Raw genomic sequence first — 57,047 nt, 5'->3', positions numbered from 1 at the left:
CGGGCCGTGACGCGCGAGGCCGGCGTCGCGACCGGCCTGCTCTACGCGCACTTCGCGAACTTCGACGACTTCCTGACCGGGTTCGCGGTCGACCGCGTCTTCCACATCACCGGCGAGGTGGCCGGCCTGCCGGAGCGCGCCGGGTCCGGCACTGTCGCCGACAACCTGCGCCAGGCCGTCCTGGCGACACCGCTGGGCACGCTGACGGCGTTGACCCGGCTGACCGCGTTCCGGCCGGAGTTGACGGCGAACGTCGAGGCGGTCCTGGGCAGTGGGATGTCGGGGCTGCTGGGGATCGAACGCGCGGTCGCCGCCTACCTGGCCGCCGAGCAGACCCGCGGGCGCGTGCCGGCCGACGCCGACACCGACACACTGGCCCTGGCGGTGGTCGGCGTGCTGCACCACGTCGCGTTGACCGGCCCCACCGACCCGACGGCGGACCACCGGATCCAGCGGGTGATCGGCGTGCTCACCGACGGCTTCCCCGCCGCCGCGACCTCCTGAGCGCCGCGCCGCCCCGGCAGTTCCGCGCCCTGTGCGTCTCCGCAGCGCGGTCCGCGACGTCATCGCGCAAGGGCAGCGGGGCACCGCCGGCCAGCCGGGGCAGGAGCGGGCTCAGGTCAGCCGCTGAAGGGCTCGGGTCCGAGGCGGCCCCAGGCCACGAAGGCGGCGATCGCGAGGTAGATCAGATTCAGCACGATGAACCTCGCCTCGCCGTAACGCAGGTGGGTGATCATCGCGCCGATCATCAGCAGGACCCAGCAGATGGCGGTCACCGGCACCAGCACCGGTGCGATGTCGAGCACGGCGGGCAGGATGAGGCCGATCGCGGCCAGGAGTTCGAGGACCCCGAGGGTCTTGACGAAGCGCACGCTGGCGTCGCCGGTCCACCCGCCGCCGTTGTGTGCGGCCAACTTCTGCTTGGGTACGAATGTCTTGGTGATGCCGCCGGCCAGGGCGACTGCGGCCAACAGTCCGGCCGCGATCCACAGTGCCAGGTCCATGAGTTTCCCTCCGTAACGAGTCGCACAGGAGACACCGCCGGCCGGTGCCCTGTGACAGTTCGTCACGTGACGAGGAGCACGGAAGCTCGGTGTCACAGAAGTCGCAAGGCCGGTGTCTGGTGGGCGACGCGGTCGAGCTCGGTGAGACTGGAGGGCGCATGGACGCGGGAGGCGAAGACATGAACGCGGACGGTCGGGGGGACCGGGCCGTCGACGCGTTCGTCACCCACCGGAACCTGCTCTTCACCGTCGCGTACGAGATGCTCGGCTCGGCAACGGACGCGGAGGACGTACTCCAGGAGACCTGGCTGCGGTGGGCGGACGCGGATCTCGCGGCGGTGCGCGACCAGCGTGCCTACCTGGTCCGGATCACCACGCGACTGTCGCTCAACCGGCTGCGGTCGGTCGGTCGGCGCAGAGAGTCCTATGTCGGCTCCTGGTTACCAGAACCGCTGCTGACCGCACCCGACGTCGCCGACGACGTCGAACTCGCCGAGAGTGTCTCGATGGCCATGCTGCTGGTGCTGGAGACACTCGCGCCGACCGAGCGGGCGGTGTTCGTCCTCCGCGAGGTCTTCGACATCGGGTACGACGAGATCGCCGAGGCGGTCGACAAGAGTCCCGCCGCCGTTCGCCAGATCGCGCATCGGGCGCGGGCGCACGTGGCCGCGCGCCGGCCCCGGGGGATGGTCTCGGCGGCGGACACGCGGCGGGCGTTGGACGCGTTCCGGCGGGCCGTCGAAACCGGCGACGTGCAGGGCCTGCTCGACGTCCTCGCGCCGGATGTCGTGCTCCTCGGCGATGGCGGCGGCATCAAGCAGGCCGTGCTGCGGCCTGTCGCCGGGGCCGACAAGGTGGCCCGTCTGCTGTGCAGCACACACGCCAGGACCGCGACCATGTCGCTGCACCCCACCCACGTCAACGGCCACCCGGGGCTGATTCTGCGGCTCGACGGCGCTGTCGACACGGTCCTCGCGCTGCGGATCGACGACGGCCTGATCAGCGGGGTCTACGCCGTGCGTAACCCGGAGAAGCTGTCGCACATGCGGCGGGCGACCACCCTGCGCCGATGAGAGCTCGCCCCACCACAACAGTCGCCAATCTGTCACCCGACCGCTACGGCAGGTGTGCGCGCTTACGCTCGTGGGCGTGCCCGGACCTGCCGAGAAGGCCACTGAACAGGACCGGCGTGACCTCATCGTCGCTGTCGCGCGAGAGTTGGCCGAGACGGAGGGCTGGGCGGGTGTGACCACCCGGCGGCTCGCCGAACGAACCGAGATCGACATGGGCGACATCTATCGGCACTTCGCCGATCTGGAGGCGCTGATCGCCGCGGTCGCGGTGTGCGCCTTCGCCGATCTGGCGGCCGACCTCGCCGAGGCGCACGCGGAGACCACCGGCAGCCCGGAGGGGGTATGGCCGGCGGTCGCGACCGCGTACCTCGACTTCGCGTACACGAATCCCGAGGTCTATGACGCGATGCTCGCGCTGACCCCCGACCTGGCCCTCGGCGTGGACGGGGTGCCGGCCGCGCCGCGGGCGGTCTTCGCCGAACTGCGGGCGGCCCTGACCCCGCTGGCCGAGGGGCGGGACCCGGACACCCTCGCCGAGGTGGGTTGGAGCCTGCTGCACGGCGTGGTGATGCTCACCCGCGGCGGTCGGCTGCGACCCGAGGGGCAGGAGGACCGCGAGGCACTGATCGCGCAGCGGTTGCTGCGGTGGCCGTGACCACGGCACGGCCCACAGTCGATCGTGGTCAGTTGAGGGGCTCGCGGTCGGCCGGGCCCTTGTCGGCGAACCGGAACGTGGTGTTCAGCTTGGCGTTGCCCAACTCCTTGAGGATGAGGCCGTTGCCGGGGAGGTGCTGGAGGAATCGGGTCTCGCTGCCGATCGCGTACGTGCCGTCGCCCTTGGCGATGATGGTGAACCGCTGGATCGGGTCGTCCTGGTCGCAGACGGCGACCCCGATGGTCAGTTCGGGCTCGATGTCCAGGCCGTTGACCTGCCAGCAGGACGGATCGTCGTTCGCGGGGTGGCCGTCCCTGGTGCCGTATGCCCTGATCACGTACCGGTCGCCGCCGATCGGTGTCGGTACGAACAGGATGCGACCGCCGCTGTCGTTGCCCTCCTCGAGTCGCCCGCTGATCTCCAACGGTTCCCCCGACCCCCGCACCCGGGTGATCGTGATCTCCCGCTTGCCGGAGAGCAGCGGGTCGGTCGCCGCCGCCGCCGACGTGGTCGGCGGCGCTGCCGTGGGCGTCGGGGTGCCCGTCACGGCACCCGACGGCGTCGGCGTGCCCGCCGCGGCGCCCGGCGTCGGATCCGCACCGCCCTGGCACGCCACCAGCGCGCTGGCGCAGGCCAGCATCGCCGCGCCGGTGACCCACCTCATGGTGACCATGTCGTACTCCTCAACAGCCGTCCCGAACCTGGGCGGGAATCATCATGGATGTCGCGTCCGCATGACGGCGATCGCGCCGCGACGGTTCACGAAAATCCGCAAGATCTCACATCGATCTCCCGCCTATCCTGTCTCTCGGCCTTGCGGGCGGTGGCACGGGGAGGGCATGGCATGACGGTCGACGTGGCGGCGCGACGACAGGCGCAGGTGTTGATCTTCGATGCGGACGACACGTTGTGGGAGAACAACGTCGTCTTCGAGCGGGTGATCGACGACTTCCTGGGCTGGCTGGACCACCCCACCCTGGACCGGGCCGCGCTGCGGGCCGTCCTCGACGACATCGAGCGGGCCAACGCGGTGGCGCACGGGTACGGCAGCAAGGTCTTCCTGCGCAGCCTGGCGGAGTGCCTGGAGCGGCTGCGCGAACGGCCGGCCACCGACTCCGAACGTCAGGAGATCGACCGGCTGGCGGTGGCCCTCGTCGAGCACCAGGTGGAGCTGATGCCCGGGGTGGCCGACGCGCTCGACGAGTTGGCCGGCCGGCACGAGTTGCTGCTGCTCACCAAGGGCGACCGCGAGGAGCAGCAGCGCAAGCTGGACGCCTGCGGTCTGCTGCACCACTTCGGGGCGGCGCACATCGTCGCCGAGAAGAACGTCGACACGTACCGGTGGCTCACTCGGGAGCACGGCTTCGCGCCGGACGGCGCGTGGATGATCGGGAACTCCCCGAAGTCCGACATCCTGCCGGCGCGGGCCGCCGGGTTGAACGCGGTGTTCATTCCGAACGAGAACACCTGGGTGCTGGAGGACGACGAACTGGACCCGACCGACGGCGGGGTGCTGCGGCTCGCCGCGTTCCGGGACCTGCTGCGCCACTTCTGACCGTACCGAAGCCCAACAGCGTCGGCGATCATGGTCGCGTTACGCGAATCTGCCCGATTTGCAGCGTGGGATCAGTCCTGCCGCCGGTCGTCCGACGCGGCTTGTCCGGCCGGTCGGAGCGCGCCTAACCTGGTCCGGCGCTCCCGGCCCTTCGGGGTGTGTCGGGGCGCGTCGGCGTTCGGCGGGTGAGCACCGTGGAGCTGAGTGCGAAGTGGCTGGCTCACCCCGTTCCGGCGCGTGGCGTCGTGTCACGCCCGCGCGGCGGGGTGCTGAAGCTGTCCGCTTCCCTGCCGGACGGCCGAGGGTCAGGGCCGGGTAGTTGCGGACCCGGTCCTGACCCGGCCCGCGAAACCGGCGAGCGGGGCAGACCGCGCGCCGGTTCGACTGTCAGGATGGCGGCATGAAGCGCAGATCTCTCCTCCTCGGCGCGGCGGCGGGTCTGGTCGCCCCGGCCGTGCTCGCCCCGGCCGCGCCCGCACTAGCGGCCAGCGGCTCGCTGCGGGCACGCGCAGCCACGGCACCGCCACAGCGACCCTTGCCGAAGTGGCAGCCCCAGAACCGGGCCAGCGCACTGACCACGCTGCCGGCGGAGACGAAGCAGGTGATCATCGTCGGTGCCAGCAGCTACACCACCACCTACGCCACGCTGGAGGCGTTCGTGCGGGTGCGGAGCACCTGGCAGCCGGCCTCGGCGTCGTTGCCCGCCCGAATCGGCTCGAAGGGCTTCAGTGACAACCACGTCGAGGGTGTGCCGACCACGCCGACAGGCGTCTACTCGATCGGCCCCACCATGTACGGCATCGCCGCCGACCCGGGCGTGCGGTTCCCGTACCACCGGCTGGTCGACGGTGACTGGTGGAACGAGAACCCGTCGTCGGCTCTCTACAACACCTTCCAGCACAGTGCGACCAACCCGGGTGGGGCCAGCGAGGCACTGTGGAAGGAGGTCCCCGCGTACACGCACTTCGCGGTGATCACCTACAACATGCCGCCGAACGTGCCGAAGCCGGTGCCGAACGCGGGCAGCGGGATCTTCCTGCACCAGTTCAGCACCACCGCCGGCAACCCCACCGCCGGTTGCGTCTCCCTCGCCCACGATCACCTGGTCGACGTGCTCAACTGGCTGGACCCGGCGCTGTCACCACGCATCGTGCTCAGCCCGTACGCCCAGCTCAGTCGATACTGAGAGCCGCTGCGGCTCAGCCTGCCTCGCGCCGGACGATCGCCACCGCCACCCGGCAGAACTCGTCCATGTCCGGGTTGAAGCCGGCAGCGATGTCGGGGTGCAACCCGGAGCGGGTCTCCTCCAACAGCCGCTGGCAGACCTGCTCGACCGGTTCGCCGGCATAGCCGGAGCGGACCCGCTCGGTGGCCGCCTGAAGCGCCGAGGTCAGCTGCTCCTCCAGCGGCCCGCGCAGCTTCTGCTGCACAGGATCGAGCCCGCGGGGGTCGAGCGTGACATGTGGCTCCGACATCGGTGCTCCCTTCGTCGGCGTCCGCGATACCCCACCGCGGACGTCGGTCAAACCCCTGTCGGTACGGCGGCGACCCGCACCTGGTACGAGAACTCCTCAGCCGGCTCCTCGTGGTACGACAGCCGGCGGATCTGCCGGTCGTCGTCGTAGAGCGCGACATCCACCAGCACGCCGAGGTGGGTGAGGCCGATGCTCGACACCCGCTTTTTGTCCTGCAACACCGCGCAGACGCCGCCGAGAAGGGTGCTGGCGTCGGACGTACGGTGCCCGGGCGGGCAGCGCAACACCAGGTCCACCTCGATCGGCCCGGGCAACGGCGTCCAGCCGGTGCGCTGGGCCGCGGCGAGGGCGGCCTGGAGCAGAGTGCGGACCCTCGTCGCCTGCCGATGCCCGGCGGCGAAGATGGACAACGCTTCGGTCTTGACCGGTGGCAGGCCGCTCACCTCGAACGTCAGGGCGAGAGCGCGGGTGTCCTGCACGACGGCACCTCCTCGTTGGGACGATCCTGCCGAAACGGGGGAGCGGCGGTGGGACGTTCCCGCGATTACCAACCGATCGGGCAGGCATGGGTCGGCCGGAGGCGTGTCGACGACGGCGGCGAACGCGCCAGCTACGGCGCTAGGAAAACGCTAGCCGACGACGCCCGCGCTCGGTAGTCGGTCGTTCACCCGGTGGGGCGTGGTGCGAAGGCGCAGAACTCGTTGCCCTCGGGGTCGGCCAGCACCCACCACCAGTGCGCCTCGTCGATCGGCTCCCGCAGCAGCGTCGCGCCCGCCGCGATCAGCGCCATCGGCTCCGGGTCGGCCAGCTCGACGTCCCAGTGCATACGGTTCTTGACCGTCTTGGGCTCGCTCACCCCGTCGAAGACCCAGTGGTCCCAGGGCAGGCCGGCGGACCCGAGCACCAACGCGTCGGTCGACCCGTACTCGGTGGTGCCGCCGAGCACGCCGGCCCACCAGCTCGCCTGGGCGGCCGGGTCGAGCGCGTCCACCACGAGCTGAAACGGCCCCGGACGGCTGTCGGCGTCGGCCGCGAGCGCGCAGAACTCGTTGCCGTCCGGGTCGGCCAGCACCCACCGGCCGTCGTCGTTCGGCTCGCGGACCAGTCGGGCGCCGTCCGCGAGCAGCGGCGCCGGGTCCGCGCCGGGCAACCGCAGATCCAGGTGTACGCGGGTCCTGCCGATCCGGGGCTCCGGCACCTTGTTCACCCAGATCGACTCCGCGGGTGAGCGCGCCGAGCGGGGGTCCACCCGGGTGTCGTCGTCACCGGCGTCGGCCACGTCCCCGTCGAGCATCCGAGCCCAGAAGGCACCCAGTGCGAGCGGGTCGTTGGCGTCCAGGCAGAGGTCCTTGAAGCGCGCGATCATCGTGCCAGCATGCCTGGTCCCGAGGGGTGCCCGCGCGTGTTGGGAGGGGAGTCCCCGCACGACGCCTCGTCGATAAAGGAGTTGTGGTGGGTGACAAAGTCCCCGAATAGTCCCAAACCAGGCACCACAACTCCATGATCGACCGGGCCCTGGCTTGGCCTTGACCTCGGGCGGGTTAGTGCTGTTTGGCGTACTTGATGAAGGCCTTCCAGGCTGTTGGGTCGACGTGCAGGGTGCCGCCGTCGCGGTCCTTGGTGTCGCGCACCAGCACCACGCTCGGCAGGTTGTCGGCGACCTCGACGCAAGCTCCGCCGTTGCCGCCGGACCGGGTCGACTTTCGCCACTGTGGGGTCAGCATGCCCATGACTTCGCCACTTCCTTGATCAGCTCGGTTGACTGCCGGCGGGGGAGCGCCTCGCTCCGCACGATCTCCCACGTCTTCGCCAGCTTAGCGACGTCGGCCGACGCGTCAACCATCTGCGCGGTGAGCTGGTTGTCGGCATAGGTCACGCGCTCGCCGTCCGGCATCTCGGCGATGATGAACTGACCGCCCATCCCCAGATACATCCCAGCATCCGTCGGGACGATGTGCACCTGGATATGCTCCGCCACCGCCAACTGGGCAAGGTGCTCGCACTGCTCGACCATGAGGCCCGGCTGGTCGAGCACCGGCCGGCGCAGCACCGCCTCGTCCAGCACGGCGATGAGCTGCGGCGGGCGCGGGCGTTGCAGGATCGCCTGGCGCTCCAGCCGGGAGGCGACGATCCGGTCCACGTCCTCGGGGTCGAACCGGCCACCGGCCAGCGTCGCGCGAGCGTACCGCTCGGTCTGGAGCAGGCCCGGCACGTACGCCAACTCGAACCAGCGCAGCGTGGTCGCCTCCCGCTCGAACTCGATCCACTCGCGAAGCCAGGCCGGCTCGGCGTCGAGCCGGGCCAACCCGTCGAGCATGCGGAGGAAGCGTCCGCCGGTCTGGTGGTGGGTGTCGACCGCCCTCATGTACTCCTTTGTCGGCGGTCGTCCGCCGGTCTCCACCGAGCTGACGTGTGAACCCGAATAGCCGATGCCCCTGCCGAAGTCGTCCTGACTGAGCCCTGTTTCCGCCCGGAGCAGGCGCAACTCCTCCAGTACGTAGTCGGTGACGCTTCCCATCGATTCCCCAACCTTCGCTCAGTCTGGCTCGGCGTGTCCCCCATGGGTGCTCACCTGGACCGCTGAGCTGCACGGATGGCGCGAGCACGTATCGACGGTAGTCGCGTCATCACCAGACTGTCACCAGTGGCGGGTCCGCCGGTGGCCGCAATGGCGGCGATGGGCTCTGCCCGACGGGGTCGCTCCCGTCTCCCCCTTGCGGGAGCGGCCCCTTCCCCGCGCCGAGGAGGTCGATGTGCTCACCCCGATGAACCAACAGCCCGCGGTGCGGTGGCGGTGATGGTGGTCCGCCCGCCCGTCCCGCACGTCGCCATGCGCCCGCTGTGGCGGTGCCGCAACTGTGGCACCGAGTGGCCCTGCCAACCGGCCAAGCTCGCCCTGCTGACGGAGTACCGGGCCAACCGGACCGCGCTGTTGATCTACCTCGGCACTCTGATGCACGAGGCGACGAACCAGCTCACCCAACTCCACCCGGATCATCCGCCGGCCCGGATGACCGAGCGCTTCCTTTCCTGGGCGAGAGTCCGGCGCTGACGGCCGGCCCGCCGTCGTTCATCCCGGAAAGTGGATCAGCGGCACCCCGTCGGAGTATCCGGGCCCCTCACTGGTCAGCACCGCGGCGTCGTGGGTCAGGCCCGCCACGGCGGCTGCGGCCAGGTCGAAACGGCGGGTCCTGCGCTGCCAGAAGGTCAGCTCGGGTAGATCCTCCGCCTGCTCGGGCAGCAGAGCGCAGGACGTCAGGGCCAGCAGCTTGTGCAGCAGGGCCAGGTCCTTGCCGGTCGCCATGGTCAACGCTTCGGTCGCTGCCACCACCGGCACCCCGAACCGCACCCCGTCCTCAATCACCTCGTGGACGGGCTCGCCCACGTGCACCGTCCGGAGGACGGCATACCCCAGCAGGGCCGACCGGTCCAGGATGAGCCGAACTGGTGGCGTCGTCTCCGAGGTCATGCGGCGTCGGCGCGGGGCGCGCTGTCATCACCGTTCATTTCGGCCTCCATGGCGGCGCGGATCTTGGCGCGCTCCGCCTCGAACCGCTCCGGGGACCACTCAGCCTCCACGCCCAGGCGACGGGCCCGCGCCTCGGCCACACCCTGCTCGCTGACGTGGATGCCGGCGGCGAGCAACAACTCCTTGTGTTGCTCCACCCGCTTGCGCCGACGCACCGACTCGGTGACATAGGCACTGGCCATGCGGTTGCCCTGGCTCTCCAGGATCTGACTCACGTCCGGGGGGACGGAGATCGTGAAGCGGCGCTGAGGCTCTGTCATACGCGCAGCTTACACCTGTCATACTCCAGGCTGGCGCTGCTCGTACCGTCAAGCGGGTCTGACTCTGGTGGCGTCAGGGTGCGGGCTGACGGCGGCGGTCCGGGCCTCGCGCAGTGACAAGCGGCGTGCCAGCGCCGTGGCGCCCGCGAGCGCGGCCAGGACCATGGCGATCTCCGCGACCACCACCGGGGGTGCCGTGCTGTAGTCCGTGGCCCAGGCGAAGGAGACGGTGATCGGCGTGACGACGATGCCGGCCACCGGCATGAGGACGCTCATCAACTGAGCCGTCCGCCGGATCATGGGCAGGTCGCGTAGCCGGGTCCGCACCGCGATGACCGCTCCCGTGACGACCACGGCGGCCGGTACGCCGTAGTAGACGGCGACGGCGAGCTGGACTGGTACGTCGATCGAGCGGGGGATGTCGACCATGCGGACGAAGGCTGGGTAGGCCGCCATCAGGAGGCCGTAGCCGAGCACGACACCGAGCACCGCGCCGATCAGCGCGGTGCCGAGAACGCGGCCGTAGTCGCCGCGCACCCGCTGGACGCCAGCCTCATCGGCGAGCCGCCGCGCGAAGCCTGCCACGTCGCCGCCGATCAACTGCGCGGGATCGCCCCCGTCGGCAGCCGCGGCCCGCAGGTCGAGGCGCAGGTCGGCGGCGAGTGTCGCCCGATCGGCCGAGCCGACCCCGTACCCGCGCCACGCCTGGTCGGCTTCGCCCAGAAGGCTGTCGATGGTGTCCATGGGTCAACTCCTCGTGGGGTTGTGGTCGAGCGGGCGGAGAACGGCGTCGACGGTGTCGGTGAAGCGGTTCCACTGTTTCTGCCAGGCATCCAGGTGGATCCGACCGGACGCGGTCAGCGCGTAGACCTTTCGCGGCGGGCCGGTGGGACTGACCTGCTGTTCGTGAGCGACAAGGCCGAGGCGGCGCATCCGCGTCAGCAGGGGATAGATGGTGCCGTAGCTGATGGCACCGAAGCCGGCCGTCTCCATGCGCCGAACCAGCTCGTAGCCGTGCGCTGGCTCGCGTGCCAGCAGCGCCAGCAGGCACATGTCCAGCGCTCCTCGCAGGAGTTGGGTCTGCCGGTCGTTGTCGTCAATGGACTGGCTCTCCGCCGCTACCATGCGACACATACTACCTTGCTAGTTGGTCTCGCGATATACCGAGACGAACTTCCGCTGTAACAGTCAGGTTTCGCGGCTTCACGGGTGGGGCAGAGTAGCCGCTACAGAGCATCTGGGCCGGTGTTTCCGCAGCTCGCCGACTCGGAATCGGCTCGCCGTGCGCCGGGGCACGGATGCCCTCCCCGGTCTTTCGCCGAGGAGAGGGGGAGGGCGATGACGGACCCCGAAACGGCTCGACACCGACGCCGGCCGGTAGCACGGCTGGGCGCGGCGGCCGCCGCGCTGGCACTCGTGGCGCCGCTGGCCGCGTGCGGCGCGGACGACGCTGGTGGCCCACCGACGATCAACCTGTACTACCCGCCCGAGCAGAACCTGCAGAAGGTCGTCGACGACTGCAACGCGCAGGCCCAGGGACGGTACGAGATCGCCTACCGGGTGCTGCCCCGGCAGGCCGACGACCAGCGGGTGCAGATGGTGCGCCGGCTGGCCGCCGAGGACAGCGGGATGGATCTGCTCGGGCTGGACGTCACCTGGACCCAGGAGTTCGCCAGCGCCGACTGGATCCGCGAGTGGACCGGCCAGGACAAGGCCGAGGTCGAGCAGGGCACCCTCGCCGGGCCGTTGGACACCGCCCGCTACAAGGACAAGTTGTACGCGGCGCCGAAGAACACCAACGTCCAGCTGCTCTGGTACCGCAAGGACCTGGTGCCGCAGCCGCCGACCACCTGGGACCAGATGATCAGCGCGGCCCAGCAGCTCAAGGACCAGGGCAAGCCGTACCAGGTGCTCACCATGGGCGCGCAGTACGAGGGTCTGGTCGTCCTCTACAACACCCTCGCCGAAAGCGCCGGCGGGAAGATCCTCAACGACGACGGTACGAAGGCCGAGATGGACGAGGGCACCGTCCGGGCGTTGGAGCAGCTGAAGAAGTTCGCCACGTCGGGCGTGACCTCGCCGTCGTTCAGCAACGCCACCGAGGACCCGGTTCGGCTGGAGTTCCAGTCCGGCGAGGGCGCGTTCCAGGTGAACTGGCCGTTCGTCTACCCGGCTCTCCAGGAGGCGAACCCGGACCTGGCCAAGCAGGTCGGCTGGGCTCGGATCCCGGGCATCGACGAGGGCACCCCCAGCAAGGTCACCATCGGTGGGGTCAACCTGGCGGTCAGCTCCTACTCCAAGCACCCGGAGCAGTCCTTCGAAGCGGCCCGGTGCATCCGCAGCGCCGAGCACCAGAAGTTCTCCGCCATCAACGACGGTGTGCCGCCGACCATCGAGGCGGTCTTCGACGACCCGGAGATGACCGAGGCGTACCCGATGAAGGACACCATCCTGGAGGAGCTGAAGGAACCGGCGACGCGTCCGCTGACCCCCGCCTACCAGAGCATCTCCACAGTGATGTCGGCGATCCTGTCGCCGCCGTCCGACATTCGTCCGCAGCAGACCGCCGATGAGCTGCGCGACGCCATCGCCGACGCCCTCCAGTCCAAGGGGGTCCTGCCGTGAGTATCAACGCCACACCGACCGGCGCCGAAGTCGCCGCCGAGGAGACCCAGCGGCCCGCCTCCGTACCGAAGCAACGCGGCAGCCGTCGCAAGCCCCCGTTGAGCGAGAACAAGAAGGCCGAACGCCGCCTCGGTCTGCTGCTCTGCGCGCCGGCCGCGCTGGTCATGATCGCGGTGACCGCGTACCCGATCATCTACTCGGTCTGGCTGTCGTTGCAGCGCTTCGACCTGCGCTTCCCCGACCAGCGTGAGTTCATCGGGCTGGAGAACTACGTCACAGTGCTCACCAACGAGTTCTGGTGGACCGCGTTCGGGGTGACCATGCTGATCACGGTGGTCACCGTCGCCATCGAGCTGGTGCTCGGCATGGGCCTGGCGATCATCATGCACCGCACCATCGTTGGGCGCGGCCTGGTCCGGACCTCGGCGCTGATCCCGTACGGGATCGTCACGGTGGTCGCCGCGTTCTCCTGGCGGTACGCCTGGACGCCCGGCACCGGCTACCTGGCCGACCTGTTCAGCGACGGCGCGCCGCTCACCGAGCGGGCCAGCTCCCTGGCGATCATCATGCTGGCGGAGATCTGGAAGACCACCCCGTTCATGGCGCTGCTGCTGATGGCCGGGCTGGCGCTGGTCCCGGAGGACCTGCTCAAGGCGGCCTCCACCGACGGCGCGACCGCCTGGCAGAAGTTCACCAAGGTGATGCTGCCGGTGATGAAGCCGGCGATCCTGGTCGCGTTGCTGTTCCGCACCCTGGACGCGTTCCGGGTCTTCGACAACATCTTCGTGTTGACCGCCGGAGGCAACGAGACGTCGTCGGTGTCGATGCTCGCCTACAACAACCTGATCCGGGGTCTCAACCTCGGCATCGGCTCGACGATGTCGGTGCTGATCTTCATCACCGTGGCGATCATCGCCTTCGTCTTCGTGAAGCTGTTCGGCACCGCTGCCCCGGGCAGCGACGACGGGGAGAGGCGCTGACATGGCAGTCGAAACCACTACCAGGGCAAAGCTGCGCTGGGGTCTGCTCGACGTCCTCGTGGTCGTCTTCGCGCTGGTCCCGGTGCTGTGGATCGCGTCGCTGTCGTTCAAGACGCCGGCAACCCTCACCGACGGGAACTTCATCCCCCGGGAGTGGACGCTGGACAACTACCGGACCATCTTCGACACCGACCAGTTCGTCCGGGCGCTGGTCAACTCGATCGGCATCGCGCTGATCGCCACGCTGATCGCGGTGGTGCTCGGCGCGATGGCCGCGTACGCGATCAGCCGGCTGGACTTCCCCGGTAAGAAGCTGCTGGTCGGCGTCTCCCTGCTGATCGCGATGTTCCCGCAGGTGTCACTGGTGTCGCCGCTGTTCGAGATCGAGCGTCAGCTCAAGATCTTCGACACCTGGCTGGGGCTGATCCTGCCGTACATCACCTTCGCGCTGCCGCTGGCGATCTACACGCTGTCGGCGTTCTTCAAGCAGATCCCGTGGGATCTGGAGAAGGCCGCGAAGATGGACGGCGCCACCCAGGGGCAGGCGTTCCGGCGGGTGATCGCGCCACTGGCCGCGCCCGGGCTGTTCACCACGGCGATCCTGGTCTTCATCTTCTGCTGGAACGACTTCCTGTTCGCCATCTCGCTGACCTCGACCGAGCGGTCCCGCACGGTGCCGGCGGCGTTGTCGTTCTTCACCGGCGCGTCGCAGTTCGAGGACCCCACCGGGGCGATCTGTGCCGCCGCCGTGGTGATCACCGTTCCGATCATCCTGTTCGTTCTCTTCTTCCAGCGTCGCATCGTGTCCGGTCTGACCTCCGGCGCGGTCAAGGGATAGGTGGGTAGTCATGGCTGACATCGTGCTGGACAAGGTGAGCAAGAGCTTCCCGGACGGGACCGTCGCCGTGCAGGACGTCGACCTGGAGATCGCCGACGGCGAGTTCGTGATCCTGGTCGGGCCCTCGGGCTGCGGCAAGTCCACCACCCTCAACATGATCGCCGGGCTGGAGGACATCAGCTCCGGTGAGCTGCGCATCGCCGGGCAGCGGGTCAACGACAAGGCCCCCCGGGACCGGGACATCGCCATGGTGTTCCAGTCGTACGCGCTGTACCCGAACATGACAGTGCGGGAGAACATGGCGTTCCCCCTGCGACTGGCGAAGCTCGACAAGGAGACCATCGACCGCAAGGTCGACGAGGCGGCGAAGGTGCTGGAGCTGACCTCGCTGCTGGACCGCAAGCCGGCGAACCTCTCCGGTGGCCAGCGTCAGCGGGTGGCGATGGGCCGGGCGATCGTCCGCCAGCCGAAGGCGTTCCTGATGGACGAGCCGCTGTCCAACCTCGACGCCAAGCTGCGGGTGCAGATGCGCACAGTGGTGTCCCGCCTGCAGAAGCAGCTCGGCACCACCACCGTCTACGTCACCCACGACCAGACCGAGGCGATGACCCTCGGCGACCGCGTGGTGATCATGCGCGGGGGCGCGGTGCAGCAGGTCGGGCCGCCGCAGGAGCTGTACGACCACCCGAAGAACCTCTTCGTGGCCGGTTTCATCGGCTCGCCGTCGATGAACTTCCTGCACGCCGCCGTGCAGGACGGCGGGCTGCACACCGCGCTGGGCACCGTGCCGATCGGTGACCGGATCCGCCGCGAGCTGGAGGCGGCCGACGCGCCCCGCGAGCTGATCCTCGGCATCCGGCCCGAGCACTTCGAGGACGCCGAACTGGTCGACGACGACACCCGCCGGCGGGGTATGGAGTTCGAGGCGCCTGTGGACATCGTCGAGTCGATGGGCTCGGACAAGTACGTCTACTTCACCGTCGAGGGGGAGAAGGCCACCGCCGCCGAGTTGGAGGAGTTGGCCGCCGACGCCGGCGCCGCCGACTTCGCCGGCGCCGGTGGCAACCTGGTGACCCGGTTGTCCGCCGAGTCCCCGGTCGCGGAGGGGCAGACGCGGCGGGTCTGGTTCAACCTGGAGAAGATCCACCTGTTCGACCCGGCCAACGGCCGCAACCTGACCCTGCAGGAGGGCCGAGCAGCCGGCGCGCTCGCCGACTGACGACCTCCTCGCCCCGCCGATCTTGCACTTTCGGCTGTCGATACAGGTGGAATGCCCCTTGTGTCGCGACAGAAAGTGCAAGATCGGCGGGGCGGGGTGTGGGGGTGCGTGTTCTGCGGGGTGGGGGTGGGCGTGGCAGGGTGGTCGTAGGTCGCGTCGTGGAGCGGGGGGCACATGGACCGACGATTGGCCGCGCTGGCCAACGCGCACGGTGTTTCCACCTGGTACGAGGATTGGCGGCACCGCCGCGTCGAGGTCGCACCGGGGACAGTGGTGGGTGTGCTGGGGCTGCTCGGCGTGGACGCCACCAGTCCGTCGGCGATCGCCGACGCGCTCGCCGCCGCCCGTGCGGTCGACCGGAACGCCCTGCCGGAGACGGTCGTGCTCACCCATGGTCGCGGCCGGGCGCTGCCCGGCCCGGGGATGGTGACCCTGGAGGACGGTGGCCGCCGCGCTGTCGACGGCGAGCTGCCGGCCGACCTGCCGCTGGGTTGGCACCGGCTGGCCTGCGCCGACCGCGAGGTGACACTGGTGGTGGTGCCACGTCGGCTGCCGGTGCCGCCGTCGAGCTGGGGGTGGATGCTCCAGCTCTACGCGCTCACGTCGGAGCAATCCTGGGGCATGGGAGACCTCGGTGATCTCGCCGAGTTCACCGGGTGGGCCGGTGCCAACGGGGCGGGGCTGGTGCTGCTCAACCCGCTGCACGCGGTCGGGCCGGCGCACCCCGTGGCCACCTCACCGTATTCGCCGGCCAGTCGACGCTTCGTCAATCCGCTCTACCTGCGGGTCAGCGACACCGCCGCGTACCGGGCGGCGGACCCGGCCACCCGGGCGGTGGTCGACGCGCTGCGCCCCGACCGGGGGCCCCTGATCGACTACGACGAGGTGTGGGCCGCCAAGCGGCGCGCGCTGGAGTTGCTGCACCCGTACGCCCAGCCGGTTGACCTTGGCGCGGACCCGGCGCTGACCAGCTTCGCCACCTGGTGCGCGCTCGCCGAGCGGCACGGCAACGACTGGCGGGCCTGGCCGGCGGAACTGCACCACCCGGACGCCCCGGCGGTCGCCGAGCAGCGTCGGCATCTCGCCGACCGGGTCGCCTTCCACGCCTGGCTGCAACACCTCTGCGACGAGCAGCTCGACGCCGTCACGGCGGCGGCCCGCTCGGCGGGGATGCCGGTCGGTATCGTGCACGACCTGGCCGTCGGCATCGACCCGGGCGGCGCGGACGGGTGGCAGCTCGCCGACGTGCTGGCCCAGGGCGTGCGGGTCGGCGCGCCACCGGACGACTTCAACCAGCTCGGCCAGGACTGGGGGCTCGCCGCGTGGCGCCCGGACCGCCTCGCCGCCACCGGGTACGCCGCGTACCGGGACATGCTGCGCCGCGTCCTGCGGCACGCGGGTGGCCTTCGGGTCGACCACGTGGCCGGTCTGTGGCGGCTGTGGTGGGTGCCGCCGGGCGGCGGTGCGGCCGAGGGCACCTACGTACGCTACGACGCCGAGGCGATGCTGGGCATCCTCGCGTTGGAGGCGCACCGGGCCGGCGCGGTGGTGGTCGGTGAGGATCTCGGCACGGTCCAACCGGCGGTGACCCGAGGGTTGCGGGGGCGCAACATGCTCGGCTCGACGGTGCTGTGGTTCGCGCGCGACGAGGCCGGTGACTTCGTCCCGCCGGCCCGGTGGCCGCGCAACGCTCTCGCCACCATCTCCACCCACGACCTGCCCACCGCGCCGGGCTTCCTGACCGGTGAGCACGTGCGGGTGCGCGACGAGCTGAAGCTGCTCGGCACCGACGTGGCGGTGGAGCGGGCCCGCGCCGCCGCCGACCGGGACCGGTTGCTGGGCATGCTGCGCGCCGAGAACCTGCTGCCCGAGCCGATCCCGCGGCCACCGACCGACACTGTCGCCTCCGCGGGTGCAGAGCAAGAGACCGCGCTGCCCGACGCGAGCGCGGCACCCGACGACGGCGAGGTGGTGGTGGCGATGCACGCCGCGCTCGCGGCCAGCCCGACCCGGCTGCTCGGCGTCTCCCTCTACGACGTGCTGGGCGAGGTGCGCCAACCCAACATGCCGGGCACTGTCGACGAGTATCCGAACTGGCGGCTGCCGCTGCCGGCCAGCGTGGCGCAGATTCGCGATGACCCCCGGGTGGCCCGGATCGTCGACCTGCTCAGCGCCGCCCGCCCACGACCGGCCGACCCGGCGCCGCCGCAGCGGTGACGCCGCCGGGTCAGGTCAGCCAGTCGAAGCGGGCCGGCAGCCCGAGGAATTCCGCGTAGCGCCCGAGTGCCTGCTCCACCCGGGCCCGCGCCGCGGCGTCGAGCGTCGAGAGCGGCTGGATCGTCACGGTCACCGCCGTGCGGCCGATCTTGCGTTTCCACACGCCCACCACCCGACCGGCGCGGACCACTGTGGCCTGGAAGATGCCGTTGTTGCCCGGCACGACGGCCGCCTGGTGGGCGGGGTCGAGCATCAACGTGCGGTCCCGGTAGCCGAGCAGGTACTCGTCGAAGCCGGGCAGCGCCAACACGTCGTCCGGCGTGGTGCGTGGCGCGTCGGCCACTGCCGCGTCGACGTACATCGCGGTGCCGTCGACGCGTACCGCGCTCAGCGCGTCGTCGGCGGCGGCCAGGCCGCGCCGGGCGTCGGTCACTGTGAGGCCGCTCCACCCGGCGAACTCGCGGTCGGTGACCGGGCCGTGCCCGCGAACGTATCGGTGGGCGAGCACTGCCAACGCCTCGTCCCGCTCCAGCCGGTGGGACGTGGGTGCCCACTCGTCGAGCAGGGCGAAGGTCTGCTCGGTGCCGACGTTCGGCGCCACGCAGGTCACGCCGCGCACGCTCGCATACCACAGCAGGTGGTAGCCACGTTGCCCGTCGGTGCCCAGGCCGGCCGCCCGCAGGGTGGCGAGGCACTGCGCGCGGGTGAGTCGACCGCCGCCGGCCAACGCGGTGCCGAGGACATCCACCGCCCGGTCCGCGTCGGCCTCGCTCAGCCCCAGCTGCTCCCGCCGGGTCGCCACGCCGGCCAGGGACCGTACGCCCGTCACCTCCAGCATCCAGCGGGCGTCGGCGGGCGGAACGAGGTGCACGGTGCCCCGCATCGGCCAGGTACGCAGCGCCTCACGCCGCTCCAACGCCGCCTGCACGTCGGCCACGCCGTGACCGGGTAGCCGGGCGCCCAGCGACCACAGCCCGCTGGCCAGATCCTGTGCCTGCATCGCGCCGAACCACTCGACCACCTCGGCGACGGTGCCGGGACGGGTGCTCGGGTGCGGGCGCAACAGCAGGCTGCTCATCCGCAGCGCCAGCGCGTCGGCCGCGCTGAGGTCGACAGACATCCTGCGCTCCTTTTCGTGGACGGGCGGCCAGCCTAGGGCCGAGCACCGACACTCCTGCTGGTGGGAGGCGTAACGGCGGTCGTCGGGGGAATGCGGCTCGCCGGAAGTACGCGCGCCGCGCGTACGGAAGGGAATCTCATGACTGCCGCAAGCGAGCCGGCGCGGGGCGCCGGTGTGACGGCCGGGTCCCGTGGCCATCGGGGGGACGCCCGCGCGAAGACGAGCGCCGCGGCGACCTTCGCCCTGGTGTTCGGGGTGGCCGCACTGTTCAGCGTGTTGACGGCGATCCTCGCCTGGCTGGGGTTGGTGCTCGGCATCATCGGGATCATCCTGGGCATCGTCGGCCTCAAGATGGCGCGGCGACCCGGGGTCACCGGTCGTGGCGTGTCGATCGGCGGCCTGGTGCTCAGCATCCTGGCCGTGCTGATCGGGCTCGGTCTGGCCGCGGGTATCAGCACGTTCGTCAACAACGAGAACGCTGTGGACCGCCTGCAGACCCAGGTCGACAAGCTGCGCGACAAGCTCGACTGACCCGCGCGTGCCGGTCTGGGCCGGCCCGCCACCCGTCCCGGCCAGGCCACAGTAGGGTGGGCGGCGTGCTCCGCCAGGTCACCGCGATCCGTTACGTCACCCCGCTGCGCGAGGGTGGGTCGCTGCCGGGCGTGGTGGAGGCCGACGACCTGGGCACCTACGTGGCGAAGTTCCGAGGCGCCGGGCAGGGGCCCAAGGCGCTGATCGCCGAGGTGATCTGCGGTGAGCTGGCGCGCCGGCTGGGGTTACGGGTGCCGCCGCTGGTGGTCCTCGACGTCGACCCGGTGATCGGGCGGGCCGAGCCCGACCAGGAGGTGCAGGAGCTGCTGCGCAGCAGCGGCGGCGCCAACCTCGGGATGGACTTCCTGCCCGGGGCGTTGGGCTTCGACCCGTTGGCGCACCCGGTCGACCCGGCGCTGGCCTCCCGGGTGCTCTGGTTCGACGCGTACGTGGAGAACGTCGACCGGAGCTGGCGCAACCCGAACCTGCTCGTCTGGCACCGGGAGCTGTGGCTCATCGACCACGGCGCCTCGCTGTACTTCCACCACAACTGGCCGCGCGCCGAGGCCGCCGTGCACCGTGCCTACCGCGCGGAGGACCACGTGCTGGCGCCGTACGCGTCGCGGCTGGCCGAGGCCGACGCCGAACTGGCCCCCCAGGTCACCCCGGAGCTGCTTACCGAGGTGCTGGCCTTGGTGCCGGGGGAGTGGTTGACCGCCGCCGACTTCGAGACGGCCGACGCGGCGCGCGGCGCGTACCTGGATCACCTGTCCCGCCGGATCGCCCGCACGGCCGACTGGCTGCCATCGGGGAGCGGGGCATGAGGCAACCCTTCGAGTACGCGCTGATCCGGCTCGTGCCCCGCATCGAGCGCGGTGAGCAGATCAACGTCGGGGTGTTGCTCTACTGCCAGCAGCGCGACTTCCTGGCCGCGCGGACGCACCTGGACGCCGACCGGGTGCGCGCGCTGGCGCCCGACGTCGACCTGCCGGCGGTGGCCGCGGTGCTCGACTCTTGGGACCGGACCTGCTCCGGTGACGGGCCGGCGACCCGGATGCGCCTCGGCGAGCGGTTCCACTGGCTGGCCGCGCCGCGCAGCACGATGATCCAGACCGGGCCGGTGCACACCGGTCTCACCGTCGACCCGGCGGCCGAGCTGGACCGGCTGATGGCGACCCTGGTCCGCTGACCCGGAGCAGGGCGCGGGAGTGGTGATCGTCCCCTGATCGCGCTACGCCAGCGCCGTTGCCGGCGGAGCGCGATCCCCCGTTCAGGTGCCCGGTGCGGGGCGGCGGCTCGATCCCGCCGGCACCGATGGCACCAGGATCGTCGTCCGGGCGTGGCGGTGGGCCGGAACGACCGGGAAGTTGCGGAAAACTTGAGCCGGCGTACCGGTAGCCGGCGGCCCCGGTGGCTGTCGTTAGAGCGCGTCCGCAGCGGGTAGTCGCGGGAGCTGATCCGAGACGAGAAGGGGACACTCTGATGGCTGCCCAGACCAAGGTAGCGGTGATCTACTACAGCGCCACCGGCACCACCTACCAGATGGCGCAGGCCGCGTGCGAGGCCGCCGGAGAGGCGGGTGCCGAGGTGCGTCTGCGCAAGGTGCGCGAGCTGGCGCCGGACGAGGCAATCAGATCGAACGCCGGCTGGCACGCCCACAGCCTGGAAACCCAGGACGTGCCCGAGGCGATGATCGACGACCTGTCCTGGGCCGATGTGGCGATCTTCGGCGCGCCGACCCGATTCGGCATGATCGCCGCGCAGCTGAAGCAGTTCATCGACACCACCGGCCCCCTGTGGAGCCAAGGCACGCTGGTCAACAAGGTCTATGCCGGATTCACCTCGTCGGGCACCGTGCACGGCGGGCAGGAAACGACCCTGACCTCGCTGTTCAACGTCTTCTACCACTGGGGTGGAGTCGTGGTCGCCCCCGGCTACACCGACAGCAGTCAGTTCATCGCCGGCAACCCGTACGGCGCCTCGCACACCAGCAACAACGGGGAGATCCCCCCGGACGCCGTGGCGCTCGGGGCCTGCGCGCTCACCGCCCGTCGTGCGGTGCTGCTGGGGACCGCGCTGAAGGCGGGCCTGGCCGGCTGACCGAACGAACGAGGGCGACCGGTGGCACGGGCGGGGGCTCTCGGCCCGTCCGCGCCACCGGTCCATCCAGCCCTACCCCCGGGCCGGGCCGACTATGCGCCTTCGCCGATCGCGGACAGCTCGTCCGGGCGTGACGCGGGCAGCAGTTCGGTCAGCAGCTCGCTCAGCACGGCGAGCCCGTCGGGGCTGAGCACCGACTCCGCGTGGAACTGCACCCCGGCGAAGCCGCGGCCCCGCAGGGCGTGCACGGCACCGTCGTCCGGGTCGCGGGCCAGCTCCACCGGCCCGTACGCGGTGGCCAGCCGGTCGGCGTCGGAGCGGGCGGTGAACGTCGAGTAGAACCCGACCCGGCGGCTGCGGCCGAACACCGACACCTCCCGCTGCAACCCCTGGTAGGGCGCGTCCCGGCGGTGCAGCGCCAGCCCCAGCAACCCGGCCAGCACCTGATGGCCGAGGCAGACCGCGAGGGTGGGCCGGCCGGTGGTCAGCAGCCCGGTCAGCAACGTGCGCAGCGCCAGCATCTTCGGCTCTTCCGCGCTGCCCGGGTCGCCCGGCCCGGGACCGACGACCACCAGGTCGTAGTCGTCGACCGGGCCGCTCGCGTGCCAGGCGCGGGTGGTCACCGCGAGACCCAACGCGCTCAGTTGGTGGGCCAGCATTCTGGTGAAGGTGTCCTCGGCGTCCACGATCAACGCTCGGCGGCCGACCAGCCCGGGCAGTCCGGGCGCGTCCGGTGACCGCTGGTCCAGCCAGAACCGCGCCAGCGGTGCGTTGCGCGCGGCCAGCGCGTCGCGTACCGCAGGGTCGTCGTCCAGCCGCGCGACCGGCCCGCGGTCGCCGACGGACGCCGCCGGCCCGAGGCCGAGCGCGGCCAGCACCCCGGCGGCCTTGGCGTGCGTCTCGGCCACCTCGCCGGCCGCCGTCGAGTGTCGGACCAGGGTCGCGCCGACCGGCACCCGCAGTCGGCCGGTGGGGGAGATCTCGGCGGTCCGGATCAGGATCGGGGCGTCGAGAGTCTGCCGGCCGGCCTCGTCGTGGCCGAGCAGTGCCAGTACGCCCCCGTAGTAGCCCCGGCCCCGGCGCTCGTGCCGGGCGATCACCCGGCAGGCGTTCTCGATCGGGCTGCCGGTGACGGTGGGGGCGAACATCGTCTCGCGCAGCACCTCCCGCACGTCGCGGGTGCCCCGCCCGGCGAGCAGGTACTCGGTGTGCGCCAGGTGCGACATCTCCTTCAGGTGCGGTCCGATCACCTGCCCACCCTGCTCGGCGACGGCGGCCATCATCTTCAGCTCCTCGTCGAGCACCATGTACAGCTCTTCGATCTCCTTCGGGTCGGCGAGGAAACGCAGCAGCGCCGACCGGTCCGCGACGCCACCGGGGCAGCGGAAGGTACCGCTGATCGGGTTCATCATCACCAGTCCGTCGTCGACGCTGACGTGGCGCTCCGGGCTCGCGCCGACCAGCGTCCGGGTGCCGGTGTGCACCACGAACGTCCAGTACGCGCCGCGCTCGGCGATCAGCAGCCGGCGTAGCGCGGCCAGCGCGGCCCTCAGCGGTGGGCCCTGCACGGTGGCGTGCAGAGCGCGGTGGATGACGAAGTTCGCGCCCTCGCCGCGGCCGATCTCCTCGGACAGCACCCGCTGCACGGTCCGCGCGTACTCGTCGTCGCTGACGTCGAAGCCCGCGTCGGTGGTGCGCACCGGTTCGTCGGGCAGCGCGGCGAGGGCGTCGGTCAGCGTGATCCGTTGATGCTCGCGGACCCGGAGGAACTCCAGCGGGGCGGCGTCGTCGACGCAGGCGAAGCCGCGCTCGGTGATCTGCCGGTACGGCACCAGGGCCAGCGTCCGCGCCCCGGGCGGGCCCGCCGGCAGCGGAAGGTCGGTGAGCTCTTCGACGGTGTCGACCGGGCCGGCAAACAGGTCCAGGTCGTCCGCGCCCTCACGGCGCAGAAGCGCGAAGGGGCCGGGGTCGACGCCGCTGGCGACGGCGGCGAGCAGGTCGGTCAGGTGGGTCATCGGAGTCTCCGTCGGGCTGGGTGCCGCCGTCGGGCGGCCCTTGAGCCGGGAGATCCGGCGACCGCCTCAATGGCGGCCGCGTGGATGGAGCTACGCGCGGGAGATGGCCGCCGGGTCGGCGGGCCACCAAACGGTCAACTGCGCGAGCATGTGATCCACCCTACGCGCCCGTCGGCCGGCTGGCACGGGGTAACTTGACCGGCGATGAACATTCTCGCGCTCGACCTGGGCACCTCCTCGGTACGCGGGCTGGTGCTGGACGCGGACACCCAGCCGCTGCCCGGCGCTCTGGCCCGCCGCAAGGTCGACCTCGCCATCGGCGACGACGGCACCGGCACGCTGTCCGGTCGGGACTATCTGGCCAGCCTGGTCGAGTGCCTGGACGAGTTGGCCGAATCGGGGCACCTGCACGACGTCGGCCTGGTGGCGGTCTCCGCCCAGTGGCACTCGGTGCTCCCGCTGGACCGCGACGGCGCCCCCATGGGCCCGGTGGTCACCTGGCTGGACACCCGGCCCGCCCCGGTCGGGCGCACCGCCGGGCCGGCCGACCCGGACGGCTTCCACCAGCGCACCGGCTGCTGGTGGCACCGTTCGTACTGGTCGATGCGGTTGCCCTGGTTGCGTGAGCAGTCCGGCACCCCGATCGCCCGGTTCGTGGGTCTGCCCGAGTACGTGCTGGGCGAGTTGCTCGACTCGGCACCGATGTCGATCTCCCAGGCCTCCGGGACCGGTCTGCTGGATCTGCGCACCATGAGCTGGGACGAGGAGGCGCTGACGCTGGCCGAGGCGCGGCCGGCGGAGCTGCCGCCGCTGGGCGAGCTGGACTGGCACGGCCGGCTCCGGGTCGACCTGGCTCGTCGGTGGCCGCAGTTGGCGAAGGCCCGCTGGTCGCCGCCGGTGGGCGACGGTGGGGCGTCGAACGTCGGCTCGGGCTGCGTCGACCCGAGCCGGGCCGCCGTCACAGTGGGCACCTCCGCTGCGGTACGGCTGATGCAGCGGATCCCGGCGGGCGAGCCGATGCCGCGCCTGCCCGAACGGTTGTGGCGCTACCGGGTCGACCACGAGCACGTGGTGACCGGGGCCGCGTACGCCAACGGGGGCAACCTCTTCGCCTGGGCGGACCGGGAGCTGCGGTTGCCTCGGGGCGCTGAGCTGGACGCGGCGCTGGCGCTGGTGCCGACGGGCGGTGGCCGGCCGGCGAATCCCCGCTTCGGTGGCGACCGGGCGCCGGGGCTGGCCCCGGCGGGCAGTGGTGAGCTGCGCGGCCTGAGTTTCAGCACCACCTCGGTCGACATCCTGGCTGGGCTGATGCAGGGGTTGTGTGAGCTGGTCGCCGAGGATCTCGGGGTGCTGGAGTCCACAATCGACAAACCGGTCGGCGTGGTGTTGGGCGGCGGTGCGGTGGCCGCCTCGGTGTGGTGGCGGCAGGCCTTCGCGACCGCGCTCGCCCCGCGGCCGGTCTCGCATCAGCGCAACCCGGAGATCGGCGCCACCGGTGCCGCGTTGGTGGCGCTGGGGCGCTTCGGTGACGCGATCCAGCTCGCCGACATCGGCCGGACGGACGAGCTGGTTTTACCGACCACGGCAGGACGTTCCCACCCGCAGTATCCTTCCTGAACCTCGGCCTCGCCCGGGCCGTTGACAGCGGTACCGAGCCTGGTTGGATGGACTGCGCTCCCCCGACCGCGGTGGACGCGGTAGGACGGAGGAGGCAGGGTGGCGGCAGGTCCCGACCCGGCGAACGGCGCGGTGTCGAACCATCGCCGACGTCGCTTCGATGTCCGAGTCGTTCCGCATCGACGGCGGTCGCCGTTCCGGCTGCGCGACTGGCGGATGAGCACGAAGCTCGCCACGGTGCTGCTGGTGCCGTCGATGGCGTTCCTCCTGCTCGCCGGGGTGCAGACCAGCACCCTGGTGGGGCGGACGACGGCGTTGAACGACTTCTCCAGTCAGGTCGGCATCGGCCGGCAGATCACCGCGGCGGTGCACCAGCTCCAGGAGGAGCGTGACCGTTCGGCGGGGGAGCTGGGTGAGCTGCGTAAAGGTGGTGACCGGCAGGCCACGGCGAACGACCTGAAGCCGTTGCAGGCGGCCACCGACAAAGCCATCGTGGACCTCAGCCGGGCCGCCGAGCCGTTGGCCGACGCGGACGCGTCCTGGCGGGTGGCCTTCTCCGAGGCGCTGGAGGCGTACGACCAGGTGGTCGACATCCGCTCGGCGATCCCACCTGCGGTGCTCAGCACCGAGACCATCCTGGGCAACTACCACCGGGCCGTCGGGGCGTTGCTCGACCTGCTCGCCGAGCCGACGCCGGGGCAGAACCAGCCGGCGTTGAACGACTCCGTGCTGCGCTACGTCCAGTTGGCCCGGGTCAAGGAGCTCTCCTCCCGGGTGCGGGCCCAGCTCTACGCCGCCGCCCGCGCCGGTGCGTACGGCACCGAGGACCGGGTGATCCTCGCCGACCTGCGCGGTCAGCAACTCACCGCGCTCGGCGCGTTCCGGGTGGCCGCGACCAGTGAGCAGATCCGCCGCTACGACGAGACCTCGGTGTCGCCGATGTTCCTGGTCGCCACCGGGTTGGAGGAGCGCAGCCTGTCCTCCGGCGGCGCGTCGCCGCAGGTGCTGCCGTCGGAGCAGTGGTGGTCGGCCAGCCAGCAGCGTCAGGAGCTGCTGCGTCAGCTTGAGGCGGGGGTGCTCGACGACGCTGTCCGGCAGGCCGAGGAGGCCAGCGACGATCAGCTGCGAACGACCCTGCTGGTCGTCGGCGGGGTGGTCACGGTCCTGCTGGCCGCACTGCTGATCTCGTTGCTCATCGGTCGTTCGGTCGCCCGGTCGATGCGGCTGCTGCGCAGCCAGGCGTTGCGGATCGCCCAGGTCGAGTTGCCAGACGCCCTGGACCGACTGAAGACCGTCACCGGCGGGGTGCCGCGCATCGACGTCGCGCCGGCGGTGGTCCGCTCACTCGACGAGATCGGCGAGCTGGCCGAGGCGTTCGTGGCGGTGCACCGCAGCGCGGTCACCGTCGCCGTCGAGCAGGCGCTGATGCGGCGCAACGTCAACGCGATGTTCGTCAACCTGGCCCGCCGCAGCCAGGTGCTGGTGGAGCGTCAGCTCGAGCTGTTGGACGACCTGGAGCGCGAGGAGAGCGACCCGGACCAGCTGGAGAACCTGTTCAAGCTCGATCACCTGGCCGCCCGGATGCGCCGTAACGACGAGAGCCTGCTGGTGCTCGCCGGCACCGACTCCACCCGCCGGTGGAACCGGCCGGTCGGGCTCGGTGCGGTGCTGCTGGCCGCCGCCGCGGAGATCGAGCAGTACCAGCGGGTTCGGATCGAGTCGGTCGCTGACGTGCACGTGGTCGGGCACGCTGTCGGCGAGTTGGTGCACCTGTTGGCCGAGCTGCTGGAGAACGCCACGGCCTTCTCCCGTCCGGACACCGTCGTGGTGGTGACCGCCCGGGTCGAGGCGGGCGGTGCGCTGATCGAGATCGTCGACCGCGGTCTGGGTATGAGCCCGACCGCGTTGGTGCAGGCGAACGAGGTGCTGGCCAGCCCTCCGGCCGCGGACGTCGCGGCGGTGGAGCGGATGGGGCTCTTCGTGGTCAGTCACCTCGCGGCCCGGTTGAGCGTCCGTGTGCGGTTGCAGGGCGGCGAGGACGGCCTGGTCGCCCGGCTCGCCCTGCCCGCGGAGTTGCTGGCGCCGCCGGGCAGCGTGGAGCTGGACGCGCCCCCGTCGGCACGGATGCTGGCGGCGAGCGCGGCACGAGGGGTGGTTCCGCAGCCCGGGGCCGCCCGGCCGGCCGCTGCCCCGATGGTGAACGGCGCGGTGCGGGACCTGCCGGTGGCCGGCCGCCCGCCGGGCGTCGGCGTGCCGCGTCAGGGCCGCCCGGTGCCGGTACGCGCCGAGGACGTGTTGACCCCCGCCGCCGCTCGTGGTGCCGGCGGGGGCTGGTATTCGCGGCAGGGCCCGGCGCCGGTGGTGCCCGCCGCGGCGGCGCCACCGACGATCCCGGTGACCGCCGGCACCAATGAGCGGGGATTGCCGGTGCGGGTGCCCATGGCGCAGTTGAGCGCGGTCACCCGTTCGGCACAACCGAAGACGGCACCGACCCGCACCGACCCGGACCCGGAGGCGGTCGGCGGCATGCTCTCGCGGCTCTACAGCGGAGTACGGCGCGCCGAGGCTGAGGACACCACCGAGATACCCGTGCCACCGTCCGGGGGGCACGACGAAGGGGGACGACGACAGTGACGACGTTGAGCCAGGAGGCGCGTGACCTGAGCTGGCTGGTGAGCGCGTTCGCGGAGCGGGTGCCGGGTGTGGCGCACGCGGTGGTGGTCTCCTCCGACGGGCTGCTGGTGGCGATCTCCGATCACCTGCCGCGTGACAACGCGGACAAGCTCGCCGCGGTGACCTCCGGGCTGATGAGTATCACCGCGGGCGCTGCCTCGATGTTCGACGGCGATATCGTCAAGCAGACGGTGGTCGAGATGGGCCGGGGCTACTTCCTGGTGATGCAGATCCGCGACGGTTCGATTCTGGCCACGCTGGCCGCCGGTGACGCGGACATCGGCGTGGTGGGCTACGAGATGGCCCGGTTGGCCAAGCAGGCGGGGGAGATGCTCACCCCGGCCCTGCGGGCGGAGTTGCAGCAGGCGCTGCCCCGCTGAGTGAGCCGGCCGAGGCCCGGACGGTCGCGGCTCACCCGAGCCGAGCCGTCCGGGCCCGGGCGTCCGGGTGGCGGCGCGCTCAGAAGCCGCCGTCGGCGATGACCGAGCGGTACCAGGTGGCGGAGTTCTTGAGCACCCGACGCTGGGTGGCGTAGTCCACGTAGACCAGGCCCCAGCGCTGGTCGTAACCCTGGTCCCACTCGAAGTTGTCGAGCAGTGACCAGACGTGGAAGCTCTCCAGCGGCACTCCCTCGGCGATGGCCCGGTGCGCGGCGGTGAGGTGGTCGCGCAGGAACCTGATCCGCCCGGTGTCCTGGACGGTGTCGTCCGCGCCCAGGGTGTCCGGTGTGGGCAGCCCGTTCTCGGTGATGGTGAGCGGGATCGGCCCGTATTCGCGGGTGATCCGGGTCAGCAGGTCGTACATCCCCTCGGGGTAGATCTGCTGCCATTCGGCCTCGGAGGTCTCCCAGCGGTGCGTGGTGCCGCCGTCGCCGGTGACGTAGATCGGGGTGTAGTACTGCACCGCCAACAGGTCGACCGGCGCGGAGATGGTCTCCAGGTCGCCGTCGCGGATGCCCTGGGCCATCCGGCTCTGCGGGCCCAGGTCGGCCAGCAGGTCCTCCGGGTAGCTGCCCTTGAGCAGGGAGTCGAGGTAGAGGCGGTTCTCGTAGGCGTCGTAGAGGTGGGCCGCCGCGGCAGCCTGCGGGGAGTCGTCGGCGGGGTAGCAGGGGTGCAGGTTGAGCGCGGGGCCGATGCGGCTGTCGCTGCCGGTGGCGCGCAGCGCGGCGACGGCGTACCCGTGGGCGAGTTGCAGGTGGTGGGCGACCAGGTAGGCGGCGTCCGGGTCCTGCCGCCCGGGGGCGTGGTGGCCGGTGAGATAGCCGTTCTGCACCACGGTCTTGGGTTCGTTGATGGTGAGCCAGGCCGGCACCCGGTCGCCGAGGGCGCGGAAGACCACGTCGGCGTAGTCGGCGAAGCGGTGGGCGGTGTCGCGTGACTCCCAGCCGCCGGCGTCCTGGAGCGCCTGCGGGAGGTCCCAGTGGAACAGGGTGGCCATCGGGGTGATTCCGCGCTCGTGCAGGCCGTCGAGGAGGCGGCGGTAGAAGTCGAGGCCGCGTTGGTTGGGCGTGCCGGTGCCGTCGGGCTGGATCCGGGGCCAGGAGATGGAGAAGCGGTAGCTGCGCAACCCGAGGTCGCGCATGAGGTCGAGGTCCTCGGCGTAGCGGTGGTAGTGGTCGATGGCCACGTCGCCGGTGTCGCCGTTGCGGGTGCGACCTGGGACGCGGCTGAAGGTGTCCCAGACCGACTCGCCGCGCCCGTCCTCCTTGGCGGCGCCCTCGATCTGGTAGGCGGAGGTGGCCGCGCCCCAGCCGAAGTTGTCCGGGAAGCGCAGCGGGCCGGCGGGCCCGGTAGGTATCGACATGGATTCTCCTCATGGATACGGGGCCACCGCCGAAAGATTCGGGAGCGCTCCCATGATAGGGCAGACGCTGCCGGCCGGTCAGCCGGCCGTCAGAACGGCCGGCGCTGGCGGTTGGGAGGCGGGTGTGGGCCCCGAGCAGCGAACGAGGCCGTCCGGGCGGCGCGGCGCGCCTGTCCCGTCGGCCTCTTTTCCTATCGTGTACGGGGGTTTAGTGTGGGGACGGGGGAGGGCAACCCCCGTCCCCACCGTAACTGCACACACACGGGCGGAATTTGGGTCCTGCCGTGCGTGTCGCGCGGGAGCCGGGCCACGCGAGTGGCTCTGGTTCCACCTCCCTCCCTGTGGCGGGACGATGGCTGACGACGGCGTCCGGGCTGGCCCGTCGTCGGCCCTCGGTCTGGTTCCCTGGGCTCGTCAGAACGACCCCAGCGATCTTCTTGTTGGAACCTTGTCGATGGAAGCGCTCCCATCGACCGATGTTGCGACTGTAACGCCCGTCACGCCTTTGTGAAAGACCCAAAACGAGATCGAAACAAGGAGCTGATCCAGCGCTCCGTGCGCTTGTTGTGGGAGCGCTTCCATGGCACACTGTCGATTCGACGCGACAGGAGCCACATCGCGTGAGTGCGGGTCCACCGAGGGCAACCGGCAGCGCCAGCTCCGGTCACGGTCACCCGAGCGCAGCCGGCGGGACCCCCTCCCGTGCGGGTCGCGACCGCCCTACCCCCGGCCGGGCCCGGGGAAGACCACCTTCCCGGCGCCTCGACATCCCCGCGGACCACCACCACCCTCGCGGGCAGGCGCCTCGCCGGGGACCATCCCGGCCTGGTCCGAGGAGACACCGCGCACATGAGACAACTGGCAATACGCCGCCGCGTGGCGCTCGCCGCCGCCGCGCTGCTCGCCATCGGCGGGGTGACCCTGCCTGCCGGCGCCGCACAGGCCGCACCGGCCTGCGACGTGGTCTACGCGACCAACGACTGGAACACCGGCTTCACCGCGAACGTCACCATCAAGAACCTGGGTGACCCGGTGAGCAACTGGACGCTCAAGTGGACCTTCCCGACCAGCGGTCAGCGGGTCACCCAGGGCTGGTCGGCCAGATACAGCCAGACCGGCAGCGAGGTCACCGCGACCAACGAGTCGTACAACGGCAACCTTGCCACCGGGGCCTCCACCACCATCGGCTTCAACGGCGCCCACTCGGGCAGCAACCCGAAGCCCACCTCGTTCACGCTCAACGGCACCCCCTGCAACGGCACCCCGGCCAACCAGCCGCCGACGGTCTCCCTCGGCCTGCCGACCGGGCCGTTCACCGCGCCGGCCGACGTGCCGCTGACGGCCACCGCCAGCGACCCGGACGGGACGATCAGCAAGGTCGAGTTCTACCGCAACGGCCTGCTGATCAACACCGACACCTCCGCCCCGTACGCGTACACGCAGGAGGACCTGCCGGCCGGCAGCTACACCGTCCAGGCCAAGGCGTACGACAACGCCAACGGCATCGGGGTCGACGAGAAGGCGTTCACCGTCGGGGCCGCCACCGGCCCGACACTGGTCGCCACCCCGTCCGCGGTGAGCGTCGCCGAGGGTGGCAGCGCCACCTTCAACCTGAAGCTCAGCGCCGCCCCGACGGCCAACGTGCCGGTCACCCTCACCCGCACCGGTGACACCGACGTCACGGTCTCGCCGGCCACGGTCACGCTGACCCCGAGCAACTGGAACACCGGGGTCACCGTCACGGTCGCCGCGGCGGAGGACGCCGACACCGTCGGTGGCGCCGCCACCATCACCGCGTCCGCCACCGGTCTCGCCTCGCTGGCGGTCAGCGCCACCGAGATCGACAACGACACCCCCGGCGGCGACAACGCCTACACCGCGAAGTTCCTCGAGCAGTACGGCAAGATCAAGAACTCGGGCTACTTCAGCCCCGAGGGCGTGCCGTACCACTCGGTGGAGACGCTGATCGTCGAGGCGCCCGACCACGGCCACGAGACCACCTCGGAGGCGTTCAGCTTCTGGCTCTGGCTGGAGGCCTACTACGGCAAGGTCACCCAGAACTGGGCCCCGTTCAACAACGCCTGGACGGTGATGGAGAAGTACATCATCCCCACGCACGCCGACCAGCCGACCGCCGGCTCCGCGGGCACCCCGCAGTACGCCGCGGAGTACAACCTGCCCAGCCAGTACCCGTCGGCGCTGAACCCGAACGTCTCGGTCGGCCAGGACCCGCTGCGCTCGGAGTTGCAGTCCACCTACGGCACCGGCGACATCTACGGCATGCACTGGCTGATGGACGTCGACAACACCTACGGCTTCGGCCGCTGCGGTGACGGCACCACCAAGCCGGCCTACATCAACACCTTCCAGCGGGGCACCCAGGAGTCGGTGTGGGAGACCATCCCGCAGCCCTCCTGCGACACCTTCAAGCACGGCGGTCAGTACGGCTACCTCGACCTGTTCGTCAAGGACACCGGCGCCCCCGCCAAGCAGTGGAAGTACACCAACGCCCCGGACGCCGACGCCCGCGCCGTGCAGGCCGCGTACTGGGCGCTGACCTGGTCCAAGGCGCAGAACAAGCAGGCCGACGTCGCGGCCACCATCACCAAGGCCGCCAAGATGGGCGACTACCTGCGGTACGCGATGTTCGACAAGTACTTCAAGAAGATCGGCAACTGCGTCGGGGCCAGCACCTGCCCCGCCGGCAGCGGCAAGGACTCGGCGCACTACCTGCTGTCCTGGTACTACGCCTGGGGCGGCGCGTACGACGCCAGCCAGAACTGGTCCTGGCGGATCGGCTCCAGCCACAACCACTTCGGCTACCAGAACCCGTTCGCGGCCTGGGCGCTGACCAACACCCCGGAGCTCAAGCCGCAGTCGTCGACGGCGGTCGCCGACTGGACCAAGAGCTTCGAGCGGCAGCTGGAGTTCTACACCTGGTTGCAGTCCGCCGAGGGCGGCATCGCCGGTGGCGCCACGAACAGCTGGGACGGTAGCTACGCCCAGCCGCCGGCCGGGACCAGCACCTTCTACGGCATGTTCTACGACGTCGACCCGGTCTACAACGACCCGCCGTCGAACCAGTGGTTCGGTATGCAGGCCTGGTCGATGCAGCGCATCGCCGAGCTGTACCAGCAGACCGGCAACGCGAAGGCCAAGGCGCTGCTGGACAAGTGGGTGCCCTGGGCGATCGCCAACACCACCCTCGGCACCAACTGGTCGATCCCGTCGGACATGGCGTGGACCGGTCAGCCGACCACCTGGAACCCGTCCAACCCGCAGCCCAACACCGGCCTGCACGTCGAGGTCATCAGCAAGGGCCAGGACGTCGGTGTCACCGCCGCCTACGCCCGGATCCTGATCGCGTACGCGGCCAAGTCGGGCAACGTGGCGGCGAAGACCACCGCCAAGGGGCTGCTCGACGCGCTGTCGGCCGCCAGCGACGCCAAGGGTGTCTCCACCACCGAGAAGCGTGGCGACTACCGGCGCTTCGACGACGTCTACAACGCGTCCACCGGGCAGGGCCTCTACGTTCCGTCGGGTTGGACCGGGAAGATGCCGAACGGCGACGCCATCGCCGCCGGCAAGAGCTTCCTCGACATCCGGTCCTTCTACAAGAACGACCCGGACTGGCCCAAGGTGCAGGCGTACCTGAACGGTGGTCCGGAGCCCGAGTTCAACTACCACCGGTTCTGGGCACAGGCGGACGTCGCCATGGCGTACGCCGACTACGGCAGCATGTTCCCGAACGGCTGAGACGACCCGGGGTGGGTGGCGTGGACCGCCCACCCCGGGATGCGGCCCCGGTCCGGGGAACGACGGACCGGGGCCGGCGGGACGGCCTGACACCCACGGTCAGGCCGGGGTGGGCCGGCCATCTGGCCGACGCAGCGGATCGGCTGGCCCACCCCACCGCCCGGACTGGAGCCAGCCGCGAAAAAGCCCAGAAATTCGGGCCGTCGCGGGATCACACCGAGGTCTGTGACGGAGTAACGTACGTCACCGGAGAGGCCGCTCCCCCCGTGGCGGCCTCTCCACTTTTTTGCCCCGAGTCCGGCCGCTTGCCCGCCCCGAGTCCGGCCGCTTCCCGCGCCGAGTTTGGCCGCGCGGGACTGGGTCTTCAGCGAGGCGGCGCGACCGGGTGACGCAACCCCGGGTGCCCGGCCGGCAGCGAGCGCCGCAGCACCAGCCAGCTCAGCGCCAGCGCCGCGGCGACCAGCGGCCAGGTCAGCGCCACCCGGGCCACCACCAGCGCGAGCACCTGCCCACCCAGGTAGAGCGGCACGAACACGGCCAGCCGCAGCAGGTAGGTCACTGTCCACACCCAACTGGCCCGGCCGTACCCGCGCAGCAGCGCCGGGTCGCGCCGCCACCCGGCCCGCTGGCCCAGCACCGCGCCGACCAGCACACCGAGCAGTGGCCACCGCACCACGATGCTGACCGTCCACGCCAGAGCGCTCGCGGCGTTCGACAGCACCTGGATCAGAAAGAAGTTCTCGGCCCGGCCGGTGCGCACCGCGATCAACGCCGCGACGCAGACGGCCAGCAGCCCGATCAGCACCGAGCGCGGCCGGTCACCCCGGCGTAGCCGTACGCCGGCCACCACCGCGCCCACGGCCAGCGCCGCGCCGACCCCGCCCCACAACGACTCGCCGCCCAGCAGCCAGCCCACCGCGAAGGCCAGCGGCGGCACTGTGGCGTCGACGGCCCCGCGTCGCCCGCCCAGCAGATCCGTCAGCGACTCGGCCCGCGCCGGCCCACCCGGGCCGGTGTCGCCGCCCGTCGGCACCGGCCCCGCCGACCCCGGATCGTCGCCTTCACCCTGCTCCGGCCCGGGTTCGGTCGGGCCGCTGTCGCGCTCGGGTACTCCGCTCACCACCGCCTCCTCGCCTCCGGCACAACCTAACCGGCGAATGGTGGCGGGCCACCGGTCGGACCGCTGACACCTGCCGCTACGGTGTGCGGATGCGCGCGACGGCACGGGGTTGGACCGCGGTCTGGTTGGTCGTACTGGCCCTCGTCCAGGCGGCCGCCTTCCTCGCCGTGTGGCGGGTGGCCGTGCACTCCGAGATAGGTCAGTGGGTGGACACGGTCGCCCTCACCGGCAACCGGATCGGGCAGGACACCATCGACGGTCCCGTCGACAAGATCCTCAACGCGATGTCGGTGGTCTCGCTGCTGGCCGCCACCGCGACGATCGGGTTCATCGCGCTGATCCGGGGGCGGATCGCCCTGGCGATCACCGCGACCCTGCTGATCGCCGGAGCCAACGTCACCACCCAGTTGCTCAAGTACGGGCTGAACCGGCCCGACTACGGTGTCGACCCGGAGCGCGCCGCGGTGGGCAACAGCCTCCCGAGCGGGCACGCCACAGTGGCCGCCTCGGTGGCGGTCGCGCTGATGCTCGTGCTGCCGCGCAAGGTGCGAGCCGTCGGTGCCTTCATCGGTGCCGGGTACGCCGCCGTCGCCGGAGTCGCCACCCTCTCCGCCGGCTGGCACCGACCCAGCGACGCCGCCGCCGCGTACCTGGTGGTGGGTGTGTGGGCGGCGTTGGCCGGGTTGCTGCTGCTGGTCACCCAACGGGAGCAGGCCGAGATCGCCCCCGGCGACGCGCACCGGGTCGCGGCGCTCGTGCTCGGGCTCGGTGGTGCGCTCGCCCTGGTGGCCTGCGGGCTCGCCCTGTCCTGGTTGCTCGACCTGCGCGACATCGGGCCGGAGGAGCTGGCCCGCCGTCCCCTGTTCGTCGGGTACGCGGGCAGCGCCGCCGGGATCGCCGGCACGATGGCGGTGGTGATGGCGTTGGCGCTCACCGTCGTGCACCGGCTGGTGCCCCGGGTCAAGGGCTGAGCCAGCCGGCGTAGACACCTGGGCGGCGGAGCGGGGTCAGCTCGCGGCGCGGGGTGCGGGGACGTGCGGGGCGACACCGCGCAGATGGGTGAGCACCACCGGGTCGATGCGGCCCGGCACCAGCCGCTCCTCCAGGTTCTCCAACCCGGCCCAGGAGATCAACGCCGCTTCCGTGCCGTCTTCGTGCACCCTGTGGCCCAGCGCGCCGAGCAACGCCGCCACCTCGGCGGCGACCGCGCCGCTCAGGTCGAGCAGGGTGGCCGGGTCGGGTCGGCCGAACAGCATGGTGTGCACAGTGAGCAGCCGGCCCAGCTCGGCGACCGGGTCCGGGTGGTCGTCCACGCGCAGGTCGACCACCACATCGCTGGTGCCGCCGTACCCGCCGCCGCGCTCGACCACCAGCAGACCGGCGCTCTGCCGGCCCCGCCTGTCGCCGCCAGCCTCGTCGCCGGCCCGCAGCGCGGCGACGAGCCGCTCGGCGAACGGCAGCGCCGCTCCCGCCTGCCAGGCCGCGCCGAGAGCGTCGACGACCTCCGGCCCGGTGAGGATGTTGCCCTGTGCGGCCCAACCGTCGCCGGCCCGCCCGCCGGCCCACGGATGGCAGGCCGGCCCGGTCCAGGTGGCACCCGCACCGGTGGCCCCCACGACGCCGAGTTGGCGGTGCTCCCGCTCGGGGTCGGCGGCGATCAGCCCGGCCACCACGTCGGCCGGGGCCACCCCGGTGCGCAGCAGGGTGAGGCCCTGCGGGCGGTAGGCGAGGTTGACGTGGGCCTGGGTGGCCAGCGCACCGACCTCGGCGGCGGCGGCCGGGACCAACGCCCCGGCGGCGAGGAACTTGCTGGCGACGGCGACGCCGTGCAGGCGGCCGTCGGCAGAGCGGGCGACGAGGGAGAAGGTCACCGGCCGAGATTAGCCTTCCGCGCCGCAGTGACGCGGGCACGCGAGGCTCAGAACGGTGGCGCGGCGGCCTCCGGTGGGGCGCCGTAGGCCCGACGGGCGTCGGCCACCGCGACAGCGGCCAGCACCACCGCTCCGACCGCTGTCGCGGCCACCCCGGGCAGGTGCCGCAGCGGTACGGCCGACGCCAGCAGCACCAGGAGGGCGATCCACCGGGACGGGGAGACCCGTGCGAACACCTCGTACTCCAGGCGGGAACGCCCGGCCAGGAACAGGACCGGACCGCCGAGCACCATGACCAGCCACGGCCCGGGGATCCGCTCCAGCGGACTCTCGATGATCAGCTCGTATCCGACAGCAGTGGAAGCGAGACCGATCACCATCACCAGGTGGGTGTCGGCAGCGGAACGGCCGATGTTGGCGGGGTGCCGGGCCTTCATCACCGCCTCGCCCAGGATCCGCCCGGCCCGCTGCACGTAGATCCGCCACAGCATGATCGAGGTGGCCAGCGCCAGCGCGAACGCCCACGCGTGCCCGGTCTCGTACGGGCCCTTGCTGTACGCGAAACCGGCCACCAGGATCGTCTCGCCCAGCGCGACGAGGAAGAACTGCTGGTACCGCTCGGCCAGGTGCTCGCCGGCGATCTCCCACTTCGAGATTCTCGAGCGGCCCAGGCCGGGCACCGGCCAACCACAGCGGGCCGCCAGGTACTCGAACGCCAGCGCCGCCGACCAGAGCGCCACCTGCCCGTTGGTGCCCAGCATCGCGCCGCCGATCCAGAGCACCCCGCTCAGCGCGAAGATCACCGACATCCGCACCTTCAGCCGGCGGTACGGGTGCGGGCCCAGCGCGATCGACAGGATCACCGGCCGGGTCACCTGCGCGATCACGTACGCCACCGCGAACATCAGCGCGGTCTCGCTGAACGCCCGGGGGATCGCGACCCCCATCAGCATGCTGCACACCAATGCGGTGATCACCACGGTCTGCAACGGCACCCGGTAGGGGTCGTAGCGGCTGGTCGTCCACGCGGTGCCCTGCCAGACCGCCCAGAGCGCGAGCAGCAACAGCAGTGTCTTGCCGCTGCCGGTGACCGCCTCCCAGATGTACTTCCGACCCGACTCCTCGGTCAGGTCCTCGAACGCGCGCGCCGAGATCCGGGTGAGCGCGAAGACGAACACCAGATCGAAGAAGAGTTCCAGGAAGGTGGCCCGGCCCGGTGTGGCCGCCCCGGGGACCGGCTCCAGGTGTCCTGCCGCCCTGAAACCCATGGTCAGCGGCCTGCGCCGTCGGTCCGGTCCACCTCGAAGTGGTAGCACTTTCCACCGCCACGCACGGTCGGAAACCGGCGATTCTGCCCAACCCGGGGATCTTGCTCGGGCCCGCATGAACGGGCACGATCGACCGGTGACGAATCGATGGGGCATGACGGTGCCGCTGAGCGGGATCGCGCTGGCGCAGCACGACGCGGCCTACGCGGCCCTCGACCGGGCCGGGTTCACCGACGTCTGGTCGTCAGAGGTCGCCGGGACCGACGCGTTCACCCCGCTGGCGCTCGCCGCGGCCTGGCAGCCGGGGCTGCGGCTCGGCACCGCGATCACACCGGTCTTCACCCGAGGCCCCGGTCTGCTGGCGATGAGCGCGGCGGCGCTGGCCGAGGCCGCGCCGGGCCGGTTCTCGCTCGGCATCGGCGCGTCCTCACCCGTGCTCGTCCGGGACTGGAACGCCGTGCCGTTCGACGAGCCGTTCCGCCGCACCCGCGACGTGCTGCGGTTCCTGCGCGCCGCGCTGGCCGGCGAAACCGTCGACGAGGCCTACGACACGTTCACCATCCGCCGGTTCACGCTGGAAGCACCACCGGCGACGCCACCACCGATCCTGCTCGCCGCGCTGCGCCCGGGGATGCTCCGGCTGGCCGGCGCAGAAGCCGACGGGGTCATCCTCAACTGGCTCAGCGCCGACGACGTGCCGCGCGCCCTCGCCGAGCTGGGCGAGCGCCGCACCGGCTTCGAGGTCGCCGCCCGGATCTTCGTCTGCCCCACCGAGGACACCGCGTACGCCCGGGCGCTGGGCCGTCGGCTCATCACCAGCTACCTCACCGTCGGGGCGTACGCCGAGTTCCACCGTTGGCTCGGCCGCGACGAGACGCTCGCGCCCATGTGGGCGGCCTGGGCCGCCGGTGACCGGCGCGGGGCCAACGCGGCAGTACCCGACGAGGTGGTCGACGCGCTGGTGCTGCACGGTTCACCGGAGCGGTGCCGCGCCGAGGTGCGCCGCTACGCCGACAACGGGGTGGACGTACCGGTCATGGCGCTGCTGCCCACCCCCGAGGTCACCGCTGGCGGCGCGAGCGCGCTGCTCAGCCTCATCGCCCGCTTGGGCACCAACGTCGTGGAGGCGTCCGCGTGAACCTGACCGACCGGATCGTGGTGGTCACCGGCGGGGCCGGCGGCATCGGCGCGGCCCTGTCGCGCCGATTCGTCGCCGAGGGGGCCGCCGCCGTGGTGGTCGCCGACCTGGACGCCGACGCGGCCCGCGCGGTGGCCGAGGGCATCGGCCCGGTCGCGCACGCCCGCGCCCTCGACGTCACCGACGAGGAGCAGGTCCGCGCGCTGGTCGCCGACACCGAGCAACGGTACGGCCGGATCGACCTGTTCTGCGCCAACGCGGGGGTGACCACCGGCGGGGGAGTGGAGGTCGACGACGCCGGTTGGGACCGCGCCTGGCGGGTCAACGTGCTCGCTCACGTCTACTCGGCCCGCGCGGTGCTGCCCGGAATGCTCGCCCGGGGCGGCGGGTACCTGCTGCACACCTGCTCCGCGGCGGGTGTGCTGACGGCTGTGGGCGACGCCCCGTACACCGCGACGAAGCACGCCTCGGTGGGGTTCGCCGAGTGGCTGGCCATCACCTACCGGGACCGGGGCATCCGGGTCAGCGCACTCTGCCCACAGGGGGTGGACACCCCGATGCTCGCCGACGGGCTCGCCGACGCTCACCTGGGCGCCCGGGTGGTCGCCGCGTCCGGTGCGGTGCTCACCCCGGACCAGGTCGCCGACGCGGCCGTCGCCGGGCTGGCCGAGGAACGTTTCCTGATCCTGCCGCACCCCGAGGTCGCCGACTACGCGCGACGTCGCGCCGAGGACCCGGACGGCTGGCAGGCCGGCATGCGCAAACTCATCCGCCGGCTGACCACCTGACCCGTTACCGCGTGGGAACGCGCCCGACGGCCAGAAGGTGGGCGCTGGAGCTGATCAGCGCCGGCTCGCTGCTGTAGAGCCGGGCCAGGTCCAACGCCGCGGCGAAGACGACGTCCGGCGCCGGCCCGTTCGCCGCCGCCTCCGCCGCCGTCCAGGCCGGTCCCTCCACCCCGTGTACGACGACATCGGTCAGCCCCGCGGCCGCGCACTCGTCGGTGATCTCCTCGATCCGGTGGAAGTAGGCGTGGGTGAATCCGATCCGCGGATCGTTGACGCCGTCGCTCAGCAGCGCCCTGGCCTCGTCGAGCAGCCTCTCGTCGAGTCGTCCGGTGGCCGCGAAGTCCAACGGGCCGGCGAAGCGGGAGATGACGGCGGCCACGACGAGACCGCCGGGGCGGGTGACCCGGACCGCCTCGCTGAGGGCCTGTAGCCGGTCGGCGCGGCGTACCAGGTGGTAGAGCGGGCCCAGCAGCAGCGCGGCGTCATACCCGTCGTCGGCGTCGGGAAGCGCACGCGCGTCGCCAACCTGTGCCTCGACCGGAGGGTGCCCGTCGCGGGCCTGCGCGACGTGGCTGGGCACCAGGTCGACGAGGCGGACGTCGTAGCCGGCGTCGACGAGGGCCCGGGCGTACTCGCCGGTGCCCCCACCGATGTCCAGCACCCGGGCACCCGGACCGGGCAGGAGATCCCGCAGGAGCTGTGTCGTGCGGATCCATTCCAGTCGCGCCTGCGGGCGGGCGGTGAGCCGCTGGTCCTCGCGGTAGTGCTGCGTGTAGTAGTCGACGATGTCGCTCGAATGTTGATCCACGCTCTGATGCTGGTAGTTGGACACCCCCCGCGCCAACGTGTTTCCCGCCCCCCCCGGCCCCCCGGAGGGCCGTCCCTGACCCTGCCGCCGGTGATCAAGAAGTTCGTGTCAGAAGGAGGCCCGCTGCCGACGCAAAGCTCTTGATCACCGCGGGGAGCGGCGGGCGCGGCGCAGGGGAGTGGGGTGCACGGACCAGAGCAGGCGACGCCACCAGGGGCGGGTGGAGCGCAGGGTGGTCACGTAGGCGGTGGCCACCTCGGCGGCGCGAGCCGCCTGGTCGGGTGTTGCGGCGTCGGGGGCGAAGCCCACCCGGTTGAGCAGGGCCGCCAACTCGTCGACGGCCGGGCCGGACGGGTCCGCCGCCGCCGTGTCGCCGGTGGGCGCGACGGCGCCCGGGTCACCGACCGCGTCACCTCCGCTCCGAGCGAGACGGGCGTCGGCGAGGGTTTGGCGGGCGTGGCCGGCGACCTCGGTGGCGGCCAGGTCGTCGCCGACCGGTCTGCCGGCCAGCCGGAGCGCGTCGGTGACCTCCCGCCAGGCGCCGGCGATGCGCTGGCCGGGGTCGCCCCGCACGAGCCGGCTGCGGGTCAGCGAGCGGCGCATCGCCAGCAGGGTGAGCAGGAGCGCCCCCACCACCACCAGCAGCAGGCCGCCGCTGCCGCCGGCGACCAGCACCGGCATGGAGACCCCGTCGTTGCCGGGCGGGGCGTCGGCGGCGGCCGCCGGTTCCGGTGAGGCGCTGGGCTCGGCGGTCGGTGCCGGCGCCTCCGACGGGGGCGGGTCCTCCGGCGTCGGGCGGAAGTCCTCCTCCACCGGTCGGGGCTCGTTGTCGGGGCGGGGCAGCGGGTCGAACGACACCCAGCCCAGCCCGTCGAAGAGCACCTCCGGCCAGGCGTACGCGTCACCGGCCAGCACCGGCCCCTGCCCGCTGGTCCGGAAGCCCACCACCACCCGCGTGGGCAGCCCGGAGAGCCGGCCGAGGACCGCGAAGGCCGCCGCGAACTGCTCCGAGGTGCCCTCCTGCCCGCCGCCGTTGCGGGGCCCGAACAGGAAGAAACCCAGGTTCGGGTACGCGTGCCCGCTCGGCGCGTCCGCCACCACCCGGTAGTGCTCGGCCAGGAACTGCTCGATCGCCGACGCCCGCGCGAACGGGGCACCGTTCTCCTCGGCGAGCTGGGTGGCCAGCCGGCGCATCGGGTCGGGCACCCCGTCGGGGACCCGCAGCACCCGGGCCACCTCGTCGCCGGCGGGCACGTTCGCACTGGCCAACAGATTCTGGTCGGGGCGTTCCTCGGCGGAGGTCACCGCGTACCGCAGCCCCGGCGTCAACCCCTCCGGTCGGATCAGCGTCCCGCTCGCCGGGTCGTACGCCACCCGCGCCCCACTGACCTCCCGGGGTGTCGCCACGGCGGGCAGCAGCCGACCGCTCAACTCAGCCACGCTGATCTGCTGCCGGACCGTCCGCACTGTGCTGTCGCGGGCCACGGCAGCGGCCGGCAGGATCCGCCCGGCGTTGCGATACGTCGCGCCGACGCGCCAGGTCACCCCGTCGTAGTCGCTGAGCACCGCCAACCGGATCCGCACACTGCGCGCGGTGTCGGCTGCGGGATCGGCCTCCGGCGGGGGGCCGGCGGGCGGTGCCTCGGGGCGTTCCGTGCTCACGTCGAGGAGTTTCTGCTCCGGGTGCAGCGCCCAGCCGGAGATGCGGATCAGCGGGTTCTCGTCGAGTGTCTGCACCTGCGGCGGCTCCACGTACCGGCGCGGGTCCACCGGCCGGCCGTCGACCTGCTCGGCGACGACCGGGCCGAGCAACGCCACCAGCCCGACCACCAGTGCCACCCCGAGCGCCGCGCTGGTGGCCAGGCGCAGTCGCACCGCCGCGCGTACCCCGGGGGTCAGCTCGGCGCTCGGATCGCCGCCGCCCGCCGCGGTGCGGGTGGGGGTGGCCAGGCCGAGGGCCGCGACCGCGACGAACACCACTGTCGACCCCACCGCCGGTTCGGCGTTCGGGCCGACCACGTAGAGGGCGGCGGCGTAGAGCCCCGCCGCCGGCAGATAGCCCAGCAGCACCCGGCCGGTGCGCAGCGCCACCTCCGCGCCGGTAAGCCCGGCCAGCCAGGCGGCGACGACCGGCACCAGCACGGTGTCCGGGGTGGGCTCCACCGGGATCATCGCGGTGAGCAGCCGGGGGATGCCGTTGCGGGCGGCGTCCGCGCTGACCTCCAGCAGGCCGCCCGGCAACTCGGCGCGGGTGGCGGCCAGTCGCAGTGACCACAGTGTCCAGCCGGCCATCGCGGCCACCGACACCGGTGCCACCAACCAGGACGGCAGCCGCCGGGCGGCCACGCTGACCAGCACCGAACCCCCCGCCGCGCCGATCACCAGCCAGGTCAGCAGGTTGCCCGCGTACACCCGGCCGAGCACCACCCCGGCGAGCGCCGTCAGCCCGATCAGGGCCAGCGGCAGGACCGCCGCCCGCAGCACCCGCACGGCGAGCGTCACCACCGGCGTACCCCGTCCCACTCGGCGGCGAACTGCGCGCCGTCGGCCGCGTCGACGACCACGAGACCCGCGGTGCCCGGCGGCGTCGGCTCGGCCGCGCCGAACACCGCGACCACCACCGACGGGTACGCCCCGCGCAGCGCCCCGAGGTGCCCCAACTCGTCGCGGCCACCGGGCCCGGTCAGGAAGATCAGCGTGTCGCCGAGCCGGTCCTGCCGCAGTCGGGTGGTGGCCGCCCGCACCGCGTCACCGTCGTCGGACAGGCCGGCGGCGGCGAGCCGGTCCAGTGGCCCGAGCGCCCCGCCGGCCTCGCCGTCGAGTGTCGTGGCCTCGGCGGGCTCGGCGGCGACCATGAGCAGCAGCACCGGCAGGTCCGCGCGGTGCGCGGCGGTGACGACCGACGCCGCCGCCTCGCAGGCCGACTCGAACGACTCCGCCACCCCGCCGACCCGCTGCGGGTGCGCGACGGAACGGTTGTCCAGCAGGACGACCAGGCGCGGCAGGCTGGTGTCCACGTTCTCCCGCACCATCAGCTCACCCACCCGGGCGCTGGTGCGCCAGTGCACCCGGCGCAAGTCGTCGCCGACCACGTACTCCCGCAGCGAGTCGAACGTGATCGACCCGTGCGGGACGCCGTCCACCCGACCGTCGAGGCTGCGGCCCGCGCCTCTGGGCACGGCCGTCAGCGGATGGATCCGGGGGTGCACCCAGACCGGCACCGCCGCACCGTACGGGCGGGCCAGCGCCACCAACCCCAGCGGATCCCGGCGGGTCACCCGCAGTGGCCCGACCGGCACCACCCCACGACGGTCGGTCGGCACGTCGTAGCGGACCTCGGTGTCCCGACCGGGTCGCAGGCGCAGCACCGGCACCGGCACGCTCCGCTGGCCGCACCGGTCCTCGGCCAGCAGGTTCGCCGAGCGCAGCCGCCCGGTGTTGCGCACTGTCAACGCCATGCTCGCCGGGTCGCCACGCGCCACCCGGTCCGGGTCCGCACGGCGGGTCACCGTCAGCCGGGGCCGCCAGGCCGCGACCAGCGCGGCGTAGCCGACGGCCGCGCCGGCCGCCGCGCCGAGCAACGTCAACTCGGGGTACGCGAACCGGAAACCCGCCCCCAGCAGCACCACGGCGGCGACGAGCAGCCCGACCCCACGGGCGGTGATTCCCATCGCGCTGCTGCCGGTCAGCCCTGCACCGGAGCGGGTTGCCCCGACGGCAGCGGCACCGGCACCGAGGCGACGGCCTGGCGCAGCACCTCCGCGGGGGTCATCCCGCGCACCTGAGCGTCCGGGGTGAGCAGCAGCCGGTGGGCGAAGACCGCCTCGGCGAGCGCCTTCAGATCCTCCGGCATGATCCAGCCCCGCCCGTCGATCAGCGCGTACGCGCACGCCGCACGGGTCAACGCGATCACGCCCCGGGGGCTGACGCCGACGCGCACCTGCGGATGGGTGCGGGTGGCAGCGGCCAACCGGACCGCATACGAGTAGAGCGGCTCCGCGATGTGCACCCGGCGGGCCATCCGGACCATCTCGCCGACGGTGGCGGTGTCGGTGACCGGGGCGAGCGCCTCGGGGGACCGCACCGTCGCGCCGCGCAGCACCTCCACCTCGACGGCCTCGTCCGGGTAGCCGACGGAGAGCTTCACCAGGAAACGGTCCAACTGCGCCTCGGGCAGCCGGTAGGTGCCGTCCATCTCCACCGGGTTCTGGGTGGCGACCACCAGGAACGGCGACGGCACCGGGTGCCGGACCCCGTCCACAGTGACAGTGCGTTCCTCCATCACCTCCAGCAGCGCCGACTGGGTCTTCGGCGACGCCCGGTTGATCTCGTCGGCGATGACGATGTTGGCGAAGACCGGCCCCGGATGGAACTCGAAGTCCCGGGTCGCCTGGTTGAAGATCGTCACGCCGGACACGTCCGAGGGGAGCAGGTCGGGCGTGAACTGAATGCGCCGCCACTCACCCTTGACCGTGGCGGCGATGGCCCGTGCCAGGGTCGTCTTACCGACCCCGGGCACGTCCTCCAGCAGCACGTGACCCTGGGCGAAGAGCGCGGTCAGCGCCAGCCGCACCACCTGCGGTTTGCCGAGCACCACAGCGTTGACGTTCTCGGCCAGCCGGGCGGCCAGAGCGGCGAAGCCCTGCACCTCCGGCTGAGTGAGCGGCTCGTGGGTGTTCACGGTCGGTGGTGCTCCTCGCCTGGTGGTTCAGCAGGTGGGCAGGACCTTGATGTCATCGCCGCCCTCCAGGTTGAGCCAGGCCCAGGGGATGTAGTTCTTCCCCTTGAACTCGACCTGCACCCACCAGTTGCTCTGCTTCTGGTTGTTGTAGATCCACGAGTCGACGTTCTCGCCCGACTTCTTGCAGTACGCCTTCAGCCGGGTGCCGGGTTTCGCCCAGCCGGCCTGCTGGTCGTTGTCCTGCCGGGTGACCTTGAAGACCTCGTTGCCGTTGCGGCCGTCAACTTCCTTGTCGCAATAGGTCCGTTGGTCACCGTCTGGTCCGTTGTTGCAGGTCGCGATGCCGAACAGCGCCTGGGTGGCCTGCGCCTTCTTCGCGGTGCCCTTGCCGGCGGCGTTGCTCGCGGTCACCGTGAACGTGTAGGTGGTGCCCGGCGTCAGGCCCGTCATCGTGATGCTGGAGCACGCCCCGGCCTTCGCCGGTTCGCCAGTCGTGGTCAGCGTGCAGGTGGCCTGACCGCCACCGGCGTCCACTGTGAACGTGACAGTCGCCCCGGTGGCCGTCGACGACGACCCGGTCACCGTGACCCGTGGCTCGGCCACCGTGCGGGCGGTGGCGGTGGCCTCCGGGCCCGGCCCCGCCTCGTTGACCGCCTTCACCTTCACCGTGACGTTCTGGCCGTTGCCCAGCCCGGTGACGGTCGTGCGGGTGTCGGTCACCTCGCTGACCCGCCCACCGACGTCCACCAGGTACTTCGTCACCGGCCGACCGTTGGCCTCGGCCGGCGCCCACTGCACCGTCACCGCGCCCGGCTGGTTGGCTACCGTGCCGGCGCGCAGGTCGAGCGGCCGACCGGGCGCCGCGAACGGCACCACTGTGTTGCTGACCGGCGACGCCGCCGACCCGGCGCCCTTGCTGTTGACCGCCACCACCGTGAACGCGTACTGGGTGCCGAACTCCAGGTCACCGGCGGGCACCACCAGCTCCGTCCTGGTCGACTCACCGGCCGGCGCGTTCGTCCCCGCCGAACTGGCCGTCACCGCGTACCTCGCGATGGTGTTGCCCTGCCCGTTCGCCGCCGGCCACTTGACGAGCACCGTGCCGTCCGGCCGTTCCTGCGCCGTGACGCTCGCGGGTGGGTCGGGCACCGCCGCCGTCGGCGTCACCGGGTTGCTGTTGCGCGGCGGGCCGTCGCCCTTGGCGTTGACGGCGTGCACAGCGAACCGGTACGTCTCGCCGTTGGTCAGACCCTTGACCTCCACCGCCCGCTGGTTCGCGCCCACCTCCAGGCGTTGCCCGGCGCCCTGCACCACGTACTTGATGATCTCTGCGCCGTTGGCGGCGGCCGGGCGCCAACTCACCCGCGCCTGGGCGTTGCCGGCGGCGGCGGTGACGCTGCGCGGCGCGCTCGGCTTGCCCACCCGCGGCTTCTTCGGCGGAGGCGGCGGCGGGGGAACCGGCGGCGGGTCACCGCCGAGCACGTCGTTGGCGTACTTGTTGACCTCGCGCACCTGGTGCTTGTCGTCCACCACCCGGGCGGTCGCCGAGTCGGGGGAGTTGATGAACAGGTGGTTCTCCCGGACCTCCAGCTCCAGCGGCCCGTTGGCCCGCCCACGGATGGTCTCGACCAGCTGGCCCGCCGCGTCGAAGGAGTAGATGGTGCCGGTGGCCTCGTCGGCGCAGTAGACCCGGTTCGCCCAGGCCACCGCCGGGCTGAGCCGGTCCCCCTCACCCGGCACGGTGAACGCGCTCTCCTGCCCACCGTCACCCACCAGCAGCACCCGCCGGTCGGCGGTCACCGTGACCGGCACCCGTGGGCCGCTGGTGCGCGCGGGCAGCGCCGCCGGGCCGGACAGCGTCAGCGCCGTCGGGTGCACCTCCCCGCGCTGCACCCGCACCAGCTTTCCGGCAGTCCGGTCGAGCACCGCCACCCCGTCGTCCAGGGTGGAGACCACCAGCTCGTGGCTGGCGTCGGCGACGTCGTACGACTCGACCCGCTGCGGGCTGAGCCCGGCGCTGGCTGTCGCCGGCGCGGACGGCAGCTTGGCCGCGGTGATCGCCGAGACCGTGCCCTGGCTGGGCACCGCGATCCAGAGTCGACCCTTACCGTCGAAGGTGCCGCCCGTGATGCCCGGCGGATAGCGCACCGGCTCGCCGACCGGGGTCAACGATCGCGGGTCGAGCTGCCGGACGATGCCCTGCACGGCGTCGACGACGAACGCCGCGTCCTCGTGCAGGGCCACACTGACGCCCAGGCCGGGGGTGGTCCGGGTGGTCGCGCTGAGCTGGAGGGTGGCCAGATCCAGGGAACTGACCTGCCCGCTCTGAAGGTCCCGCAGGATCAGCAGCCGGTCGGTCTGGGTGATCTGCATCCGATGCTGCCGGGCACCCGGGATCTCCGTGCGGGTGTCCACCCGGGCGGTGACCCCGTTGACCCGGGCCAGCTCGCTGCGCGCCGTGCTCCACAGCCAGGAACTCGCGTCGTAGTTGGCCACCGCGTTGTCCGCCGCGCCCAACCCGAGGACGGTCAGCCCCATGGCGGCCAACAGCGCCGCCACCGTGCCGACGGTCACCAGCCCTCCGCGCAGCCGGGACCGGGAGCGGGGGGCCTCGGACTGTACGGCGTCGTCGATGCTGGCCACAGCCGGCTGCCTCCCCTGAGTCGTGGCAGGTGGCGCGCCTTCCGGCGACCCCTCCCCTGAGCCGGGTGCCATCATATGGCGCTGGTGGTGGCGGGGGAACCCGCACCGTCACCCCTGTGGATACCGAGAGTGTGCGTTGTGGACGTCCAGCTCAGCCCGGTTCCCGCTCGACTCGGCGCGGTTTCGGCGCGACTCAGCGCGGCGACGCCCGGCCGGAGGGCTCCCCGCTCGACGTGGCTCCGCGCTCCCGCGCGGTGCAAACCTGTCCGGAAGTCGCAAAGCTGTCAGTGGAGTAGACCGCCAACACGGTGAAACAGTGATCCACTCGGGAGTTCAACCCGTTGACCGTGTAGCTGGTCCGGCCCGGGTCCACGGTGGCCATCACGCCCAGGGCCTGCCCGGCCCGACCCGCGGCGACCATGAACGGCACCGCGCCGCCGGTCGGGTCCGTCCAGGTCAACGTGATAGTGGTCGAATCGTCCCGCAGCTTGAGATCGCCCGGCGGAAGCCCAGCCGCCGTCGGTGCCGCCGCCGTCGGCGCGGTACCGGTCGGCGGCGGATCGTCGCGGGTCAGCATCACCACACCCAGGCCCGCCACCGCCACGACGGCCACCCCGGCCGCCACGACCGCGCCGACCAGCGCCGCCCGGTTGCGGCCCGTCGACCCACTGTCATCGGCGTACGCCGGCCGGTACGCGTCCGGAACCGGGTGGTACTGCTGACCCGGGTACGGCGTCTGGTGCTGGTGCTGGTCCTGTGCCGGGTACGGCGTCTGGGGCGGCTGGTGGTGGTACTGCTGAACCGGCGGCGGTGCGGCTGGCGGTGCCAGCGCCGGGTCGGCGCCGACGGACGGGGGCCAAGCCGGCTGCGCAGCGGGGCTCGGCTGCGCGGCGATGGGGCCTGCCTCAGCGATGCCCGGGTTCGCCTGGGTGCCTTCTCGGTGAGTTGGCGCGGCGGTGGGATGCGGTTGGGCGGCCGTGAGGTTCGCCTGTGCGGCGGCGGGGTTCGCCTGTGCGGCGGCGGGCCAGCCCGGACTGGTGTCCACCCCGGCCGGGCCGCGCTGCGACGGTACGGACGGCAACACCACGGTCTGGTCGGACAGCGCACCAGGAACCCGCTGAGTCGGCGTCACCGGGGCGTCGAGGATGCCCAGGCCAGAGTCGACGTCCGCGCCGGTACCGCCCGCGTCCATCATGGTCTGCCCAACCACCGGGGCCTGCCCGGTGGTGACTGTCTGCGCAGCCGTAGTGCTCTGGGTGGGGGAGTCGGCACCTGGAGTTGGCAGGGGCTGCGGTGGGGCGCTGCTGCTCCAGGGCGGCGCGGTCAACCCCCAGGGCGGTACGGGTGGTGCGCTCACCGGAGGCGCGGAGACGGGCGGCCCGAAACCGGGCGGCGCGGACACGGGGTAGGTGTGCCCGGGTGGAGCGGATACGGGTGGGCCGTAGCCGGGTGGTGCGGACACGGGTTGGGCGTGCCCGGGTGGTGCGGACACTGGTTGGGCGTAGCCGGGTGGTGCGGACACCGGATAGGTGTGCCCGGGGGGTCCGGACACTGGTTGGGCGTAGCCGGGCGGTGCGGAGACCGGGTAGGTGTGACCGGGTGCTGCGGACACGGGTGGGCCGTAGCCGGGCGGTGCGGAGACAGGGTATGGGTGGGCCGGCGGTCCCGAGACCGGGTACGGCTGGCTGGGGGGCGCGGAGATCGGAGACGGGGTCACCGGCGGTGCGCTGATGGGCTGGGCAGGTGGTTCGCTCACCGGGTACGCCGGCCCTGGTTGGCCGACGGTCGGGGAGGGGCTGCCTGATGATGTCGCCTCGGCGCCGGACACGTTGTGCGATTCGCTCGGCGAGGTTGGCCGGGCGGCGGCTCGGGCGGCTTCCTCGGCGAGCAGCGGCTCGATCTGGCGTACCCGGATGGTGGGGTTGTCCCAGCGAGGTGCCGGCACCGTCGGTGTCGCCGGCGGGGTCGTCGACGCCGGGGCGGTTGGGTTCGGGACGGTTGGGGTCGACGCCGGGGGTGGCACGTCCGCCACCGGCGGGGTCGCGTGACCGCCCACTCGTTGGCGTGGTGCCACGGTCGGCCCGGACGGCGCTCGGTCTGCTGACCGCTGCTCGGCCGGCGTCGACGGAGATGCCGGCTGAACGGGCGTCGCCCGAGGGGCTGGCACCGGTGCCGGGGTGGCGTGGCCGGGCGACGGGGGTGTGGCGGGTGCGCGTACCGCCGGAGGGGTTTGTTGGGGTGCGGCCGGCGGTTGCGGCGCCCACTGTGAGACGGCGGGCGGCGGGCCGTCGGCGGAGGGCCGCATCGCGGCGAGGGTCGCCAGCGACAGGGTCGGGCCGGACAGCGCCGACCGGGCGCCCGGCTCGGTCACCGGGGCGGCCGAGACAGCATCAGGCGTCGGCGCGGGGTGCTGCTCGCCCGGGGGCGGCGGGGGTGGGCCGAGGTAGTCGCGGGCTGCGCGTACCGCCGGGTGGTTCTCCCCCAGCGCGGCGGGCCCGGCGGTGGCGACGCGGGTGTAGTTGCGGCGGGCCTCGTGCCGGTTGCCGAGCTCCTCGGCCACCTCGGCGAGTTCGAAGGCGAGGGCGAGCATCAGCGGGTCGGAGTGCTGCCAGCGCCGCTCGCCCGCCGCGAACGCCTCCTCCAACACCCGGCGGGCGGCGAGCGGATCGTCCCCCTCCCGGTGCAGCCGTGCCAGCAGGTGCGCGGTGTGCAGCACCTCGGGATGGTCGTCACCGTACGGCGGGGGAGCGGATTCGACGACCTCCGCGAGCAGTTGCCGGGCGGCGCTGAGGTCGCCCGCGGCGCGCAGAGCGAGGGCTCGGTGCTGGGCGCCTGCCAGGGGGGAGGGATGGGACACGTGGCAATGCTGCCGTCACAGGGCCGCCGGACGCTACCCGGACACGCCCCGACGGTGTGTCGGTGCGGCCGTTCTGGGCGGCTTGAGCAGCGGCGGAAGCGCCAGGGGAGAGGCGCCGGAAGGCGATGTGCATGATCCACGAGTGCCGTGTACAGTAACTCCCCGTGCGGCCCGCTGTGCTGACCACCGGATGAAAGATCATCTGGTCGGCAAGGTAGGCTGAACGTGTAGGTCCGGGTGGCGGAATGGCAGACGCGCTAGCTTGAGGTGCTAGTACCCGTATAGGGTGTGGGGGTTCAAGTCCCCCCTCGGACACAAATGATTTGCCCACGGTGTGCGCTGCGCCGCCTCGTGACCGGTGTGGTGGCCACGAGGTCTCCGGTTTCAGGTTCTGCTTGGTCGCTGAACCATCTACCGGAGACCTCACTGCGCATCAATCACCGACACGCCGCAACCCTAATCAAGGTCGACCGCCAGCACCCGCTATGAAACGCGGCCTAGTTCCATTCGGCCACCTCTGTGTAATCGTTCCAGATGTAGCCCTTGACGCCGGCGCAGCAGTCCGAGTGCCACCACAGGTTTCCGGCACTGTTCACGCACCGCTTGTCGACACGGAAAAGCTGCCTGAACTTCCACGTGGCTATCACCGAGGACGACCCCGAATAACTGCTGTGCACGGCGGCCTTAGCGACGATGACTCGCCTGAGGTGCGGCGTCCAGGCCGTGCACCCTGCCATGGTCCCGATTTCCGTCTCGACCGCCGTTGCGCTCGGAACGGCTGCGACCGTCGCAGATGCCGGTGCCGCGACAGCAAGGCTGCCGTAGAGGGCGAGTGCGAGTGCCCCGCCTGCTGCTGTTAGCCGCTTGGCCGTTACTTTCCTCATAGTTTTTTCCTATCTGTGGGTATTCCAATGGCCGGTACGGTCGGGTGCGGCGTGGTCGTTCGAGGCTGCCCCGCACCGGACCGCCCGAGCTGCACCGGAGCGCCCACCTGCCCCTTCCGGCCGCAATGCTCCTGTTCGTCACACCCTTCCGACCAACGCTTGTAACGCGCTTGCAAACGGCCTGCAGCGCCCTGCGGGAGAAGCAGACGACCGGCCAATCAGCAGTGAGACATGCGGTTTCAGTCGGACCGAGCCGGTTTCCTCGCACTCCTCGTCGTCAGGATCGGTGCGCCCGGCGCGGATCCGGAGCCGATCCGCACGGCAACGCGTACCCGATCTCCTCGGCCAGCCGTACGGCACGATCGTTCAGCCGCAGCGCCTCAGTCGCAGTGGCAGCGGAACCGCGTCGGGTCCGGCATCGTCGGAAAGCGCTTCGACGAGAGCGTAGGGAGCACTGTATGCCCCGATGCGTTCTGGCTTACGACGCTTTAGTCCGGTTCGTAAACCCCAGGCAATGCTCGGCGGCGAGCGTGAGGACGGCGGTATCGACCTCGTCCGCTCGCGACCAGACGCACGAGACGCCCACGATCGCGTCGGTCAAACTCCCCGTAACCCCAAGTGCCTCAGCCAGATCGGCGACCACAGCCTTAGTACTTAGTACTTGCCTGTCTCGCTAAGGGTGGTTCCGGCGATCTTGGTTAGTAGGTTTCAGCGGCCGGGAAGCGGTCGCTGAAGGTGATGGCGAAGGCGTTCAACGCGGGTTTGCGGCGCATCGTCCATCGGGTTCTGCCTGACTCGGTCAGCGGCAGGAATGGCCCCGGAATCGATCATTTGTCGAAACGGATCTCGACCCGACGGTTGCTGGCCCTGCCCCTCGGGTTGTCCTTGCCCGCTACGGTGTTCGCCGCGACGGGACGCGTCTCCCCGAAGCCCTCAACCGCGTACGTGAGTTTGCTGTCGACGAGTCGCGGAGCCAGAGCGTCCCGAATCGCCTCAGCTCGCCGGCGGGACAACGCCAGGTTGGCCCCGTCGCTACCCACCGAGTCGGTGTGTCCGAAGATCTGGACCGTGCCGGTGGCCTGCTCGCGGAGTCGCGTGGCGATCTCAGCCAGCTGGAGACGAGCCGCCGGAGAAATATCGGCCTTGCCGAATGCGAAGAGCACGTCCGCCGAAAGGGTCAGCTCGATGCGCCCACCGGACTCCGCCTCCCGGGTGTTGCCGTCGAGGTCCTCGGTACGCAGAAAGACGTCCTCGATCGGCGCATGGATGTCGAGGATCGGGCTGCTCACCTGATCGCCGAACTCACGTGTCGGTCCGGGCAAAACCATGTCCGGGGACCTCGGCGCGGACCAGGCGTCTGCCGGATCACTGACCAGCAGGAGGGCCAGTGCGATCGCCACCGGCGCCACCTGCCGGCTAACCGAGCGGGACATTTTCGAAGACCGGAACGCGGGGAACGACAACATCGACGGCGGTGACATCATCCGGCGGGGCGCCGAACATGGCGTACAGGTCCACCGACTGACCGGCCTGGACGAATACCGACTGGAGGTCGGACGAAGCGAGGTACTTCACCTGACCGGGTTTCGCGTCCGGTTCGCCCGTCCGGGCCACCAGGTGCCGCTTGCGGTTCTTCCGGTCGATCAGCGTCACACCCGAGAAGGCCAACGAGATGGTGTCGCCTTGAAAGGCGCTCGCGATCTGCCAGCGGTTCGGGCTGCCCACGGCATCCGTGCGGGTCAATCGGACGCTGAGATTGACGAACCCGTCGTCGCGCCGCAGCTGGTATAACTCCACCCTGACCGGAAAGAGGTTGCCGTTTTCGCTGATCTGAATGTCACGACTCGCGATGGCGGCGCCGATCGGCTCGGGCTGAGACGGTGCGGCACCGATCGTGTCCTTCGAATCCTTGGCGGCACCCTCTGTTTGGTGGGTCCTGTCGAAACCACAGCCGGTGAGGGCCAGGGTCATCGCCAACGCGAGCGAGCCGGCGCGGACTATGTGTTGACGCACGAGCACGAAATTCCTTCCCGTGGACCGGTCGGTCGCAGCAGGCTGCCGACCGCGTGAGTTCAGGTACTCGCCGTCCCCGTTCGAGGTGAGCGCGGCTGGCGTCGGCCGCACGTCTAAGCCGGACGGCACGTTTGACCGCCGGCCGGAGTAGGCGTAATGATCCGCAACAGTGAATGCAGGAGCCTTGCAATCGGCTTGCAGACCACCAGAGGGGAACCGGCGTACTCGCGGAGAGGGGACAGGCCGATGGAGTTCCGGGTGTTGGGCGCGGTCGAGGCGTGGGCGCAGGGCGCTCGGATAGACCTCGGCGGGCGTCAGCCCCGACTGGTCCTCGCGGTGCTGCTGCTCGAGCCCGATCGGCTGGTGTCGGTGGACCGGCTGATCGACCTGGTGTGGGGTGAGGAACCGCCGCGCAGTGCCCGAGGCACCGTCCAAGCGTTGATCTCGCGACTGCGCGCCGCGCTGCGGCAGGCCGGAGCGCCGGTCGAGTTGATCGGTCGCGAGCCCGGCTACCTGCTCCGGGTCGATCCACTGGCGATCGACGCCCACCGGTTCACCGCGCTGGTCGCGCAGGCCCGTACCGTCGACGACCACACTGCGGTGGACCTGTTCGACAAGGCGTTGGCTCTGTGGCGCGGAGAACCGCTCGCCGACGTGGCCGACGAGCAGGTGCGACACCTGCTCTGCGCGCGTCTGTGCGAGGCTCGCTGGACAGCAGTGGAGGATCGGGCCGACGTGCTGCTGCGGCAGGGCCGTTCCCGGCAGGTCGTCGATGAGCTGACCGACCCGGTGGCCTGGCAACCCAGCAGGCAGAGGCTGGTAGGTCAGCTGATGCTCGCCCTGTATCGGGAGGGCCGCGCGGACCACGCGCTGGCCACCTACCGGCAGGTCCGCGATCGTCTCGCCGACGAACACGGCCTCGATCCGGGTGCAGCCCTGCGCACGCTTGAGGCGCTGATCCTCCGTGCTGACCCGACCCTTGAGTTGTCCGCTGAGGCCGCCCGACCAACTGGGGGAGCGGGCTCCCCGCTGGCTCGCCCTGCGGGGCTGCCCCACCACATCCCGCACCTCGCCGGCCGGGACCTTGAGTTGGCCCGGCTCGACGCCGGGCTGACCGAATCGGCTGACGGTATCCGAATCTGGGTGCTCAGCGGCACTGCCGGGGTAGGCAAGACAGCTCTCGCCCTGTACTGGGCGCACCGGGTCAGCGGGGCGTTTCCCGACGGGCAGCTGTACCTGGACCTGCGGGGCTTCGACGCCGACCGTGACCCGGTTGCGCCGCAGGCGGCGCTCACTCAGCTGCTGACCACGCTCGGGATCGACCCGAGAGCGGTGCCGCACGACCTGGACGCCCGGGCGGCACTGTTCCGCTCGCTGCTGGCCGACCGTGACGTGCTGTTGGTCCTGGACAACGCCCGTGACGTCGACCAGGTGCTGCCGCTGCTCCCGTCCTCGGGCACGGTGCTGGTCACCAGTCGGCACCGCCTCGGCGAGTTGGTGGTGCGCGCCGGGGCGCGGTCGCTCCCGCTCGACGTGCTCACACCAGTGGCGTCGATACGGCTGCTGGCGACGCTGCTCAGCGAGCCTGTCGTGCAGGCCGAGGCCACCGCGGCGGCCGAGTTGGCCCGGCTCTGCGGGCACCTGCCGCTGGCACTGCGCATCGCCGCGGCGAACCTCCAGGCGCCGGGGGGACCGGACATGGCCGGGCTGGTCCGCGAGCTGACCGACGGGGACCTGCTGGGCGGACTCACCGTTGATGGCGCCGAGGAGGGCGCAGTGACCAAGGCATTCGCCCTGTCCTACCGGGCGTTACCGGCATCGCTGCGGGAGATGTTCCGCCGGCTCAGTCTGGTACCCGGGCCGAGCATCACCGCCGGCCCGGCGGGCGCGCTCGCCAACGTGCCGACGGCCACCGCCACCCAACGGCTGCGCGCGCTGGCCGCAGCGCACCTACTGGAGCGGCATCCCGGAGATCGCTACCGATTCCACGATCTGCTGCGCCAATACGCCATGAACCGCATTGCCGGGGAGGAGGTCGAGGCCGCCCGGGAGGCCGCCCGGCAGCGGCTGTTCGACCACTACCTGAACGTTGCGGACGTCGCTGGCCGCCGAATCATTCCGCACTTCGTGCGGCTGCCACGCCCGCTGAGCACGGACCCGTTCACCGACACCGACGCGGCCCTAGCCTGGCTGGACGCCGAGTCGGCGAACCTCACCGCGGCGGTGGAGCAGACCGCCCTGCACGGGCCCAGACGGTACGCCTGGCACCTCACCGACGCGATGCGCGCCTACTACCACCAGCGGGGTCGCCGGGATGAGTGGCTGATCACCTCGATGACGGCACTCGCCGCAGCGCAGGCAGAGAACGATGCCCGGGCCCAGGCCGCGATGCACCAGAGCATCGCGTTGGTGCAGGTCAACAGCGGTCGGTACGAGGAGGCGCGTCAACACCTGCTCGACGGACTGCTCTGCACCGAAGCGGATTGCTGGGAGGAGGGCCGCAACGGCATCCTCAACAATCTCAGCGCGGTCCACCAGCGCCTGGGTGACCCGCGGGCCGCAATTCACTGCGCCCAGCTCTCGCTGGCGCTCAGCCGTCAGTCGGGCAACGAGGGCGGCCAAGCGATGTCTCTGGCCAACCTTGGGTTCTCGTACTGGCAGCTTGGAGCCTTTGTGGAGGCCGAAGCGCAATTTTCGGCGGCATTGGAGCGGGGTGAACGGGCCGGGGCGCACTACAACGTGGCGGTGCTCCTGGTGGATCTGGCGAATGTGCGCCGGGATCGGGGCGACCAAACCCGCGCCGATGACCTCTATGCCCGTGCGCTCGTCGCCAACCAGGATCTCGGCTACCGCTACGGCGAAGCGACCGCTCTCGCCGGTCGGGCGGTGCTCTGGTGTGACACCGGACGGGCGGAGAAGGCTCTTGTCGACGCCGAGCGGGCGGTGACGCTGACCAGGGAGATCGGCGACGAAGGCACCGAGGCGTGGGCGGTGGACGCGCTGGGACGGGTGCTGTTGGCGTTGGGACAGCTGAGCGAGGCGGCCGAGCAGCACGGGCGGGCGCTCGATCTGGCGCGGCGTACCCGCTTCTGCTGGGGCGAGGCGAACGCTCTGACCGGCCTCGCCGCAGCGGCCCTGGCGGCCGACGACCCGCTGGCCGCCGGCCGGCATGGCCAGGCGGCATTGGCTCTCGCGGCCCGCTCGGGCTACCAGCCGATCGAGATCCGGGTGTCCCGCATCCTCGCCCGCGCCGCGGAGGAGGCCGGGGACGCAGCCGAGGCGCTGCGGCTCGACAAGCGCGCGGGACGGCTGGCGGAGGAGACCGGGTACGCGCTGCCCTGACCGCACCACTTGCACACTGGATCCCGCTCGACTGCGGCCGTCACCTCAGCGAGAGACTCGACCAACTTCGTCGTCTTCTCGATCGCATCCTGACTGAGAGTCACGCTCGCGTGCTGTAGCCTCCGCCGACGGCTTGAGCCGCCTTTCCGTCCAGTCACTTCGTTCTGTGTCGTGGTCATCACGGCAGCCTCCTCACCAGGAACAACAACCGGCGAGTCAGGCTGGGAACACCGTCAGTTCCATAGACCTAACTCACCGGCCGGGTCCGGCCGGCGTGGGGCCGGTGGAGGAATTCACGATCACCAATGGTGCGCCGTCGTCGGGGCAGGCGTGGACGACTGCCAGGACGATGTCGTCTTCGGTGGTGTTCCCGAAGTGGGAGAGCAGGAGGTCACAGACCTGCTCGGCGGTGCTGTCCTGCCGACCGGTCAGCAGAGCGACGAGTTCGGCGATTCCCGCGTCGATGCCAGTCCTGCGCCGCCTGGGCGCCACGGTCATCGGTGCGGCAGGCGGACCGGCCAAGACGGCGGCAGTGCGAGAGCTCGGCGCCAATCTCGCTGTGGACTACAACCTGCGGGACTGGGCGGGT

At 71.6% G+C, this 57,047-nt stretch carries 48 protein-coding genes, 1 tRNA gene and 1 pseudogene (2 of these 50 running past the window's edge); 25 read left to right on the top strand and 25 right to left on the bottom strand.

Annotated elements, in window-relative coordinates; genetic code table 11:
• Positions 1-504, top strand: partial view of a TetR/AcrR family transcriptional regulator gene (locus tag ABZU43_RS22410; RefSeq protein ID WP_355008417.1) — the 3' portion only. It extends 96 nt beyond the left edge of the window; the window shows 504 of its 600 coding nt (coding positions 97-600); the start codon falls outside the window, past its left edge; it ends in the stop codon at positions 502-504.
• 116 nt (positions 505-620) lie between these two features.
• Here the strand turns inward: ABZU43_RS22410 and ABZU43_RS22405 are convergent, their stop codons facing one another.
• Positions 621-1,004, bottom strand: a complete 384-nt coding sequence (locus ABZU43_RS22405) for a DoxX family protein (protein WP_355008416.1) — start codon at positions 1,002-1,004, stop codon at positions 621-623.
• A 179-nt stretch (positions 1,005-1,183) separates the two neighbouring features.
• Between ABZU43_RS22405 and ABZU43_RS22400 the strand changes: the two genes are divergently transcribed.
• Together ABZU43_RS22400 and ABZU43_RS22395 are read left to right on the top strand one after the other, a co-directional pair.
• Positions 1,184-2,077, top strand: coding sequence for an RNA polymerase sigma-70 factor (locus tag ABZU43_RS22400; protein ID WP_355008415.1), 894 nt, complete (start codon positions 1,184-1,186; stop codon positions 2,075-2,077).
• A 76-nt stretch (positions 2,078-2,153) separates the two neighbouring features.
• Positions 2,154-2,732 carry a TetR/AcrR family transcriptional regulator gene (locus ABZU43_RS22395; RefSeq protein WP_355008414.1) on the top strand — a complete coding sequence of 193 codons (579 nt, stop codon included), beginning with the start codon at positions 2,154-2,156 and terminating at the stop codon, positions 2,730-2,732.
• A 28-nt stretch (positions 2,733-2,760) separates the two neighbouring features.
• Here ABZU43_RS22395 and ABZU43_RS22390 read toward each other — a convergent pair whose 3' ends face one another.
• On the bottom strand, positions 2,761-3,405 hold the full coding sequence (locus ABZU43_RS22390) for a hypothetical protein (protein ID WP_355008413.1): 645 nt from the start codon (positions 3,403-3,405) through the stop codon (positions 2,761-2,763).
• Between the two features lie 171 nt (positions 3,406-3,576).
• On the opposite strand from ABZU43_RS22390, the gene ABZU43_RS22385 reads away from it, so the two are divergent.
• Both ABZU43_RS22385 and ABZU43_RS22380 read left to right on the top strand, forming a co-directional pair.
• Positions 3,577-4,287 carry an HAD family hydrolase gene (locus ABZU43_RS22385; RefSeq protein ID WP_355008412.1) on the top strand — a complete coding sequence of 237 codons (711 nt, stop codon included), beginning with the start codon at positions 3,577-3,579 and terminating at the stop codon, positions 4,285-4,287.
• A gap of 400 nt (positions 4,288-4,687) precedes the next feature.
• Positions 4,688-5,473 (top strand): L,D-transpeptidase family protein, encoded by a 786-nt coding sequence (locus ABZU43_RS22380; protein WP_355008411.1) that lies wholly within the window; start codon positions 4,688-4,690, stop codon positions 5,471-5,473.
• Between the two features lie 13 nt (positions 5,474-5,486).
• On the opposite strand, the gene ABZU43_RS22375 is transcribed toward ABZU43_RS22380, so the two are convergent.
• The 5 genes from ABZU43_RS22375 to ABZU43_RS22355 form a co-directional block, all read right to left on the bottom strand.
• Positions 5,487-5,762: a hypothetical protein gene (locus ABZU43_RS22375; RefSeq protein WP_210781930.1), complete on the bottom strand. Its 276-nt coding sequence runs from the start codon at positions 5,760-5,762 to the stop codon at positions 5,487-5,489.
• 47 nt (positions 5,763-5,809) lie between these two features.
• A complete protein-coding gene (locus tag ABZU43_RS22370) occupies positions 5,810-6,241 on the bottom strand; it encodes a hypothetical protein (protein WP_355008410.1) in 432 nt (143 codons plus the stop codon).
• Positions 6,242-6,426: 185 nt separating this feature from the next.
• Entirely contained in the window at positions 6,427-7,128 is a 702-nt protein-coding gene (locus ABZU43_RS22365) for a VOC family protein (protein ID WP_355008409.1), read from the bottom strand.
• Between the two features lie 175 nt (positions 7,129-7,303).
• Entirely contained in the window at positions 7,304-7,486 is a 183-nt protein-coding gene (locus ABZU43_RS22360) for a DUF397 domain-containing protein (RefSeq protein WP_355008433.1), read from the bottom strand.
• Positions 7,480-8,280 (bottom strand): helix-turn-helix transcriptional regulator, encoded by an 801-nt coding sequence (locus ABZU43_RS22355; RefSeq protein ID WP_355008408.1) that lies wholly within the window; start codon positions 8,278-8,280, stop codon positions 7,480-7,482. Before ABZU43_RS22355 ends, ABZU43_RS22360 begins: the two co-directional genes overlap by 7 nt.
• Positions 8,281-8,559: 279 nt before the next feature.
• Here ABZU43_RS22355 and ABZU43_RS22350 point away from each other — a divergent pair, with 279 nt between their 5' ends.
• Positions 8,560-8,814 (top strand): flavin reductase, encoded by a 255-nt coding sequence (locus tag ABZU43_RS22350; protein WP_355008407.1) that lies wholly within the window; start codon positions 8,560-8,562, stop codon positions 8,812-8,814.
• A gap of 18 nt (positions 8,815-8,832) precedes the next feature.
• Here the strand turns inward: ABZU43_RS22350 and ABZU43_RS22345 are convergent, their stop codons facing one another.
• Genes ABZU43_RS22345 through ABZU43_RS22330 form a run of 4 tightly spaced genes read right to left on the bottom strand, consistent with a single transcriptional unit; the run spans position 8,833 to position 10,676 of the window.
• Positions 8,833-9,231: a hypothetical protein gene (locus ABZU43_RS22345; protein WP_124858603.1), complete on the bottom strand. Its 399-nt coding sequence runs from the start codon at positions 9,229-9,231 to the stop codon at positions 8,833-8,835.
• On the bottom strand, positions 9,228-9,551 hold the full coding sequence (locus tag ABZU43_RS22340) for a hypothetical protein (protein ID WP_355008406.1): 324 nt from the start codon (positions 9,549-9,551) through the stop codon (positions 9,228-9,230). The genes ABZU43_RS22345 and ABZU43_RS22340 overlap by 4 nt, the downstream gene beginning before the upstream one ends.
• A gap of 48 nt (positions 9,552-9,599) precedes the next feature.
• Positions 9,600-10,295, bottom strand: coding sequence for a hypothetical protein (locus ABZU43_RS22335; RefSeq protein ID WP_355008405.1), 696 nt, complete (start codon positions 10,293-10,295; stop codon positions 9,600-9,602).
• 3 nt (positions 10,296-10,298) lie between these two features.
• A complete protein-coding gene (locus ABZU43_RS22330; RefSeq protein WP_355008404.1) occupies positions 10,299-10,676 on the bottom strand; it encodes a PadR family transcriptional regulator in 378 nt (125 codons plus the stop codon).
• A gap of 213 nt (positions 10,677-10,889) precedes the next feature.
• Between ABZU43_RS22330 and ABZU43_RS22325 the strand changes: the two genes are divergently transcribed.
• The 5 genes from ABZU43_RS22325 to malQ all read left to right on the top strand — a co-directional run bounded on the left by ABZU43_RS22325 (position 10,890) and on the right by malQ (position 17,430).
• Positions 10,890-12,176: an ABC transporter substrate-binding protein gene (locus ABZU43_RS22325; protein WP_355008403.1), complete on the top strand. Its 1,287-nt coding sequence runs from the start codon at positions 10,890-10,892 to the stop codon at positions 12,174-12,176.
• Positions 12,173-13,156 carry a sugar ABC transporter permease gene (locus tag ABZU43_RS22320; protein ID WP_355008402.1) on the top strand — a complete coding sequence of 328 codons (984 nt, stop codon included), beginning with the start codon at positions 12,173-12,175 and terminating at the stop codon, positions 13,154-13,156. The genes ABZU43_RS22325 and ABZU43_RS22320 overlap by 4 nt, the downstream gene beginning before the upstream one ends.
• A gap of 1 nt (position 13,157) precedes the next feature.
• Positions 13,158-13,994 carry a carbohydrate ABC transporter permease gene (locus ABZU43_RS22315; RefSeq protein ID WP_091404101.1) on the top strand — a complete coding sequence of 279 codons (837 nt, stop codon included), beginning with the start codon at positions 13,158-13,160 and terminating at the stop codon, positions 13,992-13,994.
• Between the two features lie 10 nt (positions 13,995-14,004).
• Entirely contained in the window at positions 14,005-15,213 is a 1,209-nt protein-coding gene (gene ugpC / locus ABZU43_RS22310; protein WP_355008401.1) for a sn-glycerol-3-phosphate ABC transporter ATP-binding protein UgpC, read from the top strand.
• Positions 15,214-15,387: 174 nt separating this feature from the next.
• Complete coding sequence (malQ, locus tag ABZU43_RS22305; protein WP_355008400.1) at positions 15,388-17,430, top strand: 4-alpha-glucanotransferase; 2,043 nt, start codon at positions 15,388-15,390, stop codon at positions 17,428-17,430.
• A gap of 10 nt (positions 17,431-17,440) precedes the next feature.
• Here the strand turns inward: malQ and ABZU43_RS22300 are convergent, their stop codons facing one another.
• The gene (locus ABZU43_RS22300) at positions 17,441-18,550 is read right to left on the bottom strand and encodes a winged helix DNA-binding domain-containing protein (RefSeq protein ID WP_355008399.1); all 1,110 of its coding nucleotides are present in this window, start codon (positions 18,548-18,550) and stop codon (positions 17,441-17,443) included.
• A 138-nt stretch (positions 18,551-18,688) separates the two neighbouring features.
• On the opposite strand from ABZU43_RS22300, the gene ABZU43_RS22295 reads away from it, so the two are divergent.
• From ABZU43_RS22295 to wrbA, 4 genes are all read left to right on the top strand, one after another.
• Positions 18,689-19,081 carry a hypothetical protein gene (locus ABZU43_RS22295; protein WP_355008398.1) on the top strand — a complete coding sequence of 131 codons (393 nt, stop codon included), beginning with the start codon at positions 18,689-18,691 and terminating at the stop codon, positions 19,079-19,081.
• 65 nt (positions 19,082-19,146) lie between these two features.
• Positions 19,147-19,905 (top strand): HipA family kinase, encoded by a 759-nt coding sequence (locus ABZU43_RS22290; RefSeq protein ID WP_355008397.1) that lies wholly within the window; start codon positions 19,147-19,149, stop codon positions 19,903-19,905.
• Positions 19,902-20,270 carry a DUF3037 domain-containing protein gene (locus ABZU43_RS22285; protein ID WP_091404117.1) on the top strand — a complete coding sequence of 123 codons (369 nt, stop codon included), beginning with the start codon at positions 19,902-19,904 and terminating at the stop codon, positions 20,268-20,270. Before ABZU43_RS22290 ends, ABZU43_RS22285 begins: the two co-directional genes overlap by 4 nt.
• Positions 20,271-20,563: 293 nt before the next feature.
• A complete protein-coding gene (wrbA, locus tag ABZU43_RS22280; protein WP_355008396.1) occupies positions 20,564-21,181 on the top strand; it encodes an NAD(P)H:quinone oxidoreductase in 618 nt (205 codons plus the stop codon).
• 92 nt (positions 21,182-21,273) lie between these two features.
• Here the strand turns inward: wrbA and ABZU43_RS22275 are convergent, their stop codons facing one another.
• On the bottom strand, positions 21,274-23,196 hold the full coding sequence (locus ABZU43_RS22275; RefSeq protein WP_355008395.1) for an anthranilate synthase family protein: 1,923 nt from the start codon (positions 23,194-23,196) through the stop codon (positions 21,274-21,276).
• 204 nt (positions 23,197-23,400) lie between these two features.
• Between ABZU43_RS22275 and ABZU43_RS22270 the strand changes: the two genes are divergently transcribed.
• The 3 genes from ABZU43_RS22270 (at position 23,401) to ABZU43_RS22260 (ending at position 27,866) form a co-directional block, all read left to right on the top strand.
• Complete coding sequence (locus tag ABZU43_RS22270) at positions 23,401-24,813, top strand: FGGY family carbohydrate kinase (RefSeq protein ID WP_355008394.1); 1,413 nt, start codon at positions 23,401-23,403, stop codon at positions 24,811-24,813.
• Positions 24,814-24,912: 99 nt separating this feature from the next.
• Positions 24,913-27,447 carry an ATP-binding protein gene (locus ABZU43_RS22265; RefSeq protein ID WP_355008393.1) on the top strand — a complete coding sequence of 845 codons (2,535 nt, stop codon included), beginning with the start codon at positions 24,913-24,915 and terminating at the stop codon, positions 27,445-27,447.
• Positions 27,448-27,452: 5 nt separating this feature from the next.
• On the top strand, positions 27,453-27,866 hold the full coding sequence (locus tag ABZU43_RS22260; RefSeq protein WP_355008432.1) for a roadblock/LC7 domain-containing protein: 414 nt from the start codon (positions 27,453-27,455) through the stop codon (positions 27,864-27,866).
• 79 nt (positions 27,867-27,945) lie between these two features.
• Here the strand turns inward: ABZU43_RS22260 and ABZU43_RS22255 are convergent, their stop codons facing one another.
• Positions 27,946-29,289 (bottom strand): GH1 family beta-glucosidase, encoded by a 1,344-nt coding sequence (locus ABZU43_RS22255; protein ID WP_355008392.1) that lies wholly within the window; start codon positions 29,287-29,289, stop codon positions 27,946-27,948.
• 849 nt (positions 29,290-30,138) lie between these two features.
• Between ABZU43_RS22255 and ABZU43_RS22250 the strand changes: the two genes are divergently transcribed.
• Positions 30,139-33,045 carry a glycoside hydrolase family 48 protein gene (locus tag ABZU43_RS22250; protein WP_355008391.1) on the top strand — a complete coding sequence of 969 codons (2,907 nt, stop codon included), beginning with the start codon at positions 30,139-30,141 and terminating at the stop codon, positions 33,043-33,045.
• 364 nt (positions 33,046-33,409) lie between these two features.
• Here the strand turns inward: ABZU43_RS22250 and ABZU43_RS22245 are convergent, their stop codons facing one another.
• Positions 33,410-34,078, bottom strand: coding sequence for a DUF3159 domain-containing protein (locus ABZU43_RS22245; RefSeq protein WP_355008431.1), 669 nt, complete (start codon positions 34,076-34,078; stop codon positions 33,410-33,412).
• A gap of 170 nt (positions 34,079-34,248) precedes the next feature.
• Between ABZU43_RS22245 and ABZU43_RS22240 the strand changes: the two genes are divergently transcribed.
• Entirely contained in the window at positions 34,249-35,136 is an 888-nt protein-coding gene (locus tag ABZU43_RS22240; protein ID WP_355008390.1) for a phosphatase PAP2 family protein, read from the top strand.
• Between the two features lie 36 nt (positions 35,137-35,172).
• Here the strand turns inward: ABZU43_RS22240 and ABZU43_RS22235 are convergent, their stop codons facing one another.
• Together ABZU43_RS22235 and ABZU43_RS22230 are read right to left on the bottom strand one after the other, a co-directional pair.
• A complete protein-coding gene (locus ABZU43_RS22235) occupies positions 35,173-36,036 on the bottom strand; it encodes a DUF1028 domain-containing protein (RefSeq protein WP_355008389.1) in 864 nt (287 codons plus the stop codon).
• A gap of 47 nt (positions 36,037-36,083) precedes the next feature.
• A complete protein-coding gene (locus ABZU43_RS22230; RefSeq protein ID WP_355008388.1) occupies positions 36,084-37,304 on the bottom strand; it encodes a low temperature requirement protein A in 1,221 nt (406 codons plus the stop codon).
• Between the two features lie 154 nt (positions 37,305-37,458).
• On the opposite strand from ABZU43_RS22230, the gene ABZU43_RS22225 reads away from it, so the two are divergent.
• Positions 37,459-38,442 carry an LLM class F420-dependent oxidoreductase gene (locus ABZU43_RS22225; RefSeq protein ID WP_355008430.1) on the top strand — a complete coding sequence of 328 codons (984 nt, stop codon included), beginning with the start codon at positions 37,459-37,461 and terminating at the stop codon, positions 38,440-38,442.
• Entirely contained in the window at positions 38,439-39,230 is a 792-nt protein-coding gene (locus ABZU43_RS22220; RefSeq protein ID WP_355008387.1) for an SDR family oxidoreductase, read from the top strand. Before ABZU43_RS22225 ends, ABZU43_RS22220 begins: the two co-directional genes overlap by 4 nt.
• Before the next feature lie 4 nt (positions 39,231-39,234).
• Here ABZU43_RS22220 and ABZU43_RS22215 read toward each other — a convergent pair whose 3' ends face one another.
• The 6 genes and pseudogenes from ABZU43_RS22215 to ABZU43_RS22190 all read right to left on the bottom strand — a co-directional run.
• Entirely contained in the window at positions 39,235-40,038 is an 804-nt protein-coding gene (locus ABZU43_RS22215) for a class I SAM-dependent methyltransferase (RefSeq protein WP_355008386.1), read from the bottom strand.
• A 144-nt stretch (positions 40,039-40,182) separates the two neighbouring features.
• The gene (locus ABZU43_RS22210) at positions 40,183-42,543 is read right to left on the bottom strand and encodes a transglutaminaseTgpA domain-containing protein (RefSeq protein ID WP_355008385.1); all 2,361 of its coding nucleotides are present in this window, start codon (positions 42,541-42,543) and stop codon (positions 40,183-40,185) included.
• Entirely contained in the window at positions 42,537-43,709 is a 1,173-nt protein-coding gene (locus tag ABZU43_RS22205) for a DUF58 domain-containing protein (protein ID WP_355008384.1), read from the bottom strand. The genes ABZU43_RS22210 and ABZU43_RS22205 overlap by 7 nt, the downstream gene beginning before the upstream one ends.
• A 14-nt stretch (positions 43,710-43,723) precedes the next feature.
• Complete coding sequence (locus tag ABZU43_RS22200; protein WP_355008383.1) at positions 43,724-44,719, bottom strand: MoxR family ATPase; 996 nt, start codon at positions 44,717-44,719, stop codon at positions 43,724-43,726.
• A gap of 27 nt (positions 44,720-44,746) precedes the next feature.
• The gene (locus tag ABZU43_RS22195; protein WP_355008382.1) at positions 44,747-47,362 is read right to left on the bottom strand and encodes a fibronectin type III domain-containing protein; all 2,616 of its coding nucleotides are present in this window, start codon (positions 47,360-47,362) and stop codon (positions 44,747-44,749) included.
• Between the two features lie 2,440 nt (positions 47,363-49,802).
• Positions 49,803-50,201, bottom strand: a pseudogene (locus tag ABZU43_RS22190) (tetratricopeptide repeat protein); the annotation flags it as partial.
• A 249-nt stretch (positions 50,202-50,450) separates the two neighbouring features.
• On the opposite strand from ABZU43_RS22190, the gene ABZU43_RS22185 reads away from it, so the two are divergent.
• A tRNA-Leu gene (locus ABZU43_RS22185) sits at positions 50,451-50,534 on the top strand.
• Positions 50,535-51,930: 1,396 nt separating this feature from the next.
• On the opposite strand, the gene ABZU43_RS22180 is transcribed toward ABZU43_RS22185, so the two are convergent.
• Positions 51,931-52,503 (bottom strand): OmpA family protein, encoded by a 573-nt coding sequence (locus tag ABZU43_RS22180; RefSeq protein WP_355008381.1) that lies wholly within the window; start codon positions 52,501-52,503, stop codon positions 51,931-51,933.
• 16 nt (positions 52,504-52,519) lie between these two features.
• Positions 52,520-53,122 (bottom strand): hypothetical protein, encoded by a 603-nt coding sequence (locus tag ABZU43_RS22175; RefSeq protein ID WP_355008380.1) that lies wholly within the window; start codon positions 53,120-53,122, stop codon positions 52,520-52,522.
• Positions 53,123-53,362: 240 nt separating this feature from the next.
• On the opposite strand from ABZU43_RS22175, the gene ABZU43_RS22170 reads away from it, so the two are divergent.
• Positions 53,363-56,458, top strand: a complete 3,096-nt coding sequence (locus ABZU43_RS22170) for a BTAD domain-containing putative transcriptional regulator (RefSeq protein ID WP_355008379.1) — start codon at positions 53,363-53,365, stop codon at positions 56,456-56,458.
• A 283-nt stretch (positions 56,459-56,741) separates the two neighbouring features.
• Positions 56,742-57,047, top strand: the 5' end (the start) of a protein-coding gene (locus tag ABZU43_RS22165) for a zinc-binding dehydrogenase (RefSeq protein WP_355008378.1). Its footprint extends 375 nt past the window's final position; only the first 306 of its 681 coding nucleotides appear in the window; its start codon is at positions 56,742-56,744; its stop codon lies off the right edge, out of view.

The organism is Micromonospora sp. NPDC005205 (assembly GCF_040608275.1).
Taxonomy (GTDB): Bacteria; Actinomycetota; Actinomycetes; order Mycobacteriales; family Micromonosporaceae; genus Micromonospora.
This window is presented reverse-complemented; position numbering and strand designations above follow the sequence as displayed.

Excerpts from the sequence above, each read along its gene's own strand:
- ABZU43_RS22250 (WP_355008391.1), top strand. The coding sequence starts at position 30,139 with ATGAGACAACTGGCAATACGCCGCCGCGTGGCGCTCGCCGCCGCCGCG.
- ABZU43_RS22325 (WP_355008403.1), top strand. The coding sequence starts at position 10,890 with ATGACGGACCCCGAAACGGCTCGACACCGACGCCGGCCGGTAGCACGG.
- ABZU43_RS22230 (WP_355008388.1), bottom strand. The coding sequence starts at position 37,304 with ATGGGTTTCAGGGCGGCAGGACACCTGGAGCCGGTCCCCGGGGCGGCC.
- ABZU43_RS22315 (WP_091404101.1), top strand. The coding sequence starts at position 13,158 with ATGGCAGTCGAAACCACTACCAGGGCAAAGCTGCGCTGGGGTCTGCTC.
- ABZU43_RS22385 (WP_355008412.1), top strand. The coding sequence starts at position 3,577 with ATGACGGTCGACGTGGCGGCGCGACGACAGGCGCAGGTGTTGATCTTC.
- ABZU43_RS22340 (WP_355008406.1), bottom strand. The coding sequence starts at position 9,551 with ATGACAGAGCCTCAGCGCCGCTTCACGATCTCCGTCCCCCCGGACGTG.
- ABZU43_RS22360 (WP_355008433.1), bottom strand. The coding sequence starts at position 7,486 with ATGCTGACCCCACAGTGGCGAAAGTCGACCCGGTCCGGCGGCAACGGC.
- ABZU43_RS22365 (WP_355008409.1), bottom strand. The coding sequence starts at position 7,128 with ATGATCGCGCGCTTCAAGGACCTCTGCCTGGACGCCAACGACCCGCTC.
- ABZU43_RS22405 (WP_355008416.1), bottom strand. The coding sequence starts at position 1,004 with ATGGACCTGGCACTGTGGATCGCGGCCGGACTGTTGGCCGCAGTCGCC.
- ugpC (WP_355008401.1), top strand. The coding sequence starts at position 14,005 with ATGGCTGACATCGTGCTGGACAAGGTGAGCAAGAGCTTCCCGGACGGG.
- ABZU43_RS22300 (WP_355008399.1), bottom strand. The coding sequence starts at position 18,550 with ATGTCTGTCGACCTCAGCGCGGCCGACGCGCTGGCGCTGCGGATGAGC.
- ABZU43_RS22345 (WP_124858603.1), bottom strand. The coding sequence starts at position 9,231 with ATGACCTCGGAGACGACGCCACCAGTTCGGCTCATCCTGGACCGGTCG.
- ABZU43_RS22270 (WP_355008394.1), top strand. The coding sequence starts at position 23,401 with ATGAACATTCTCGCGCTCGACCTGGGCACCTCCTCGGTACGCGGGCTG.
- ABZU43_RS22400 (WP_355008415.1), top strand. The coding sequence starts at position 1,184 with ATGAACGCGGACGGTCGGGGGGACCGGGCCGTCGACGCGTTCGTCACC.
- ABZU43_RS22335 (WP_355008405.1), bottom strand. The coding sequence starts at position 10,295 with ATGGACACCATCGACAGCCTTCTGGGCGAAGCCGACCAGGCGTGGCGC.
- wrbA (WP_355008396.1), top strand. The coding sequence starts at position 20,564 with ATGGCTGCCCAGACCAAGGTAGCGGTGATCTACTACAGCGCCACCGGC.
- ABZU43_RS22205 (WP_355008384.1), bottom strand. The coding sequence starts at position 43,709 with ATGGGAATCACCGCCCGTGGGGTCGGGCTGCTCGTCGCCGCCGTGGTG.
- malQ (WP_355008400.1), top strand. The coding sequence starts at position 15,388 with ATGGACCGACGATTGGCCGCGCTGGCCAACGCGCACGGTGTTTCCACC.
- ABZU43_RS22295 (WP_355008398.1), top strand. The coding sequence starts at position 18,689 with ATGACTGCCGCAAGCGAGCCGGCGCGGGGCGCCGGTGTGACGGCCGGG.
- ABZU43_RS22390 (WP_355008413.1), bottom strand. The coding sequence starts at position 3,405 with ATGGTCACCATGAGGTGGGTCACCGGCGCGGCGATGCTGGCCTGCGCC.
- ABZU43_RS22330 (WP_355008404.1), bottom strand. The coding sequence starts at position 10,676 with ATGGTAGCGGCGGAGAGCCAGTCCATTGACGACAACGACCGGCAGACC.
- ABZU43_RS22285 (WP_091404117.1), top strand. The coding sequence starts at position 19,902 with ATGAGGCAACCCTTCGAGTACGCGCTGATCCGGCTCGTGCCCCGCATC.
- ABZU43_RS22350 (WP_355008407.1), top strand. The coding sequence starts at position 8,560 with ATGGTGGTCCGCCCGCCCGTCCCGCACGTCGCCATGCGCCCGCTGTGG.
- ABZU43_RS22375 (WP_210781930.1), bottom strand. The coding sequence starts at position 5,762 with ATGTCGGAGCCACATGTCACGCTCGACCCCCGCGGGCTCGATCCTGTG.
- ABZU43_RS22170 (WP_355008379.1), top strand. The coding sequence starts at position 53,363 with ATGGAGTTCCGGGTGTTGGGCGCGGTCGAGGCGTGGGCGCAGGGCGCT.
- ABZU43_RS22380 (WP_355008411.1), top strand. The coding sequence starts at position 4,688 with ATGAAGCGCAGATCTCTCCTCCTCGGCGCGGCGGCGGGTCTGGTCGCC.
- ABZU43_RS22225 (WP_355008430.1), top strand. The coding sequence starts at position 37,459 with ATGACGGTGCCGCTGAGCGGGATCGCGCTGGCGCAGCACGACGCGGCC.
- ABZU43_RS22255 (WP_355008392.1), bottom strand. The coding sequence starts at position 29,289 with ATGTCGATACCTACCGGGCCCGCCGGCCCGCTGCGCTTCCCGGACAAC.
- ABZU43_RS22275 (WP_355008395.1), bottom strand. The coding sequence starts at position 23,196 with ATGACCCACCTGACCGACCTGCTCGCCGCCGTCGCCAGCGGCGTCGAC.
- ABZU43_RS22355 (WP_355008408.1), bottom strand. The coding sequence starts at position 8,280 with ATGGGAAGCGTCACCGACTACGTACTGGAGGAGTTGCGCCTGCTCCGG.